General features: G+C 34.9%; 65 protein-coding genes, 1 pseudogene and 1 riboswitch (2 of these 67 only partly in view). Of the genes and pseudogenes, 44 read left to right on the forward strand and 22 right to left on the reverse strand.

Annotated elements, in window-relative coordinates; all coding sequences use genetic code 11:
* Together malD and malR are read left to right on the forward strand one after the other, a co-directional pair.
* Positions 1-521, forward strand: the 3' portion of a protein-coding gene (gene malD, locus BAU28_RS13085) for a maltosaccharide ABC transporter permease MalD (protein ID WP_025150412.1). The gene continues 322 nt to the left of window position 1, outside the view; the window shows 521 of its 843 coding nt (coding positions 323-843); the start codon falls outside the window, past its left edge; its stop codon occupies positions 519-521.
* Between the two features lie 282 nt (positions 522-803).
* On the forward strand, positions 804-1,826 hold the full coding sequence (gene malR / locus BAU28_RS13090; protein ID WP_002173244.1) for a maltose operon transcriptional repressor MalR: 1,023 nt from the start codon (positions 804-806) through the stop codon (positions 1,824-1,826).
* Between the two features lie 13 nt (positions 1,827-1,839).
* Here malR and BAU28_RS13095 read toward each other — a convergent pair whose 3' ends face one another.
* Both BAU28_RS13095 and BAU28_RS13100 read right to left on the reverse strand, forming a co-directional pair.
* On the reverse strand, positions 1,840-3,003 hold the full coding sequence (locus BAU28_RS13095) for an aminotransferase A (RefSeq protein ID WP_048374059.1): 1,164 nt from the start codon (positions 3,001-3,003) through the stop codon (positions 1,840-1,842).
* A gap of 236 nt (positions 3,004-3,239) precedes the next feature.
* Positions 3,240-3,440, reverse strand: coding sequence for a hypothetical protein (locus BAU28_RS13100; RefSeq protein ID WP_071718831.1), 201 nt, complete (start codon positions 3,438-3,440; stop codon positions 3,240-3,242).
* Between the two features lie 308 nt (positions 3,441-3,748).
* Between BAU28_RS13100 and kinB the strand changes: the two genes are divergently transcribed.
* Positions 3,749-5,023 (forward strand): sporulation sensor histidine kinase KinB, encoded by a 1,275-nt coding sequence (kinB, locus tag BAU28_RS13105; RefSeq protein WP_071718775.1) that lies wholly within the window; start codon positions 3,749-3,751, stop codon positions 5,021-5,023.
* A gap of 59 nt (positions 5,024-5,082) precedes the next feature.
* On the opposite strand, the gene BAU28_RS13110 is transcribed toward kinB, so the two are convergent.
* Positions 5,083-5,826, reverse strand: a complete 744-nt coding sequence (locus BAU28_RS13110) for a DUF3967 domain-containing protein (protein WP_025150415.1) — start codon at positions 5,824-5,826, stop codon at positions 5,083-5,085.
* A 236-nt stretch (positions 5,827-6,062) separates the two neighbouring features.
* Here BAU28_RS13110 and nucA point away from each other — a divergent pair, with 236 nt between their 5' ends.
* Positions 6,063-6,500, forward strand: a complete 438-nt coding sequence (gene nucA / locus BAU28_RS13115; RefSeq protein ID WP_025150416.1) for a DNA-entry nuclease — start codon at positions 6,063-6,065, stop codon at positions 6,498-6,500.
* A gap of 39 nt (positions 6,501-6,539) precedes the next feature.
* Positions 6,540-6,929, forward strand: a complete 390-nt coding sequence (gene comJ / locus BAU28_RS13120; protein ID WP_071718776.1) for a competence protein ComJ — start codon at positions 6,540-6,542, stop codon at positions 6,927-6,929.
* 41 nt (positions 6,930-6,970) lie between these two features.
* Here comJ and metE read toward each other — a convergent pair whose 3' ends face one another.
* The 3 genes from metE to BAU28_RS13135 all read right to left on the reverse strand — a co-directional run bounded on the left by metE (position 6,971) and on the right by BAU28_RS13135 (position 11,988).
* Entirely contained in the window at positions 6,971-9,259 is a 2,289-nt protein-coding gene (metE, locus tag BAU28_RS13125; protein ID WP_071718777.1) for a 5-methyltetrahydropteroyltriglutamate--homocysteine S-methyltransferase, read from the reverse strand.
* Positions 9,260-9,388: 129 nt separating this feature from the next.
* Positions 9,389-9,576, reverse strand: a riboswitch (cobalamin riboswitch).
* A 221-nt stretch (positions 9,577-9,797) separates the two neighbouring features.
* Positions 9,798-10,355, reverse strand: a complete 558-nt coding sequence (locus BAU28_RS13130; RefSeq protein WP_071718778.1) for a PadR family transcriptional regulator — start codon at positions 10,353-10,355, stop codon at positions 9,798-9,800.
* A 91-nt stretch (positions 10,356-10,446) separates the two neighbouring features.
* Positions 10,447-11,988: an MDR family MFS transporter gene (locus tag BAU28_RS13135; protein ID WP_071718779.1), complete on the reverse strand. Its 1,542-nt coding sequence runs from the start codon at positions 11,986-11,988 to the stop codon at positions 10,447-10,449.
* A gap of 460 nt (positions 11,989-12,448) precedes the next feature.
* Here BAU28_RS13135 and BAU28_RS13140 point away from each other — a divergent pair, with 460 nt between their 5' ends.
* Positions 12,449-12,949, forward strand: coding sequence for a hypothetical protein (locus BAU28_RS13140; RefSeq protein WP_071718780.1), 501 nt, complete (start codon positions 12,449-12,451; stop codon positions 12,947-12,949).
* A gap of 31 nt (positions 12,950-12,980) precedes the next feature.
* Here the strand turns inward: BAU28_RS13140 and BAU28_RS13145 are convergent, their stop codons facing one another.
* Positions 12,981-13,214 (reverse strand): phage holin, encoded by a 234-nt coding sequence (locus tag BAU28_RS13145; RefSeq protein ID WP_025147721.1) that lies wholly within the window; start codon positions 13,212-13,214, stop codon positions 12,981-12,983.
* A gap of 136 nt (positions 13,215-13,350) precedes the next feature.
* On the opposite strand from BAU28_RS13145, the pseudogene BAU28_RS13150 reads away from it, so the two are divergent.
* Both BAU28_RS13150 and BAU28_RS13155 read left to right on the forward strand, forming a co-directional pair.
* Positions 13,351-13,845, forward strand: a pseudogene (locus BAU28_RS13150) (diguanylate cyclase domain-containing protein); the annotation flags it as partial.
* A gap of 625 nt (positions 13,846-14,470) precedes the next feature.
* Complete coding sequence (locus BAU28_RS13155) at positions 14,471-15,133, forward strand: YkyA family protein (protein ID WP_048374050.1); 663 nt, start codon at positions 14,471-14,473, stop codon at positions 15,131-15,133.
* A gap of 31 nt (positions 15,134-15,164) precedes the next feature.
* On the opposite strand, the gene BAU28_RS13160 is transcribed toward BAU28_RS13155, so the two are convergent.
* Positions 15,165-15,623, reverse strand: a complete 459-nt coding sequence (locus BAU28_RS13160) for a YkyB family protein (RefSeq protein WP_025147723.1) — start codon at positions 15,621-15,623, stop codon at positions 15,165-15,167.
* A 177-nt stretch (positions 15,624-15,800) separates the two neighbouring features.
* Between BAU28_RS13160 and BAU28_RS13165 the strand changes: the two genes are divergently transcribed.
* Positions 15,801-17,339 (forward strand): Ppx/GppA family phosphatase, encoded by a 1,539-nt coding sequence (locus BAU28_RS13165; RefSeq protein WP_071718782.1) that lies wholly within the window; start codon positions 15,801-15,803, stop codon positions 17,337-17,339.
* A gap of 108 nt (positions 17,340-17,447) precedes the next feature.
* Positions 17,448-19,556 carry a polyphosphate kinase gene (locus tag BAU28_RS13170; protein ID WP_071718783.1) on the forward strand — a complete coding sequence of 703 codons (2,109 nt, stop codon included), beginning with the start codon at positions 17,448-17,450 and terminating at the stop codon, positions 19,554-19,556.
* Positions 19,557-19,694: 138 nt separating this feature from the next.
* Here BAU28_RS13170 and BAU28_RS13175 read toward each other — a convergent pair whose 3' ends face one another.
* On the reverse strand, positions 19,695-19,931 hold the full coding sequence (locus BAU28_RS13175; RefSeq protein WP_002173230.1) for a hypothetical protein: 237 nt from the start codon (positions 19,929-19,931) through the stop codon (positions 19,695-19,697).
* A 100-nt stretch (positions 19,932-20,031) separates the two neighbouring features.
* Positions 20,032-20,889 (reverse strand): metallophosphoesterase, encoded by an 858-nt coding sequence (locus BAU28_RS13180; RefSeq protein ID WP_071718784.1) that lies wholly within the window; start codon positions 20,887-20,889, stop codon positions 20,032-20,034.
* Between the two features lie 246 nt (positions 20,890-21,135).
* Between BAU28_RS13180 and fadH the strand changes: the two genes are divergently transcribed.
* From fadH to BAU28_RS13200, 3 genes are all read left to right on the forward strand, one after another.
* Positions 21,136-21,900 carry a 2,4-dienoyl-CoA reductase gene (fadH, locus tag BAU28_RS13185; RefSeq protein ID WP_025147727.1) on the forward strand — a complete coding sequence of 255 codons (765 nt, stop codon included), beginning with the start codon at positions 21,136-21,138 and terminating at the stop codon, positions 21,898-21,900.
* A 255-nt stretch (positions 21,901-22,155) separates the two neighbouring features.
* Positions 22,156-23,373, forward strand: a complete 1,218-nt coding sequence (locus tag BAU28_RS13190) for an EAL domain-containing protein (protein WP_071718785.1) — start codon at positions 22,156-22,158, stop codon at positions 23,371-23,373.
* 183 nt (positions 23,374-23,556) lie between these two features.
* Positions 23,557-24,045 carry a DUF3993 domain-containing protein gene (locus tag BAU28_RS13200; protein WP_048374044.1) on the forward strand — a complete coding sequence of 163 codons (489 nt, stop codon included), beginning with the start codon at positions 23,557-23,559 and terminating at the stop codon, positions 24,043-24,045.
* Positions 24,046-24,071: 26 nt separating this feature from the next.
* On the opposite strand, the gene BAU28_RS13205 is transcribed toward BAU28_RS13200, so the two are convergent.
* Complete coding sequence (locus BAU28_RS13205; RefSeq protein ID WP_000717875.1) at positions 24,072-24,308, reverse strand: glutaredoxin family protein; 237 nt, start codon at positions 24,306-24,308, stop codon at positions 24,072-24,074.
* A gap of 232 nt (positions 24,309-24,540) precedes the next feature.
* Here BAU28_RS13205 and BAU28_RS13210 point away from each other — a divergent pair, with 232 nt between their 5' ends.
* The 10 genes from BAU28_RS13210 to BAU28_RS13255 all read left to right on the forward strand — a co-directional run bounded on the left by BAU28_RS13210 (position 24,541) and on the right by BAU28_RS13255 (position 31,568).
* Complete coding sequence (locus BAU28_RS13210) at positions 24,541-24,777, forward strand: YkuJ family protein (protein WP_000055151.1); 237 nt, start codon at positions 24,541-24,543, stop codon at positions 24,775-24,777.
* A 186-nt stretch (positions 24,778-24,963) separates the two neighbouring features.
* The gene (locus tag BAU28_RS30420) at positions 24,964-25,113 is read left to right on the forward strand and encodes a hypothetical protein (protein ID WP_071718787.1); all 150 of its coding nucleotides are present in this window, start codon (positions 24,964-24,966) and stop codon (positions 25,111-25,113) included.
* 73 nt (positions 25,114-25,186) lie between these two features.
* Entirely contained in the window at positions 25,187-25,705 is a 519-nt protein-coding gene (locus BAU28_RS13220; RefSeq protein WP_025147730.1) for a ribonuclease H-like YkuK family protein, read from the forward strand.
* 127 nt (positions 25,706-25,832) lie between these two features.
* Positions 25,833-26,024: an antirepressor AbbA gene (abbA, locus tag BAU28_RS13225; RefSeq protein ID WP_002173222.1), complete on the forward strand. Its 192-nt coding sequence runs from the start codon at positions 25,833-25,835 to the stop codon at positions 26,022-26,024.
* 167 nt (positions 26,025-26,191) lie between these two features.
* Positions 26,192-26,635 (forward strand): cyclic-di-AMP-binding protein CbpB, encoded by a 444-nt coding sequence (cbpB, locus tag BAU28_RS13230; RefSeq protein WP_002173221.1) that lies wholly within the window; start codon positions 26,192-26,194, stop codon positions 26,633-26,635.
* Between the two features lie 177 nt (positions 26,636-26,812).
* A complete protein-coding gene (locus tag BAU28_RS13235; RefSeq protein WP_025147731.1) occupies positions 26,813-27,697 on the forward strand; it encodes a LysR family transcriptional regulator in 885 nt (294 codons plus the stop codon).
* A 71-nt stretch (positions 27,698-27,768) separates the two neighbouring features.
* Positions 27,769-28,491, forward strand: a complete 723-nt coding sequence (dapD, locus tag BAU28_RS13240; RefSeq protein WP_071718788.1) for a 2,3,4,5-tetrahydropyridine-2,6-dicarboxylate N-acetyltransferase — start codon at positions 27,769-27,771, stop codon at positions 28,489-28,491.
* Positions 28,492-28,552: 61 nt separating this feature from the next.
* A complete protein-coding gene (locus BAU28_RS13245) occupies positions 28,553-29,683 on the forward strand; it encodes an N-acetyldiaminopimelate deacetylase (RefSeq protein WP_048374042.1) in 1,131 nt (376 codons plus the stop codon).
* Positions 29,684-29,952: 269 nt separating this feature from the next.
* The gene (locus BAU28_RS13250) at positions 29,953-30,819 is read left to right on the forward strand and encodes a cytochrome C oxidase assembly protein (protein ID WP_071718789.1); all 867 of its coding nucleotides are present in this window, start codon (positions 29,953-29,955) and stop codon (positions 30,817-30,819) included.
* An 83-nt stretch (positions 30,820-30,902) separates the two neighbouring features.
* Positions 30,903-31,568: a potassium channel family protein gene (locus BAU28_RS13255; protein ID WP_001290442.1), complete on the forward strand. Its 666-nt coding sequence runs from the start codon at positions 30,903-30,905 to the stop codon at positions 31,566-31,568.
* A gap of 38 nt (positions 31,569-31,606) precedes the next feature.
* Here BAU28_RS13255 and rnjA read toward each other — a convergent pair whose 3' ends face one another.
* Both rnjA and BAU28_RS13265 read right to left on the reverse strand, forming a co-directional pair.
* Positions 31,607-33,274, reverse strand: a complete 1,668-nt coding sequence (rnjA, locus tag BAU28_RS13260; RefSeq protein WP_000670372.1) for a ribonuclease J1 — start codon at positions 33,272-33,274, stop codon at positions 31,607-31,609.
* Positions 33,275-33,278: 4 nt separating this feature from the next.
* Entirely contained in the window at positions 33,279-33,491 is a 213-nt protein-coding gene (locus BAU28_RS13265; protein WP_048374040.1) for a DNA-dependent RNA polymerase subunit epsilon, read from the reverse strand.
* Between the two features lie 547 nt (positions 33,492-34,038).
* Between BAU28_RS13265 and BAU28_RS13275 the strand changes: the two genes are divergently transcribed.
* Positions 34,039-34,812 carry a Cof-type HAD-IIB family hydrolase gene (locus tag BAU28_RS13275; protein ID WP_048374039.1) on the forward strand — a complete coding sequence of 258 codons (774 nt, stop codon included), beginning with the start codon at positions 34,039-34,041 and terminating at the stop codon, positions 34,810-34,812.
* A 62-nt stretch (positions 34,813-34,874) separates the two neighbouring features.
* Here BAU28_RS13275 and def read toward each other — a convergent pair whose 3' ends face one another.
* Positions 34,875-35,429: a peptide deformylase gene (def, locus tag BAU28_RS13280; RefSeq protein ID WP_048374038.1), complete on the reverse strand. Its 555-nt coding sequence runs from the start codon at positions 35,427-35,429 to the stop codon at positions 34,875-34,877.
* A 167-nt stretch (positions 35,430-35,596) separates the two neighbouring features.
* Positions 35,597-35,746: a YjcZ family sporulation protein gene (locus tag BAU28_RS13285; RefSeq protein WP_025147739.1), complete on the reverse strand. Its 150-nt coding sequence runs from the start codon at positions 35,744-35,746 to the stop codon at positions 35,597-35,599.
* Positions 35,747-36,259: 513 nt separating this feature from the next.
* Between BAU28_RS13285 and pdhA the strand changes: the two genes are divergently transcribed.
* From pdhA to BAU28_RS13310, 5 genes are all read left to right on the forward strand, one after another.
* Positions 36,260-37,375, forward strand: a complete 1,116-nt coding sequence (pdhA, locus tag BAU28_RS13290; RefSeq protein WP_000536893.1) for a pyruvate dehydrogenase E1 component subunit alpha — start codon at positions 36,260-36,262, stop codon at positions 37,373-37,375.
* Between the two features lie 3 nt (positions 37,376-37,378).
* Positions 37,379-38,356 carry a pyruvate dehydrogenase complex E1 component subunit beta gene (pdhB, locus tag BAU28_RS13295; RefSeq protein WP_000068162.1) on the forward strand — a complete coding sequence of 326 codons (978 nt, stop codon included), beginning with the start codon at positions 37,379-37,381 and terminating at the stop codon, positions 38,354-38,356.
* A gap of 93 nt (positions 38,357-38,449) precedes the next feature.
* Positions 38,450-39,739: a pyruvate dehydrogenase complex dihydrolipoyllysine-residue acetyltransferase gene (gene pdhC / locus BAU28_RS13300; RefSeq protein ID WP_071718790.1), complete on the forward strand. Its 1,290-nt coding sequence runs from the start codon at positions 38,450-38,452 to the stop codon at positions 39,737-39,739.
* Positions 39,740-39,744: 5 nt separating this feature from the next.
* A complete protein-coding gene (gene lpdA / locus BAU28_RS13305) occupies positions 39,745-41,157 on the forward strand; it encodes a dihydrolipoyl dehydrogenase (RefSeq protein ID WP_071718791.1) in 1,413 nt (470 codons plus the stop codon).
* A gap of 234 nt (positions 41,158-41,391) precedes the next feature.
* Positions 41,392-41,619 (forward strand): hypothetical protein, encoded by a 228-nt coding sequence (locus BAU28_RS13310; protein WP_071718792.1) that lies wholly within the window; start codon positions 41,392-41,394, stop codon positions 41,617-41,619.
* A 1-nt stretch (position 41,620) separates the two neighbouring features.
* On the opposite strand, the gene BAU28_RS13315 is transcribed toward BAU28_RS13310, so the two are convergent.
* On the reverse strand, positions 41,621-42,013 hold the full coding sequence (locus BAU28_RS13315) for a DUF1885 family protein (protein WP_025147743.1): 393 nt from the start codon (positions 42,011-42,013) through the stop codon (positions 41,621-41,623).
* A gap of 133 nt (positions 42,014-42,146) precedes the next feature.
* Between BAU28_RS13315 and BAU28_RS13320 the strand changes: the two genes are divergently transcribed.
* The 4 genes from BAU28_RS13320 to BAU28_RS13335 all read left to right on the forward strand — a co-directional run bounded on the left by BAU28_RS13320 (position 42,147) and on the right by BAU28_RS13335 (position 43,127).
* Positions 42,147-42,443 carry a DUF3055 domain-containing protein gene (locus BAU28_RS13320; RefSeq protein WP_048374035.1) on the forward strand — a complete coding sequence of 99 codons (297 nt, stop codon included), beginning with the start codon at positions 42,147-42,149 and terminating at the stop codon, positions 42,441-42,443.
* A gap of 194 nt (positions 42,444-42,637) precedes the next feature.
* A complete protein-coding gene (locus BAU28_RS13325) occupies positions 42,638-42,766 on the forward strand; it encodes a GapA-binding peptide SR1P (RefSeq protein WP_000536778.1) in 129 nt (42 codons plus the stop codon).
* A gap of 59 nt (positions 42,767-42,825) precedes the next feature.
* Positions 42,826-42,954, forward strand: a complete 129-nt coding sequence (locus BAU28_RS13330) for a GapA-binding peptide SR1P (RefSeq protein WP_071718793.1) — start codon at positions 42,826-42,828, stop codon at positions 42,952-42,954.
* Positions 42,955-42,998: 44 nt separating this feature from the next.
* A complete protein-coding gene (locus BAU28_RS13335; protein WP_000536785.1) occupies positions 42,999-43,127 on the forward strand; it encodes a GapA-binding peptide SR1P in 129 nt (42 codons plus the stop codon).
* A 36-nt stretch (positions 43,128-43,163) separates the two neighbouring features.
* Here BAU28_RS13335 and BAU28_RS13340 read toward each other — a convergent pair whose 3' ends face one another.
* Positions 43,164-43,994, reverse strand: a complete 831-nt coding sequence (locus BAU28_RS13340) for a protein-glutamine gamma-glutamyltransferase (RefSeq protein ID WP_071718794.1) — start codon at positions 43,992-43,994, stop codon at positions 43,164-43,166.
* A 75-nt stretch (positions 43,995-44,069) separates the two neighbouring features.
* Positions 44,070-45,542, reverse strand: a complete 1,473-nt coding sequence (gene speA, locus BAU28_RS13345) for an arginine decarboxylase (protein WP_025147746.1) — start codon at positions 45,540-45,542, stop codon at positions 44,070-44,072.
* A 383-nt stretch (positions 45,543-45,925) separates the two neighbouring features.
* On the opposite strand from speA, the gene BAU28_RS13350 reads away from it, so the two are divergent.
* Positions 45,926-46,195, forward strand: coding sequence for a UPF0223 family protein (locus tag BAU28_RS13350; RefSeq protein ID WP_025147747.1), 270 nt, complete (start codon positions 45,926-45,928; stop codon positions 46,193-46,195).
* A gap of 80 nt (positions 46,196-46,275) precedes the next feature.
* Here the strand turns inward: BAU28_RS13350 and BAU28_RS13355 are convergent, their stop codons facing one another.
* On the reverse strand, positions 46,276-46,902 hold the full coding sequence (locus BAU28_RS13355) for a YktB family protein (protein ID WP_002173202.1): 627 nt from the start codon (positions 46,900-46,902) through the stop codon (positions 46,276-46,278).
* A 206-nt stretch (positions 46,903-47,108) separates the two neighbouring features.
* Between BAU28_RS13355 and BAU28_RS13360 the strand changes: the two genes are divergently transcribed.
* Positions 47,109-47,297, forward strand: coding sequence for a hypothetical protein (locus BAU28_RS13360; RefSeq protein WP_001250168.1), 189 nt, complete (start codon positions 47,109-47,111; stop codon positions 47,295-47,297).
* A gap of 88 nt (positions 47,298-47,385) precedes the next feature.
* Positions 47,386-48,177 (forward strand): inositol monophosphatase family protein, encoded by a 792-nt coding sequence (locus BAU28_RS13365; protein WP_071718795.1) that lies wholly within the window; start codon positions 47,386-47,388, stop codon positions 48,175-48,177.
* 43 nt (positions 48,178-48,220) lie between these two features.
* Here the strand turns inward: BAU28_RS13365 and BAU28_RS13370 are convergent, their stop codons facing one another.
* Positions 48,221-48,400: a DUF5325 family protein gene (locus BAU28_RS13370; protein ID WP_000400127.1), complete on the reverse strand. Its 180-nt coding sequence runs from the start codon at positions 48,398-48,400 to the stop codon at positions 48,221-48,223.
* 140 nt (positions 48,401-48,540) lie between these two features.
* On the opposite strand from BAU28_RS13370, the gene typA reads away from it, so the two are divergent.
* The 3 genes from typA to BAU28_RS13385 all read left to right on the forward strand — a co-directional run bounded on the left by typA (position 48,541) and on the right by BAU28_RS13385 (position 51,134).
* The gene (gene typA / locus BAU28_RS13375) at positions 48,541-50,385 is read left to right on the forward strand and encodes a translational GTPase TypA (protein WP_071718796.1); all 1,845 of its coding nucleotides are present in this window, start codon (positions 48,541-48,543) and stop codon (positions 50,383-50,385) included.
* 156 nt (positions 50,386-50,541) lie between these two features.
* Positions 50,542-50,844: a YlaH-like family protein gene (locus BAU28_RS13380; protein WP_002173199.1), complete on the forward strand. Its 303-nt coding sequence runs from the start codon at positions 50,542-50,544 to the stop codon at positions 50,842-50,844.
* Positions 50,845-50,858: 14 nt separating this feature from the next.
* Positions 50,859-51,134, forward strand: coding sequence for a hypothetical protein (locus BAU28_RS13385; protein WP_025147751.1), 276 nt, complete (start codon positions 50,859-50,861; stop codon positions 51,132-51,134).
* 35 nt (positions 51,135-51,169) lie between these two features.
* Here BAU28_RS13385 and BAU28_RS13390 read toward each other — a convergent pair whose 3' ends face one another.
* On the reverse strand, positions 51,170-51,370 hold the full coding sequence (locus BAU28_RS13390; RefSeq protein WP_002173197.1) for a YlaI family protein: 201 nt from the start codon (positions 51,368-51,370) through the stop codon (positions 51,170-51,172).
* A 145-nt stretch (positions 51,371-51,515) separates the two neighbouring features.
* Here BAU28_RS13390 and BAU28_RS13395 point away from each other — a divergent pair, with 145 nt between their 5' ends.
* Together BAU28_RS13395 and BAU28_RS13400 are read left to right on the forward strand one after the other, a co-directional pair.
* Positions 51,516-51,971 carry a pyridoxamine 5'-phosphate oxidase family protein gene (locus tag BAU28_RS13395; protein WP_025147753.1) on the forward strand — a complete coding sequence of 152 codons (456 nt, stop codon included), beginning with the start codon at positions 51,516-51,518 and terminating at the stop codon, positions 51,969-51,971.
* A gap of 246 nt (positions 51,972-52,217) precedes the next feature.
* Positions 52,218-53,546: a PhoH family protein gene (locus BAU28_RS13400; RefSeq protein ID WP_071718797.1), complete on the forward strand. Its 1,329-nt coding sequence runs from the start codon at positions 52,218-52,220 to the stop codon at positions 53,544-53,546.
* A 47-nt stretch (positions 53,547-53,593) separates the two neighbouring features.
* On the opposite strand, the gene BAU28_RS13405 is transcribed toward BAU28_RS13400, so the two are convergent.
* On the reverse strand, positions 53,594-54,091 hold the full coding sequence (locus tag BAU28_RS13405; protein ID WP_048374027.1) for a molybdopterin-binding protein: 498 nt from the start codon (positions 54,089-54,091) through the stop codon (positions 53,594-53,596).
* A gap of 150 nt (positions 54,092-54,241) precedes the next feature.
* On the opposite strand from BAU28_RS13405, the gene BAU28_RS13410 reads away from it, so the two are divergent.
* The 3 genes from BAU28_RS13410 to pyc all read left to right on the forward strand — a co-directional run.
* On the forward strand, positions 54,242-54,529 hold the full coding sequence (locus BAU28_RS13410; protein ID WP_000135695.1) for an Fpa/YlaN family protein: 288 nt from the start codon (positions 54,242-54,244) through the stop codon (positions 54,527-54,529).
* A gap of 125 nt (positions 54,530-54,654) precedes the next feature.
* Positions 54,655-55,833, forward strand: a complete 1,179-nt coding sequence (locus BAU28_RS13415) for an FtsW/RodA/SpoVE family cell cycle protein (RefSeq protein ID WP_071718798.1) — start codon at positions 54,655-54,657, stop codon at positions 55,831-55,833.
* A 330-nt stretch (positions 55,834-56,163) separates the two neighbouring features.
* Positions 56,164-57,000, forward strand: partial view of a pyruvate carboxylase gene (gene pyc, locus BAU28_RS13425; RefSeq protein ID WP_071718799.1) — the 5' portion only. 2,610 nt of this gene lie beyond the right edge of the window; only the first 837 of its 3,447 coding nucleotides appear in the window; the start codon lies at positions 56,164-56,166; its stop codon lies beyond the right edge, outside the window.

Below are 57,000 nucleotides of genomic sequence, written 5' to 3' on the forward strand. Positions count from 1 at the left end.
ATGGTTTATTAACATTTTTAATTCTCCAAATGATCCCGAACTTTGCAGCGTTAATCGCGCTATATATATTAGCTCAGTTAACAGGATTAATTGATACACATCTTGCATTAATTTTAATTTATGTGGGCGGGGCAATTCCGATGAATACATGGCTTATGAAAGGGTACTTTGATACAATTCCGAAAGAGTTGGACGAATCAGCTCGAATGGATGGAGCAGGGCATTTCCGTATTTTCTGGCAAATTATTATGCCACTTGCAAAACCAATCGTAGCGGTTGTAGCGTTATTCACTTTCATCGGTCCATTTACAGATTTTATTTTAGCAAGTGTTATTTTGCGCACACCGGAAAATTATACTTTAGCAGTTGGGTTATATGAAATGGTAGCGAAAAAATTTGGTAATGAATTTACAACATTTGCAGCGGGTTCTGTATTAATTGCAATTCCAATTTCCATTTTATTCCTATCATTACAAAAATACTTTATTTCTGGTTTAACAGCTGGAGGTACGAAAGGATGAAAATGGGACATTACGTCCCATTTCTCTTTTCATCTCCCTATAAAAATTTGTAGGGAGATGAAAAGAGATTTGACATCACATGCGAAAAGATGTGAAATAAATAGTATATTATAGTATAGGAAAATAAAGCTATATCCCTTACAATACATGGAGAGGGAGAAGATAATAATTTTTGCAAGATAGAACGAAGTGATGAAAGTTTGCGATTTCTCCTATTACTTGCAACGATTGCAAGATAACAATATATGGAATATGGCAGAAAAGTGAGAGGAGGGGATTTTTATGACAGTTACAATTAAAGATGTGGCGAAGAAAGCAAATGTTGCACCATCGACGGTTTCACGTGTAATTGCTGATAATCCAAGTATAAGTGAAAAAACAAAGCGCCGTGTTCGAAAAGTAATGAGTGAACTAGGCTATCACCCAAATTTAAATGCAAGAAACCTTGCGAACCAAACAACGAAAACGCTTGGACTCGTTATGCCGAGTTCTGCAAGTAAAGCTTTTCAAAATCCGTTTTTCCCAGAAGTTATAAGAGGAATTAGCTCATTCGCACACATGGAAGGGTATGCGCTCTATATGTCGACAGGTGAAACGGAAGACGAAATTTTTAATGGTGTTGTAAAGATGGTACAAGGGCGTCAAATTGGTGGAATTATTCTTTTATATTCAAGAGAAAATGACCGGATCATTCAGTATTTACATAATCAAAATTTCCCGTTTGTTTTAATCGGAAAACCATATGATCGAAAAGATGAAATTACATATGTAGATAATGACAATTATACGGCTGCAAGAGAAGTAGCGGAATATTTGATTTCATTAGGGCATAAACAAATCGCGTTCATTGGCGGTGGCTCAGATTTACTTGTAACGAGAGATCGTTTGGCAGGTATGAGTGATGCTTTGAAACTAGCAGACATTTTATTACCGAAAGAGTACATTTTACATTTTGATTTCTCAAGAGAAGGTGGACAACAGGCTGTAGAGGAGTTAATGGGACTTGAACAACCACCGACAGCAATTATGGCGACTGATGATTTAATTGGACTTGGCGTACTAAGCGCACTTTCTAAAAAAGGGTTCGTTGTACCAAAGGATGTTTCTATTGTAAGCTTTAACAATGCCTTATTATCAGAAATAGCTAGTCCACCACTTTCGACAGTTGATGTGAATATTTATCAATTAGGGTATGAAGCAGCAAAAGCTTTAGTTGATAAGGTGGAGCATTCGGAGTCTACTGCAAAATGTATCATTATTCCGCATAAGTTATTGAAACGTCAAACTTGTGATCATTATGCATAAAAAAGCTAAGAGTTTAACTCTTAGCTTTTTGCTTTAGAAAGGCTTCTAAACGGTCACAGCCTTCTTTTAAAGTTTCGATACTATAAGCGTAGGAAAGGCGAAGGTAGCCTTCACCGTATTCAGAAAATGCCGTTCCAGGAACGACGGCCAGCCCAGCTTCTTTTACAAGATCAAGTGCAAAATCAAATGATGAAGATGTTAAGTTTCCGACATATGGGAATAAGTAAAACGCACCCGTTGGCTTCTCGACTGTTAAGCCCATTTGAATGAGTCTATTATATACATAATCAAGGCGCTTTTTATATTGGTGGCGCATCATCTTCGGTGCATCTTTAGCAGCTGTTAAAGCCTCGATTGCAGCATATTGGGCAATGGAAGTAGCGCATGTAACATTGTATTGGTGAACTTTTAAAATATGTTTTGCTAAATAGCTTGGGGCAAATAAAAGTCCGATACGCCAGCCAGTCATAGAGTGTGATTTTGATAAGCCGTTAATGACAATAGTCTTCTCTCGCATTTCTGGGAAATGAGCAATAGACATGTGCTTTTCTTCATATACAAGTTCACTATAAATTTCATCAGAAAGAACGAATATATTTTTATCTTTTAAGACAGATACAATATCTTTTAATTCTTCTTTTGATAGGGTAACACCAGTTGGATTAGAAGGATACGGTAAAACAACGCATCTTGTTCGTTCAGTAATTGCATTTTGCAATGCTTCAGCTGTTAAACGAAAACCAGTTTCACGAACATCTATAAAAATAGGCGTTGCACCGCATAGTCGAATAATAGGCTCGTAACCTGGATAAATAGGAGCAGGTAAAATCACTTCCGTTCCTGGTTCCAAAATTGTACGGAATGCAACATCAATCGCTTCGCTAGCACCGATTGTAACAATGGTTTCGTTTTCAGGTGAATAGTGTAAATCGTAATTATCTTTTACAAAGTTACAAGCCGCCTCGCGTAATTTTAGTAAACCAGCGTTATGTGTATAGCTTGTATAATTTTCTGTAATGGCCCGTTTAGCAGCTTCTTTTACTAGAGAAGGTGTAGGGAAATCGGGTTGCCCAATTGTTAAAGAGATAAGATTATCATAGTTTTGAATCATGTTAGAGAACTGGCGGATTCCAGAAATTTGGATGTCCTTCACTCTAGGGTTAATGAATTGTTCCATTGTATCTCCCTTTCTTCCGTTTGAAAATTAAGTTCATTTTATCATATTTTTCATTATTACGCTTTGTATATAAACTTTATCCTGCTATTGGTGAGCGGTAAGGATCTCCTATATTAAAATTCAATGGAAGTAAGAGATAAGAACAGATTAGGTGTGAGGTAATTAAGATTTCCCTTCAATCTAGGTATAAATGTTGCTGTACGTATTGCACAAAAAAAGCCGCTGAAAGCGACTTTTTAATAACCGTATTCCCAATCTATTTCATCTTCGTTCCAAAGTACTGAAGATACTTTGCCAAGATGGACAACAGATTTATTTACAGCACATGTACAGTTTTCTTCCCCCGTTTTATGTTGCAATTCTTCGTATACTGATTTTTCAACGTTTTCTAGCACAACCAAATTTTCTTCTTTTAAAACAAGCGTAGTACCCGCCATATTTATCTTCCTCCTACTAAAGTAATGATCACTTATTTGTAAACATAGATAGTATGGATTATATGCTGTATTTTGCGATAGTTGTCCGTCCAGTGAAGTGTTTTTTATTTTCTTTGTAATCCGTATTCATTGTATACTGCACGAAGGAAATTTGGTACAGGGTTTACAATCATTTCGGAAATCTGTAACATTTATTATTAGTTGTTAACAAATAATTAACAAATATGTTAAGAAAAATCAAAATTTTAAAACAAATAGACTTATAAATGATATAATCATATCAAAATACATATAGGGGATGAGAGGCTATGGAGCTTATCCGTGATTTAATGATCCAAATTGCCATCATTATTTTGCCACTATTTTTATATGAAGCGATTCGTTTAAATCGTTATCAAGAAATGCTTCCGAAGCCTAATCGCTACTTTATTATGTTTTTATCTAGCGTTACACTCGTTCTCTCCATGACATATTCTATTTGCTTTGGTACCGTTTGCGGATACAATTTTCATCCAATCCCGATTGTTAGTGGTTTTTTATATGGTGGGATTGTTGGGCTCATCCCTGCCATTATTTTTGTTACATATGAATGGTTTTTAAAGGGAATCAGTTGGTTTCCTATCGTAGAAGTAATATTTCTTTCGATAATTCCATTGTTCTTGTCAAAGAAATGGTCTCTTTTTTCAAGAGATAAGAAGCTAATATTAGCTTTTATGATTTCATCAGTTTATGTTCTTGTTTCATTAGTATTTAGCATGTTTAATGTCCTTTTGGAAACAGGTTTTACACCATATATATCTCATCTATATAGTAGGTATATATTTGCTTCACTTATTATGGTTATGACAATGGTATTTCAAGTATATTTGACTGAGTATTTAAATGAGAATGCATTATTGCGTACAGAGATGCAAAAATCAGAAAAACTTAATATTGTAAGTGAGTTAGCTGCAAGTGTAGCGCATGAAGTTCGAAATCCCCTCACTGTTGTACGGGGATTTATCCAATTACTAGAGAGTACGGAAGACGTGAAAAATAAAGAGTATATGCGTCTCGTATTAGCTGAACTAGATCGTGCCGAACAAATTATTTCAGATTATTTGAATTTAGCAAGGCCCCAAATTGAAAAGAAAGAACATATTTGTTTATCAGCGCAATTGATTGAAATGACAACTCTTATGTCATCATTTGCAGCGATGCAAGGTGTATATTTGCAAGTTGAGATTTCTGAGAGTCTTTACACAATCGGTGATAAGACGAAGTTGAAGCAAGCTATTATGAATGTTGTTAAAAACGGTATTGAAGCAATTCAAGGAAACAAAGGGTATTTAAAAGTAACAGCTGTTCAAAAAGATGAAATGATCGTAATAAGAGTTAAAGATAGTGGTGTTGGAATGACAAAAGAACAGTTAGCAAGGCTTGGACAACCTTATTATTCTTTGAAAGAAAAAGGAACAGGATTAGGCCTTATGGTAACATTTAGTATTCTACAAGCACATAATGGTACACTGGAATATAAAAGTGAAAGTGGAAAAGGAACTGAAGCGATTATTATATTGCCAGCTGTAAGAAATAAGGAATAAAAGTTACCGGTAGAAGGTAACTTTTTATTTTATGTTACATTAGAAAAATATATATGATTTTACTCATTTGTTTTTTCTTGTTTTGTTCGAACAAATAAACTTCTAAATGATTGAAAGAAGCTTTGCTCTTTTGAGGCGGCGACTAATCTTTTTGTTTCTTGAATTTCGCGAATAACTTGCATAAGCTGTGCATCACGGCTACTGTCTTTATTGTAAATTTGGTTGACAAGTTTATTCATTTTCTCTTCTTGTTTGGATTCTCGCTTATACATATGATTCATTAATAAGTCCATCTTTTCTTTTTGGAGTGCATCTGTTTGAGCAGCATGATCAACTAGCTCTTGTAGCATTTTTTCTTGTGAACCTTCTTTGACATAAACTTGTTGCATCAGTTCATCTAACTTCTCATCTTTTAAACGATTTTGTGTAATAAGGGTAGAATTTTGATGAATAATTGCCTCATTTAATTGAGCGAGCATTTCAAGCTTTAACATGAATTCTTCAAAGTTACGCCCGTCATCTTTTGTTTGTACTTCTTGTTTGTTTTGTGCAATTGGTATTGGGGGATTATCTTTTTCCTTTAAAATAATTGGAATTGTTTCTGAAATATCTTCTTGTAATGTCGCTGCTCTTTCGTGTATGGATTTTAATAGTTTTAAATCATCCATTCTATAAATACGCGCATCAGCAGCTTTTGAAATGATATAACCATGTTCCTCTAAAAGTTGACTATATTTTCGAACTGTATGTTTTGGGATGCCTGTTTTATTCGTGACATCTTTCGTTTTATAAATTGCGTCCATGAAATTTCCTCCCCAAAAAGTATCGTATATACCAATTCAATCTTTTATGATAACTTCCTTTGAAAAAGAATGTCGGAAGGTTATTAGTTTTCTACAGGATTAGTGAAAAGGTGAGGGAAAATGAATGTTTTTGGCGGAATGGAGAGGAAGAGCTAAAATAATGTCTGAAAACATATATAGAAGAAGTTTGTTATAATAACTGAGGAAAAGAAATTGGTAGGAACATGGAGGTACACATGAAGCAATTAAAAGGTATTATCATTTCAATTATTGCAATTCTTTCTCTGCTGGTAGCGGTCTATGAAGTACTTATTCCAGAGGAGACAAGTAATAAAAAAACAACAACTACGTATGATCAAGTTTTAGAGTTCCCGAAAGAACGTTATCCAGAGACGGGAAAACATATAACGGATGCTATAAAAGAAGGGCATTCAGAAATTTGTACAATTGATCGTAATGGTGCAGCGGATAGAAGGAAATTATCGTTAGCACCATATCCGTCGAAGAAAGGTTATGATCGCGATGAATGGCCAATGGCGATGTGTAAGGAAGGCGGAAAAGGAGCTCATATTGAATATATAAGTCCAGCAGATAATCGTGGTGCAGGTTCTTGGGTAGGGAATAAGCTAGATAAATATCCAGATGGTACGCGTGTGAAATTTGAAGTGAAGTAGTAACCGGCGTACATTTCATAGTGGAGGAGAAGGATAGTTATGGAATTAACAATTTCATATTCGCAATTAATGGTGATGAACTCTGATCATCAGCAGCCTTATGTAGATTGGACTCCTGAAGATTTTGAAAGAGGTTATGCTGAGGTGGATGGAGCGATTATTTTTGAAGCAATCTCTGACTATACTTGTGAAGTGGAAGTGACTTGTGGAAAGCATATTGAGAAGGAAGAAGTGGTTCGAACGATATCAGTTCCTTTCACTGTGAAGAATGAAGGAGTTTTTATAACGAGTATTCTTTCTAATAAATTGCATATTCCTATTCCGAATGGGGAATATATGATAGTCTTGCAGGCGACTCCTCTTGAAAAGCCAACAGACGATGAATTGTATAAAGTACGATACGACTTCTGTTTTGAGAGTGTAGAATAAAAAAACGTGTTATCCTTTTTGAAGGATAACACGTTTTTTTATTATGCATTTGTCTTTAGGAGAGAACGAGCGTCTTTCGCTGCCTGAACCATATACTCTAAGGCAGGTATAACTTCTTCGGTTCTTCTAGTTTTTAAACCACAGTCTGGATTAATCCAGAAATATTTAGGATCACATACTTGTAAAGATTGTTCTACGATTGTAAACATTTCGTCTTTACTTGGGACACGTGGGCTATGAATGTCATATACACCTAGACCAATTCCTTTTTCATATGTTGTATGTTTTAATGTATCAATAAATTCCCCATGACTTCTTGATGTTTCGATGGAAATAACATCTGCATCTAATGCGCGAATTGCATCTACAATATCTTCGAAGTTACTGTAACACATATGAGTGTGAATTTGTGTTTCATTTTCTACAGAAGATGTTGCTAAAAGGAATGATTGAACTGCCCATGTAATATATGCATTCCAATCTTTTTCTTTTAACGGCATTCCTTCACGAAGTGCTGGCTCATCGACTTGGATTACCCTAATTCCGGAAGATTCAAGTAATTCAATTTCATGACGAAGTGCTAATGCAATTTGATATGAAACTTCTTTTCTTGAAATGTCATTTCGAACGAATGACCAATTTAAAATAGTGACAGGTCCAGTTAGCATACCCTTTACTACTTTCTCTGTTAAGCTTTGTGCATATACAGTTTCTTTAATAGTCATTCCATTTATAAAGGCAACATCGCCATAAATAACAGGTGGTTTCACACAGCGAGAGCCGTATGATTGTACCCATCCATTTTTAGTAAAGGAGAAGCCAGCAAGTCTTTCACCAAAGTATTCCACCATGTCAGTTCTTTCGAATTCACCGTGTACTAGGACATCAAGACCAATATCTTCTTGGTAACGAATCCACTTCTCAGTTTCCTTTTCAATGAATTGATTATATTGTTCATTTGTAATATCGCCGTTACGCCACTGTTTACGTGTTTGACGAACTTCAGTCGTTTGTGGGAAGCTACCGATAGTTGTTGTTGGTAACAGTGGTAACTGTAAAGCCACTTGCTGTAATTCATATCTTTTTTCAAATGGAAGAGGACGTGAGAAATCATCTTCTTTAAGTGCTGTACGCGCTGCTTTTACATCTTCACGATTACGTGCAGCTGATGAACGGATTGCATGATGTACATTACGATATGTTGCCAGCTCGTCACTGATGCTTTCAACACCTTTAGTAAGAGCAGATTGGATAAGGACTAGTTCTTCTAACTTTTGATTGGCAAATGCAAGTGCATCAAATAGTTCGGTTGATAAATGCTTTTCTTCTGTTTTATCAATTGGAGTATGCAATAAGCTACAAGAAGGTTGAACAATTAAACCTTCGACTGTGACTTGATTTTGTAATGTTGTAAATAAAGAAAGTATATCATCAAGATCAGCTCTCCAAATGTTACGTCCATCTATACAACCGATAGCTAAAATTTTATCAGCTGGGAATCCATATTTTGAAATAGCATTTACATTACCTTCTTTGCCATGAACAAAGTCTAATCCAATACCAGAAACAGGGAATGTAATAATTTCTTCATAGTTTTCTTCTACACTATCAAAATATGTTTGTAGAATAAGGTTAGCATTTGGTACTTCTTTATGAATAGCTTCGTAAAGTTCTTTTGCTTGATTAATTTCATCTTTTGTTAAAGATGCAAAGATTGGTTCGTCAACTTGAATAATTTGTGCTCCAGCTTCGTGTAATTCAGAGAATAATTGTACGTAAGGTGCAACTAGCTGTTTTAAAATAGTGGCAAATTGATCTTCGGTATAACCTTTTGCTAGTTTTAGGAATGTATAAGGTCCTAAAATAACTGGTTTTCCATCGACGCCTAATTCTTTTTTTGCTTCTTCATATAAACGAAGGGGACGATTGTCTTTTAAAGAGATTTGTAACCCTTCTTCATATTCAGGAACAATATAATGATAGTTTGTGTTAAACCACTTTGTCATTTCAGAAGCAACATGATCTTTAGATCCACGTGCCATTGCAAAATATACATCAAGATAAGATGTAAACTCTGAAAAACGTGATGGGATGAATCCTAACATGTAGGCTGTATCCAGAACGTGGTCATAATATGTAAAATCGCCTATTGGAATTAATTCAATTCCTTTTTCTTGCTGTACCTTTACGTGTTGAAGGCGGATGTCTTTCATTGTCGTTAAAAATGTCTCTTCATCAATTTTATTGGACCAAAAAGCTTCCAATGTTTTTTTCCACTCTCGTTGTAGTCCGATACGTGGATAACCTAAGTTACTTGTTTGAATTGCCATTTCAAATTCCTCCCTAATTGAAAGTAAGCATTTCCGTTTACTAGGAAATACCTATAACAAAAAGCATAAAGGCATAGAAAATAAGCCTTCCTTTTTGTTCTTAACACCTCATCATCATCCGTGAGTCTATCAGTGTTGTTAAAATAGGCAGGTCTCCTGACTTATGCTTCATATAATTTCTTTCACCTTCCCGTTTTCACAGTGGCACAAAAAAGAAATCTCAGCATTTACAGTGGCGGGACCGTGTTGGAGTTTCACCAAACTTCCCTTTTAAACACGAAATAAAATTTTCGTGTACCTATTTTCCTTTTGAAAGGAATTTAACAAGCGATATGATATTGAAACAAATTCTAACATAATTTTTGGAATTTTGTCTACTGTTTTAAAATAAGAAAATTCTAAAGTTTTTACTTCTCTGTATTTGTAATTTTGAAAAATATTTAGGCTGGTTTTTATACTAGAATGAGGTCGTTTTGAACTGTAACAAAATGGTGGGATTAAGTTTTTCTAAAAGAGGTGATACCTCTTTTAGAAAAACTTAATCAGTCTCTACTCCTATTTCTGAAAGGCGACTTGCAGTTGCATCTTTTAGGAGTGTGTTTAGCCAGCGCAATTCAACATTAATATGCTCAATGACGCTCTGTAAAATATATAGTTGGGCACGAGGTACTGTTTGTTTGTTATGATCGTATATTGTTTGCATTGTATGTAAGTATTGAACCGTATCATCTCTCTTTTTTTCTAAAATAGGAACTAGTGCTTGTTCGTCACTAAAGTGAGCGAAAGAGAGCGCTGAATAAATTGGTTTATATATTTGGTTTTTTGCTTCAAATTGTTTTAATAATAAAGTATGGAAAAGGTTTTTTCCTTCCTCGGTTATATGGAAGATTGTTTTATCTGGTCTATTCGTATCTCGAACAATATTTGTAACACGAATTGCACCTTGCTTTTCTAATTGCTCGAAGGCATAGTATAGTGATCCCTTGGCATATTTAATATAACAATCCATTTGTCTTTCTTTCATTATGTGCTGTACTTCATATGGATGCTTATCCCCTTCGAGTAGCAAGCCGAGAATGACTAATTTCATACTCATGCTGTCTCAACTCCTGTATATAGAAATTTTATACATATTATAAACGGTATATCCTCTTTCATAAAGGGATATACCGTTTCATTTTTCCATATTAGCTTACTTGTTTTTGTTTTTGTTTCGTTTTTGGTCCTGTTAAAAGACGTTCTTTTCCCATAAGTAAAATACAGATTATACTTAGTATAGCTGGGATAAGTGCCCAAAAAAATGTATTAGCAATAGATGTTGCAAGCGCATCCTTAATTCCGCTTAGTATTTCAGGTGGTAGCTTTTCAGTAGCGTTTGGTGATAATAAGAAGCTGGTGTCTCCACCTTTTGGTGCCATTTTGGCTAATTCAGGAGGAAAGACTGCTTTTAATTTATCAGTGAAGATATGATTTTGAATCGTACCGAAAATAGTGACACCAAGGGTCATTCCTAGTGAACGGAAGAATGAATTTGTTGATGTAGCAGAGCCGCGATCTCTCATTTCTAGTTTGTGAATAGATGCCATACTTAAAACTGAGAAGGAGAATCCAACTCCAAGTCCAGCGAGAATCATAAACATTGTTACGAGTGTACGAGGTGTTTCCATTGTTAAAGTGCTTAGTAAATAAATACCAAGAACGAAGAAAGCTCCAGATACCATCATAATGTTACGATAGCTTGTTCGTGAAGCTAACTGTCCACCAGTTTGACTCCCGATTACAGACCCTACCATCATTGGTGTTAAAATTAATCCAGCATTTGAGGCCGAACCACCGAGAACACCTTGAACGAAGATTGGAATATAAACTGTGCAGATGATAAAAGCTGCACCATAGAAAAAGGCAACTCCTTGGCTGGCTGCAAATAAAGGCTTTTTAAATAAATGGAAAGAAATAATAGGCTCAGTCGCGTTTCTTTCTACGAAGAAGAAAATAATAAGCATAATAACAACTGCTGTAAATAAACCAATAATTACATTAGAATTCCATGCATATTCTTTACCGCCAAGTTCTAGAGCAAACATTAAACAAACGATACTAATGACCAGTGTAATGGCGCCAGCCCAGTCAATTTTTTGTTTTCGATATTCTAGAGACTCGTTGTAGTATTTAGTAATGAAGAAGAAGGAGATAAGTCCTAATGGAATATTAATATAGAAGACCCAGTGCCAGCTTATATAATCTGTAATATATGCACCTAATAAAGGTCCGAAAACACTAGATGTCCCGAAAACAGCACCAAATAGTCCTGTCATTTTCCCTCGTTTTTCAGGTGGGAATATATCATACATAATTGTAAATGCGATAGGCATAAGAGCGCCGCCACCAATTCCTTGAATGGCTCTATAAATACTTAGTTGTTCAATACTTGATGCTGTCCCGCAAAGGGCAGAACCGAATAAGAAAAGAATTAGTCCACCAATATAAAAACGTTTTCGTCCGTACATATCAGACAGCTTACCGAAAATAGGCATTCCGGCCATTGTTGCTACCATGTATGCAGATGTAACCCAAACGAATTTGTCGAACCCTCCTAGGTCTCCGACGATAGTTGCCATCGCGGTTGCGACTATTGTATTATCCATTGCTGCCATTAGAATACCAAGCAATAAACCAGCAACAACAAATTTTGTTTTGCTTGAGTCTTTTTTTGATAGTTGTGTTTCCAAATATAGCCCTCCTTTAATAAAAATTAAACTAACTTAAGTTTTTGGGTGCAGTGCATAAAAAACTTCATGTACAGTTTGTCTCGTTCCGGCTTTATTTATAAAAAATTGCACTGACATGATATAAAGATTAGAAATCATAAATTATATTATAGTCAAATTTGACTAAAAGGCAAACTTTTTCTTTCACCAAATTATTCTCTTATCCCGTTATTTACGGGTAGTAAGACTTGACGTTATTACATAGTCAATGAGGGAAAATGTAAAAAAATATTTAATAAAGAATAGCCCCTGTCACCTATTAAAAATGGTTTTTTCTTTATATTGTCGAATAGGATAAAAGGAAGAGAAATAATTAATGCTGTTTGTAACAAGTTCCAATATTTTTTTGTGTGATTTATTGTGTAGATAGGCAGAATAAAGTTGTATAGATGATACATCTGGAATGAGGTGAATTTACATTATGAAAATATGGAAACGAATTTCGGATCAAGGAAGGTATTCTATACCGTTGCAGCCTGTTTTGTGGATTGATGGTTCAAAAAAAGAAACGGAAATTCCTAATGTAGCCGTCACATTGCAAATCCGTAGTATGTATAAAGAAAAATTTTCATATGAACTAGCCTTTGATGTCAATGATATACTTATTATTCGTCTTGAAGTTGAAAATAAAGGAGTTGAAATGATTTCACGAGTTGTCGTAAGTCATATGATTCGCGACTATTTTGCGTATATCCCCAATTCTTTAAAGACAGATAAGGGGATAAGTGAATTTTTATTTCAGCTTGTAAGATGGCGAATCGATAATTTATCACCAAATGAAAAAGTGGAATTAATTTGTAAAATAAAAGCAAATAAAGAGAAAGCTCCTCCAAATTCAGTATTTCAAGCTACATACACATGTCAATATAAAGGATTATCATATGGCCCACTGCAAACAAATGAAGTGGTTGTAAGGCAATGATAAAAAGGAACCTGAGTGAAAGGTTCCTTTTTTAATGAAGATTGTGTTTCTTGAGTAATTTCTTTTGTTCTATCCCTTTTTTTCCTACATAGTTATTTTTGTATCCAACATATAGAATGAATAGAAATGAACTAACATTTACTATAGCGTCAATTTGATCATTTGTAATGAAGTTTATTCCGAAAGATTTAAATAGTAGTTTTAATGATAATAAAAAACCAGCTAGTAAGCGCATAATATCTGATAGATTTTCTTTTTGAGGCATATATGTCACTCCTTTCTAAAAACGATATATAGTATATATATGAAATAGAATAGAAAAGGTATACAAGCTTAAGCGAAAATGTGCATCGAATATGTACATTTTTTATTTTGTAGAAAAATATTATTTTTATAGAAACATATATTGGTACGATAAAAGAGCAAGCGTGCGTATGAATGTTGAAGTGGGAGGAATGACGAACAACGATTTTGTCGTTGATTTTTTCAGGAAAGTAGCTGCTTTATCCGAAAGAGATTCTCGTAATATTACAGTGTACATTCTTTCAGTAAAAGAGTGGGATGTAATAAAAGGCACAGTGCAAGAAAAAAAGTTGGATGAGTTAGTCCAAAGAGTGGAGCGTAGAATTGTAAAGACAGTTCGAAAAGGCGATGTAGTTACGAGCTGGGATGAAAATAAATACGTTATTGTAGTAGTTGATAATGGCTATGAAAAATCAACAATAACAAATCGATTAATCAAAAATATTCAAAATGAAATAGCAAATGATTTACTAAGTGTTACTTTACTATTTGGCGCTGCTAGTTATCCGGGAGAAGGGAAAACTTTTGAAGAGTTGTTAAGAAAGGCACAAAATCAATTGTATAATTATAGAAATTCGCAAGGTGATGAGTGAAGCTTTGATATGAAGAAGTATGATATGAAGAAATTTCCCTGTAATATTTTTTTGTTTTTTGTTACAAAAAACATTTTTTTGTAACAAAATCCTTTAAAAATATATGTAATCAGCATATAATTATGTTGGATGTGTCAATGCATTTTGCACAATGCGTTTTATTTTAAAAGTGTAGAGGAAAATAAGCTCTACACTTTTCCTTTTTAGGAAATTAAAAGAATATTTGTAAGTTGTTGCGAGATAACCTTTGTACTGTGTAAAATGGACAAAGAGATTATTTGATAGAAAGCGGAAAGGGAATGATGGAATGATAGACGTGAGAGACCAACAATCATCTTTTATCAGGTGAATTATTATAGTTGTTCTTGCAGTTATTAAAACTGAGGTAAATTCCTTTGTGTTTGAAGCTATTACATAATTTGAAACTACTAAATAATACAGATGTAGAAACGAAAAACGTAATTTTAAGTACTAAATTTGTGCAAGCAAAGAGAGAAGCTGTACAAGCATGATAAATAATTATTGATGATCTTCGTAAAAAGATGTGAGAGTGAAAGAGATGAAGGATTTATACATTTTGTATGGGATTTTTGGCGCGATGATCGTTTATTAATAGGAGGAATAGATGTTGAAATATAATAAATTAGCAATTGTAACTGCATTATCAATGACTTTACTAGCTGGTTGTTTCGGTCCGAAACCAGAAGAGGAACTATATGTTGCATTTGAGAATGCTGCCAAGCAAGAAAAAACAATGTTTGAAGATGCGAAAAAGCTTGAATCATTAGAGAAAGAAGGACAAGCATTATATAATCAAATTGTTCAAGAAGGAAAAGATAATAATCAGGCTGTTAAGGAAAAGCTTGATCAAGCAGTGAAAAATACAGATGAACGAGAAAAAGTTCTTATTAAAGAAAAAGATGCGTTAAATAAAGCGCAAGAAGAAGTGAAATCGGCTGATAAGTATGTGGGGAAAATTGAAGATAATAAATTAAAAGACCAGGCGGATAAAGTAAAGAGTACTTATGAGAAACGACATGATTCATTCAAAAAAATGTATGATAGTTATAATAAATCTTTAAAGCAAGAAAAAGAATTGTATACAATGCTACAAGATAAAGGGACAAAATTAAAAGATATTAGTGAGAAAGTAAAGACAGTAAACCAATCTTATAAGGATATTGAGCAAGAAAAAGATAAGTTTAATGAATATACAAAATCATATAATACAGAAAAAGTTGCATTCTATAAGCAAGCAAATATTAAAATTAAAGAAGATAAAAAATAAAACAGTTTGGCCTATATTAGGCCAAACTGTTTTATTTTTTTGTATAGGTACGGCTATACCATGGAACTGGTTCGCTTAATTTTTTTTCTTGTTTTACTGCTTCCGGACCAATATAATCTTGAAGTGTTTTTTTTGCAATAGTTAAAGATAAGGTTGTTTTCGGATTTCGATAGGAGGATTCAAGATGACCAAGATGTGGTAGGGTGCGAAAATCATCTTTCGTAGGAGGGATATGGAAAAAATAATCACCTAAACGTATGAGAACATCAGATTGTTGTTGACTAAAACGCGGATTTCTAGAAAAATGTAATCCTTCTTTGATAGCTTTTTTTTCAGCAATGAGACGTTCTAAAGCGGTCTTTTTTAACCAGTATAAGTATTTAGGATTAGTTGCAGCTTTAGCATGTCGATTCACAACGAAAATAGATTGAGCTAGTCTGTTAATAGAATGTTGGTTATGTAATTGAGATTGTGGTTGTGAAGGTTTCATATTGAATCTCCTTTCAAGTTTTCCTTATTATAACATAAATAAAATAGGTTTTTATTATATGCAAAAAGTGATTGTATATATTTTCAATATTAAAGCAATATTGTTACAAAAAACAACTATTTTGTATAATAGTGATAGAATATGTTTTAGAAATTTGATAATGAAAGAGTGAGAAGTTTGAAAGAAATATTAAAACAACAATATGCCATTATAGACATAGGCTCCAATACAATGCGTTTAGTTATTTATGAAAAACAAAACGGTGGTTTTTATAAAGAGATTGAAAATACGAAAGTAGTTGCTAGGCTAAGAAATTATTTAGTCAATGGTGTATTAATTGAAGAGGGAATAGAAGTGTTGTTACAAACATTATTTCAATTTCAAGAAAGTACACGATTCTATAAGTTACATCATGTACTTTGTGTTGCAACGGCAACAATTAGACAGGCTGAGAATAAAGATGAAATTAAAAAACTTGTTGAAGGACAAACAGATTTTACTCTTAGAGTTTTATCAGAATATGAAGAAGCACGTTATGGTTATTTAGCAGTTATGAATTCTACTTCGTTTTCAGAAGGAATTACAGTTGATATCGGTGGGGGAAGTACAGAAGTTACATACTTCCGTAATAGAGAAATTTTAGAATACCACAGCTTTTCTTTTGGAGCACTTTCTTTAAAGCAACAATTTATTCAAGATAATATTCCTACTACAGAGGAGTTAGATGAGATTAGAAGCTATTTATGTAGTCAATTCCGAACGCTACCATGGATAATCGATAAAAAATTGCCACTTATCGCAATTGGGGGTAGTGCGAGGAACATGGTGAAAATCCATCAAAATTTAATTTGTTATCCTATAGCTGGACTACATTTATACAAAATGAAAGAAGAAGATATTAAAAATGTGAAAGATGAATTAAAACAATTATCATTCATAGAACTTCAAAAATTAGAAGGATTAGCAAAAGATCGAGCAGATACAATTATTCCAGCTGTCGAAGTATTTCATACGCTTGTTAATGTTATACAGGCACCAGCTTTTGTATTAAGCAAAAAAGGATTAAGAGAAGGTGTTTTCTATGAAGAATTAACGAAAGATTTGGGGATTTCATACTATCCGAATGTAGTGGAAGAAAGTTTACATTTATTATCATATGAATACGAATTAGATATGGAATTTGTTATTCAACTTATTAAACTAGGAACATTAATCTGCAAACAACTTGAAGGAGCTGGACTCATTTCTATGTCAGCGAAAGACTGGGAAATATTCCATCAAGCAGCAAAAGTATTTAATATTGGAAAATATATAGATGAAGAAGCGAGCCGTTTACATACGTTTTACTTACTAGCCAACAAAACAATTGATGGTATGATGCATAAAGATCGAGTTAGATTAGCACTTATAGCTTCTTATAAATCAAAAATGTTATTTAAACAGCATTTGGCACCGTTTGAAGGGTGGTTTGATAAAAGTGAACAAAAGAAAATTCGATTATTAGGGGCTGTATTACAATTTTCGGCTGCTTTAAATGTGAGACAAAGGCCGCTTATTGAAACGATATCTATAACGGAAAGTAAAGAAGGTTTAACATTCAGGATTTTATGTGAACAATCGGCATTAGCGGAAAAAGTCCAAGCGGAAAAACAAAAAAAACAGCTAGAAAGAGTATTAAAAATGAATATTAACTTATTATTCGAATTAAAACAATAAATGGTACGGATGTCTTTACAAAAAATTAACACTTTAGAATATTGTAATTTGATAAAATAAAAGGAACTAAATTATATTAAAAAAGTTTCAAAGGGAAGTGTGAAGAGAATGGAATTGCTAAAGGGGAATTTAGTAAATTTAAATGATACAGCTTATTATAATAATCGTGAATTAAGCTGGCTAGCGTTTAATGAACGTGTACTACAAGAAGCACAAGATGAAAATAATCCACTTTTAGAAAGATTAAAGTTTATTAGTATTTTCAGTTCAAATTTAGATGAATTTTTTATGGTGCGTGTAGCAGGTTTGAAAGATCAAGTAAGTGCCGGATTTAATCAGCCAGAAAATAAGGCAGGTTTAACACCGAAGAAACAGTTAAATAAGATTGCGATAAAAGCTCATGAGTTAATGACTGTGCAGTATAACACGTTTAAAAATTATGTATTACCAGCGCTTGAACTAGAGGGGATTGAGCGTTTAACATTCCATGATTTGACGAAAGAGCAAAGGGAATTTATCGAGGAGTATTTCGATGAACAAATATTTCCAGTTTTAACCCCTGTTGCTATTGATGCGTATCGTCCATTTCCGATGTTATTAAATAAAAGTTTGAATTTAGCTACTATTTTATATGATGAGAAGCAAGCTGAGGAAGAAAATCGTACGAAGTTAGGAATTGTACAAGTACCTTCATTACTTGAGCGTTTCATATTTTTACCGAGTGAAGGACAAAAGCATAAATTTATTTTATTAGAAGATGTAATTAGTGGTTTTACCCATAAGTTATTCACAGGATATAAAGTATCGCCTGTTACTCGTTTTCGTATTACACGTAATGCGGACTTAACAATTCATGAAGAAGGTGCACGCGATTTATTAAAAGTAATTGAAAAAGAATTGAAAAAGCGTAAGTGGGGAGCCGCCGTTCGTTTAGAGGTCGGTAAAGAACACATTGATGAAAGAGTATTGGCGTTACTATATGAGGTGTTGGAAGTAAAAGATGAAGATGTGTACATGATGGATGGACCGCTAGATTTAACATGTTTATTCTCCTTATATAAAAAATTAGCGCCTTTATATGAGCATCTTGTATATCCAGCCCTTATTCCTCAACCTCCTCAAGATTTAGGTGATGAGGAAGATGTATTTGAAAAAGCGATAGAACATGATATTTTATTACACCATCCATTTGAGTCGTTTCAGCCAGTTGTTGATTTTGTCCGTGATGCGGCAGAGGACTCGAATGTACTTGCGATTAAACAAACATTATATCGTGTAAGTGGAGACTCCCCAATAATTCAGGCCTTGAAGGTGGCGGCTGAAAAAGGAAAACAAGTGACGGTATTGGTTGAATTAAAGGCGAGGTTTGATGAAGAGAATAATGTTCATTGGGCTAAAGAACTGGAACAGGCTGGATGTCATGTTATTTACGGAGTAAGTCACTTGAAAACGCATAGTAAAATCACACTTGTTGTAAGGAGAAAAAACGGGAAAATCGAAAGGTTTGTACATCTTGGAACAGGAAATTATAATGATGCAACAGCGAAGTTGTATACTGATTTTGGATATATTACATCGCGAAAAGACTTTGGTGTAGATGCAACGAATTTCTTTAATTATTTGAGTGGTTATACAACGAAACCGCATTTTCATCATCTATCTGTTGCACCGTTTGATATAAGAGAGCAATTTATGGACTTAATAGATGAGGAAATCCGTTATCATAGACAATATGGAAATGGATATATTATCGCTAAGATGAATTCGTTAACAGATAAACCATTAATAAAAAAAATGTATGAAGCATCACAAGCTGGGGTTAAGGTAGAGCTCATCGTTAGAGGGACATGTTGTTTAAGGCCTGGGATTCCAAATGTAAGTGAAAATATTCGTGTAGTTAGTGTTGTTGGAAGATATTTAGAACATAGTCGTATTTATTATTTCCATCATAATGGCGATGAAAAAATATATTTATCTTCAGCTGATTTGATGACGCGAAATATGGAAAAACGAGTAGAAATATCCTTCCCAATTTTAGATATTGAAATGAAAGCGAGAATAAAGGCAATTTTACAGCTTATTTTAGCTGATAACGTGAAAACACGTGAACAAAATAAAGATGGTGACTATTACTACATAATTAATAGTAGTATAGAAGAAATTGATAGCCAAGTGAACTTATTTAAGATGGCGTATCAAAATACAGACGCTGAATAATGAAAATATAGTAAAAACCTCTTAATACAATTAAGAGGTTTTTACTTTTTTCTCTATCATATGTTCCATAAATGGAAGAATGAGTAGAGAGAATAGTTTTTATTATAGGCGTGTGATGAATCGGTTCGTTGGTTTAAATTAATAATAGAATGGTTGTTGACAAGGCCCTCCGTAACAAGGAAAAGGTGCTGGTGGTGGGAAAGGTGGTGGATATGGCGGATAAAACGGTCTAGGGCCGAAAGCTAATGCTCCACCGAGCAATCCTCCAGCAATTCCAGCTAGAAATGGAACGCCGAAAAATGGAAAGAAGCGTGAGTCGCCTACTGGACCAATAGGTGCTGAACGAACTGGGACTGGCTGATAATATGGATACATGAACAAACCTCCTTTACTGGACTCACTTTTATCATATGGTGAACCAAGCGTGGATGAGCGCGTACAAGAAAGGATGTATAAGAAAATAGGCAAATATATGTTACGAATGTTGTAGGGTAAAAAGCGTAATTTCAGGTTTAGCCATAAAGCGGAATGGGACACGTGTTCTTCCGAGACCTCGATTGACATAGAGAGTCAAATTTCGAAGGTTATAGAAACCTTCAATGTAGTATTTCGCGAGAGCTGGGGTAATAATAGCGCCTAAAAAAGGAAGTTGTACTTGTCCACCGTGGCTATGACCAGAAAGTTGAAGATTGATTGGATATGTAGCGATTTGTGGTGCGATATCTGGCTCGTGAACAAGAACAATTGTATAAATATTTTGCTGGGCACGTTGTAATGTTTCCTCTATTTTTGGCTTGCCTAGTAGTATATCATCGATTCCAAAAATGGAAATTTCACTATTATCCAATAAACGAATTCGTGTTTCTTTATTTTGTAAAAGTTCAAAACCAGATTCACGCATGATGTGATCATAGTATTCAGTTCCATATCCGCCGTGGTCGTGGTTTCCATAAATAGAAAATTTACCGAATGGTGCTTTTATATTTTTTAAGATGGATGCAACAAAAGGAGCTTCAGTATATGTTTGGTAGTTGTCAATAAGATCACCAGTAAAAAGGACAATATCTGGATTTTCGGCATTGATTTTGGAAACGATTTGAGATAGGTGTTGGAGTGAGAAATAGTATCCAAGATGTAAGTCACTAAATTGAAGGATCTTCATACCGTGAAAACTTCTTGGTATGAGTGGTGATTTAAGTGTGTGCTTTGTAAAAGAGACGCAATGTGGTTCTATATATTTCGCATAATAATAGCCGATGCTAGCGGTTATAAGTGAATATAGACAAGTGCGTATTCCAGACTTTAAAAATTTCCTTCTTGTAATTTGCTTCATAATAATGTGAGTATACCTATCAGGTTTACAGCAAATGTATGTATTCCATATACAGGTTACTCGAATCTCCTTTCAGTTTGTTTTTTTTAATATATTTTAGACTCGAGAAAAGTAGTATAGATTAAGAAAAATAGAAGAGAAAGAAATTTCTCTACATTAAAATATCAGAAAAATTTAAAAATATAAAGATTTCTATCAAATTAAATGATAAAATGAATGTGTATTCATTTTTGGGAGGGGATGTAATTGAAAGAAAAAGTAGTTATTATAACAGGTGGATCAAGTGGAATGGGAAAAGGAATGGCGACTCGTTTTGCAAAAGAAGGGGCACGAGTTGTTATTACAGGGCGTACGAAAGAAAAGCTAGAAGAAACAAGGTTAGAGATTGAACAGTTCCCAGGGCAAGTATTACCTGTACAAATGGATGTACGAAATACCGATGATATTCAAAGAATGATTGAACATATTGATGAGAAGTTTGGACGAATTGATATTCTAATAAATAATGCAGCTGGAAATTTTATTTGTCCAGCAGAGGATTTATCTGTGAATGGCTGGAATGCTGTCATTAATATTGTATTAAATGGAACGTTCTATTGTAGCCAAGCTGTTGGGAAGTATTGGATTGAGAAAGGTATAAAAGGAAATATCATTAACATGGTGGCAACATATGCATGGGATGCAGGCCCAGGAGTCATTCATTCAGCTGCAGCAAAGGCTGGAGTATTAGCAATGACGAAAACGCTTGCTGTTGAGTGGGGACGTAAATATGGAATACGAGTTAACGCTATCGCACCAGGACCAATTGAACGCACAGGTGGTGCCGATAAATTATGGATTTCAGAAGAAATGGCTAAGCGTACATTGCAAAGTGTTCCACTTGGTAGACTGGGTACACCAGAAGAAATTGCGGGTCTAGCTTATTATTTATGTTCAGATGAAGCTGCATACATAAATGGAACTTGTATGACAATGGATGGTGGTCAACATTTGCATCAATATCCATTTTAAAAGGGATAAAAAAATGAATGATTTATTCATTTCTTTGTGGTAAAATATGACGAAATTGTGACATGTGAAAGAAAAGTGTTTACAAGAGGGGATATATACGTTATATTTAAGACCTCTTTTTTCTTCATAGTAGAATTGCTAATTCCCCTTAGCATTTTACCCCTCTAATCCCTTCAGGAACACTGAAGGGATTTTTTATTATTTTTCCGTAAATATCGTGTTATAATTTTTGAAAAGTAAAGGGAGGGAAGCACGTTGATAGATGCATTAGATGTAATGAGTAACTTGGATAAAGTCCTTCCTTATTATCAAGCTATTTTTAGTGCTGATGAGCATACAGTAATTGGATATGAAGTTGTAGGACGTATTCAAACAGAAGAGGGCATACAAAGTTTAGCCTCTTTCTTTCATGATGATTCTATTCCGAGTGAGTTCCAACTTGAAGCAGATAACAATATTGTAGAAAAAGCTTTACATAGGTATTTAGAAAGCGATCAAAAATTATTATTGTTTATACATCGGAATGCTAATGTATTAATGAATGATGAAGATGAAAGTTTGCTTCAACTTTTGTTGATGTATGAAAAAAAAGGTTTAAACTTGAAGCGCATTGTTTTAGAGATAACAGAACACGAATGTAAAGAAGATATAGAACAATTTAATCATTTATTAATGTATTATCGTACATACGGTATTCAAATTTCGATTAATAAAGTTGGAACAGGTACAAGTAATTTAGAGCGTATTAGCGTGTTAGCGCCGGATATTTTAAAAGTAGATTTAACAAATTTAAGGCAAACTGCACTTTTACAATCTTATCAAGATATTTTATATTCCCTATCATTACTTGCAAGAAGAATTGGGGCAACATTGTTATATGAAGAAATAGATGCTTTTTATCAACTGCAATATGCTTGGAAAAACGGTGGTAGATATTATCAAGGTAATTATTTGAAAGAATGTTTACCAGATTTTATTGAAACAAATGTTTTAAAAGAGCGACTTGGTAATGAATGTCACCAATTTATTCAGCATGAAAAGAAGAAATTGCAAAAAATTTATAATTTAACAGAGATGTTACGTAATCAAATTGGAGATGTTTTATCCAAACAAAAAAAGAATGAAGATATAAATGATTGGTTATTACAGTTTAGTCAAAGTGTATCACAATATAGTTTCCGGATATTTATTTGTAATGAAGATGGTTTTCAGCAATCTGGTAATATCATGAAAAAAGATGGTGAATGGATCATTATGCCAGAGTATTATATGAAGAACTGGAGTTGGCGTCCGTATTTTCTAGAGAATATAATGAAAATGCGTTTTGAGAATAAGGCAAGACTTTCAGATTTATATGCTGATATCGAAACTGGTGAAATGGTACGAACATTTTCTTTCCCAATTGATGATGAAAACTTTTTATTTATAGATTTATCTTATGAATATTTATATGAAGAAGATGTTTTATTTTAATGCACGAAGAGATTCGTGCATTTTTTTTGTTTGTTTTTATCATAAATTGGTAATAGTGAAAATGATGATGAAAATGCTGTCTATCGTTGTAAAGATTTTACGAACGAAATCATCCCTTTCTTTGCATAATCATTGTTACAATGAATACTACAAAGACAAGCTCTTTAAAGGGAAGGTGAAAAAATGAGGAAATATGGAATATGGTTTGTTCTATTTGTATGTGTTGCCTTTCTAGTTGGCTATAGTGTCACAACTGTTTTAGGAAAAGAAGAAGTAAAAGTTGATCGGAAAGAAGTATTTACAACGATACAAAAAGGGTATGAGACACAATTTTCAATCCGTGGGAAGCATTTACCAATGAATAGGATGATAGAGACGTTATCACCGTATTTTACAGATAATTTCCTTCAAGTTTTTACAGATGAAAACAGTAGAAATGATAAGCAGAGTGGTGAATATTTACTTCCGGCAAAAGAAGCTCCTTTCTCCTTTAGTTCAGAAACAAAAATGTCTTATGATGAAGAGCATAAAAATTTATATGTATATGAGCGGGCGAAAAATGGACAATATCAAATTGTGACATTGCAAAAGGACAACGGGAAATGGAAATTAGCAGGGTATCATGAAAGTCAGGAACTTTTGACTGAAATAAAAAGGTTGCAACAATTATAAAAATAGGAATAGGTGTCTTCCTATTCCTATTCTATATTTAATAACTGCTGTAATTTTTCGATTTGAAAACCTGCGACAACTTCTCCGTCAATTACAACTGTTGGAGTTGAATAGGAGTCATAGTCATATAAAAGGCGATTGCGAGCGGCAGCGTCTTTTTTTACGTCAAATTCTTCATATGCAACGTTATTATGTTTTAAAAATTCTTTCACAATGACACATGGCGGACAATCTGGTTGTGTATAAACCTCAATTTTTTTCATTGTAATTCCTCCCTTTTTCTGTTTTTTATTATATTCTGCCGGTATAAAAATCGCAATAAAGAAGAGAAAAGATGAACTTTCTTCTTTTTACTTCGTATTTCGACAAATTTTAGTTGAGTTTCTGGTCAAGAACCTTTATCCTAGAGTGTGGAACATTTTTTCTGTTATGACGGATAGAATGAGTATTGCTGTAAAACCTATTGGTAGGAAGATCAGAGAAAGGAGAGATTTCATGTCTCTACTCCAAGGAATTTTAACTCGACTTGTTAGTCTACAAGAACAAGCTGAAAGCGGTGAAGTAGCACAACGCTATTTTGAAGTGAACGGTGAGCGCAAATGTAGCGTGAAATTTTTCGATAAAAGTGAAATGTATGAGTTAGAAGTGTATCAACAAGGTGAAAAACCTCAAGTGTATCAATTCGATAACATCGACATGGTTGCAATTGAGATTTACGATATCATTTCTTGATACATATAAAAAAGGTACTACCAAATGGTAGTACCTTTTTTAGTTATATTACTTAAAAAGCTATACAGGTAGTGAAAATCGCATTTTTAGTCCCGATCATATAAAGGAGTTTTTACAAACGTACATGTATAGGAATTTTTTGTTTTTCCTACAATGGTAGTAAATATAAAATAGGAGGTGTGAAGAATGGAACGCTTACCGATTGTTATTTGTCCGAATTGCCACAATCACGCTGAAATTATTCATGTATTAACCGCCCAGTCTAATCAAAATGTAATTTATACGTGTAGGTTTTGTCATTATGTAATTCAAAATATTGAAACGAATAAAGGGTAGTAGTTATAATTCTTGTTTTTGTCCCATACAATGAGAATACGAAAAGTCTGTCTAATTGAAAGGACGTGACTATGTGGACGGTGAGCATACATTTTATAATGTTTCAGAGAGACATTTGAATTTTGATATGGTCTTTAACCGCATTTGCAGTTTCATTGAAAAGGATCCACGAAATTTATATCGATTATCTATTGGGACAGACTCACAAGCGCATCAAAAGGATACGAGGTTTATTACAGCGATACATATTCATCGGGTTGGAAAAGGAGCATGGGGATGTTTGCACCATAAATCAGTAAAAAACAAGCCAGCAACATTGCGTGAGAAAATATATTTAGAAACACAGTTTAGTCAAGAAATCGCCTGTCTATTTACTCCCAATCGTATACAAACAATATGGGATTTATTGCACCCATATGCTCAAGAAGGGGCAGGGTTCATAATGGAAATTCATTTAGATATCGGGAATGATGGTTTAACAAAAGAATTTATTTTAGATATGACGATGAAAATTCAAGCAATGGGATTAACCGCAAAAATTAAACCGGATGCTTATGCGGCGTTTAGTTATGCAAATCGATATACTAAATAGTACGAAACGATTTCTATATATTTGCGGCTTTTAAATGCAATTACCGAAAACTGAATATTACATCTATTAAATAAGCTGAAAATTTTATATAATAAGAGTGACGATGTGAGTGTAAGGAGAGGAGTATATGGAAAAGGAATTAATTTTGACAAAAGAAGAAGAAAGTTTATTACTAGATATTCTGTTTCAGCAAAATTACGCGAGCGAAATTTTAGCTGTCGAGCTTACAGATATTGAGAATGGTTTAAAAAAGACAGATGTGACACAATATAAAAAAATAACAAGATTATTTTACCGATTAAAAAATAAAGGGTATTAAGCGCTACCGGAATGGTAGTCTTTTTTTTGTGTTGTATGCTAAAATGGCTGTGTATCTTTATTTTTATTAGAATAACGTAAGGACAAAATAATAATGTGAAAACGCTATCATAAAATGTGAATAGGATCGAGAATATTAGCAGGAAAAAGGAAAATGGGGGATGTAACATGATTAGTATTCCGAAAGACGAGTTTCAACAAATTCTTGTGAAGGATTTAATGATTTCATCAGAGAAGGTAGCACACGTCCAAATAGGGAATGGTTTAGAACATGCTTTACTTGTTCTTGTGAAATCTGGATATTCGGCGATTCCTGTTCTAGATCCTATGTATAAATTACATGGGTTAATTAGTACTGCTATGATTTTAGACGGTATTTTAGGGTTAGAGCGCATTGAGTTTGAAAGACTTGAGAATATGAAAGTGGAACAAGTGATGAAGGAAGATATTCCAGTTCTTATGTTAGAAGATTCCTTTGCAAAAGCTTTAGAAATGACAATTGATCATCCTTTTATTTGCGCTGTCAATGAAGAAGGATACTTTGAGGGGATTTTAACACGTCGAGCTATTTTAAAATTGTTGAATAAAAAAGTGAGACAGCATAATCGATAACGTGAAAAAAGTGACTTCATAGAAAAGAAGAAGTCACTTTTTTTCGTGCATATCAGTTGTGTATGTATTATATTTAAAAAGACATAAAACATAAGAAAAGTTTGAACTGAAAAATCGTTCTTCTGTATAAAAGTATTTAATTAAATTAAGGATGAAAAGCTTATTGAAATTAGGTGTATGGAAGCTAAGGAAAGAGGGAGAAAGTTGCAAATTGATGATTTTCAAATGATGGTTGTGTTAGCTCAGGAATCAAATATGAGAAAAGCGGCGGAACGTTTATTTGTTTCCCAACCTGCGCTTAGCCAACGATTACAATCTATGGAGAAACAATGGGGAATGAAATTTTTTATCCGTTCACAAAAAGGATTGACAATTACACCTGAAGGGGAAAAAGTCGCAAATTATGCAAAAGAAATGTTGCAAAAGGAAGAGGATATAAAAAGTGAACTGGCTGTTTTTAGAACAGAAACTTACGGAACGCTAAAGATAGCTGTTGCGTCAGTCATTGGTCAATATTGGCTTCCGCCTGTTTTGAAAAAATTTGTGCATAAGTATCCTTCTGTGAAGATATCTCTATTCACTGGCTGGAGTAGTGAAGTTCAAAAGCAATTTTATGAAGGGGACGTTCACGTCGCTATATTAAGAGGATCGCAAGAATATAAAGGACAGAAGCAACAATTGTTTGAAGACGAATTATATTTAGTTGATAAAGAAATAAAAGATATTTCGATGTTAAAAGAGACGAATAGACCATTTATTCAATTTAAAAGTGACTCGACCTACTATGGACAAATACAAAATTGGTGGTATGGGTTATTTTCTAATCCACCTAAACGGACGATTGTAGTTGACCAAATTGAAACGTGCAAACAGCTCGTTTTAAATGGTATAGGTTATGCTCTTTTACCTTCGACGGTTTTAAAAGAAGTGCAGGAAAATATGTATAAAACACCTGTTCAATTAACGAGAGAAACATGGTTATTGACGAGTGACTCAGCAAGACAATTGAAGCAAGTGCAAGCATTTTTAGAAATTATAGAAGAAATTCAAATGGAAAAATAAGATTATTGTCTTGCTACTGGCCCTATCGTTTGGTAGAGTAACATTATAAATGGATTTAGGAGGCAACAAGAATGAAAATGATGGACGCTAACGAAATTATTTCGTTTATTCAAAAAAGTGAAAAGAAAACTCCTGTAAAGGTATACATAAAAGGGGATTTAAAAGAAGTAACATTCCCTGAAACAGTACAAGCATTTGTAAGTAAAAAATCAGGTGTTTTATTCGGAGAATGGTCTGAAATTAAGACAATTCTTGAAGAAAATAAAAAGCACATCGTTGACTACGTTGTAGAAAACGACCGTCGTAATTCTGCAATTCCGATGCTTGATTTAAAAGGTATTAAAGCTCGTATCGAGCCAGGTGCGATTATTCGTGATCATGTTGAAATTGGTGACAATGCAGTTATCATGATGAATGCAACAATTAACATCGGTGCTGTAATTGGTGAAGGTTCTATGATCGACATGAACGCAGTACTTGGTGGACGTGCAACAGTTGGTAAAAATTGTCACGTAGGTGCAGGTGCTGTACTTGCAGGTGTTATTGAGCCGCCTTCTGCAAAGCCAGTTATCGTTGAAGATGATGTTGTAATTGGTGCAAATGTAGTTGTTTTAGAAGGTGTAACAGTAGGTAAAGGTGCAGTTGTAGCAGCAGGAGCTGTTGTAACAGAAGATGTGCCTCCATATACAGTTGTTGCGGGAACTCCAGCACGTGTAATTAAAGAAATTGATGAGAAGACAAAAGCAAAAACTGAAATTAAACAAGAGCTTCGTCAATTAAACCCAGAGAAATAAAAAACAAAAAGCGTAAGAGCATAAATGGGCTCTTACGCTTTTTATAGATAGAGGTGCAAAAATGACAGTAAGCAAATTTGTCAAAATTCGTAGAGATTTACATAAGATCCCGGAAATTGGATTTAAAGAATGGAAAACACAACAATATATTTTAGATTACATAGGAACTCTCCCTAATGAATATTTAGAAGTGAAGACATGGAAGACAGGTGTAATCGTTAAAGTAAATGGGGAAAATCCAGAGAAAATAATAGGCTATCGCGCAGATATAGATGGTTTACCAATTACAGAGGAAACAGGGTATGAGTTTGCTTCTGTTCATGAAGGAATGATGCATGCATGTGGGCATGATTTGCATACGACAATTGGTTTAGGCCTTCTAACAGCAGCTGTAAGCGAAAGAATAGATGATGATATTGTGTTTATATTCCAACCAGCAGAAGAAGGGCCAGGTGGTGCTCTTCCTATGTTAGAAAGCGAAGAGCTAAAAGAATGGAAGCCGAATATAATTCTTGGTCTTCATATTGCGCCAGAATACCCTGTTGGGACAATTGCAACCAAAGAGGGGTTATTATTTGCCAATACATCAGAGTTATATGTTGATTTAAAAGGGAAAGGTGGACATGCTGCATATCCGCATACAGCAAATGATATGATTGTTGCAGCAAGTCATCTCGTTACACAACTTCAATCAGTTATTAGTCGTAATGTGAACCCTCTTGACAGTGCTGTAATTACAATTGGGAAAATCACAGGCGGTACAGTTCAAAACATCATCGCGGAAAAATCTCGTTTAGAAGGAACGATTCGTACACTATCCGTTGAGTCAATGAAACGTGTTAAAAGTCGAATTGAGGCAATTGTCGCGGGTATAGAAGCTTCTTTCCAATGCGAAGCTGTTATTGACTATGGAGCAATGTATCATCAAGTGTATAATCATGAAGAGTTAACGAGAGAGTTTATGCAATTTGTAGGTGAACAAACAGATATGGATGTCATTACATGCACTGAGGCAATGACAGGTGAAGATTTTGGCTATATGCTTCGAGAGATACCTGGATTTATGTTTTGGCTTGGAGTAAATTCAGAACATGGTTTACATCATGCGAAATTAAAACCAGACGAAGAAGCTATTGAGCAAGCAATAGCATTTTTAGATCAATATGTGAAGTGGAAAGGAAATAGAAAGTAAACTTACTTGCTAACTTTGCAAAAGTTTAGAGTAGGCGCCTCTTAGTTCCGAGACGAAAACATCTTTCATATTTGTTAGTGTTAGACAAATTCATACAAATGGATGAAGTGAAATTTAGCGTATTAATAATGAGCAGGGGGAAGCCGCTGCTCATTATTAATTCTCGCTAATAGGGAAGATAATTGTTTAACTACCGTATATATGTTTACTTTTAGTATAAAAAGTGTGTAAAATCAATGTGATACATAGAAAAAAGGGTGGGGAATTACGTGCAAATTAGCAGTGCGATTTTATGTTTCGTCTTATATGCATATGTTATTATTGCGGCGGTTTATTTTGGGATAAGTTTTTACGCCTATCGTTTAGCGAATAATAGTGAATATGAAGAAACATATAAATGGGTGAAAAGATATTTATCACCTGTACTAGAAATTATGAATGGATTTGTTCTTTTTTTATTTATTGGATTAATTGCTTTCTCAACTAGTTTAGTAGGGAATAAGACTACATTATTTGTACTAGGTATCATTATTTTTATGCTATTAGGAATTCGGATTGGTAATACGGTGTTTTGGAATGAAAGAAAAATAGATGGTTGGACAGGCATGTTAATTCCATGTATGCTAGCTGCGATCGTGACGAATATAGAACATGAATATTATCAATTACATTTTTGGCTTATCATTGTTTTAACAATCCTCTCTGTTTTGTATATAAGTACTGTCGTGCTAACATACATTGCAAATGAAAAAGGAGATACAAAAGGTACACGCTTCTTTAGAGGACGTGCATTATTATGGAGTGTGCCAACAATGGCAGTTATAGGAATTATTGCGATATTAGTAAATGGATATCAATTTTCTAATTGGCAACTGTTTTTAGAAAATTGGTGGATCTTCATTGTTTCGTTTATAGCCTTTTTAGGTGCAACGCATTATTTATTCCATCAACATCATTACATATTGGCACTGTTATTCGCATTTACACAACTTTTATTTGCTTTTTTTGGACAAGAAACATTATTGTTCGTTTTTGAAACATTTAGTTCGTTTGGAAATATATTTGTATTCGGTATGTTAATTTTCAGTATCGCATTTTATTTACAACAGTATTTTTATGTGCAAAAACAAAAATAAGGATTATATACAGGTTTTTGTAGCAAATATAAAGTATGTTACAATAAAACCACATAGTACTTGATGTTATTGGAGGAATTCCTGTGAGTGAAAAAGAGAAAGAATTTGCTGTCATTGGGCTTGGGCGTTTTGGTGGAAGTATTTGCCGCGAACTAGCGCAATTAGGTATGGAAGTAATGGCAATTGATTCAGATGAAGATAAAATTAATGAGTTTGCAAATATTGCTTCGCATGCTGTAATTGCGGATTCAACAGATGAGATGGTATTAAAAAGTCTTGGTATCCGTAACTTTGACCATGTGGTCGTTGCTATTGGAGATAATTTAAATTCAAGTATTTTAACAACGTTAATTTTGAAAGAATTAGGTGTGAAAAATATTACTGTGAAAGCTCAAAATGACTACCATGAAAAAGTGTTAAGTAAAATAGGGGCAGATCATATTGTGCATCCAGAACGAGATATGGGAAAAAGGATTGCTAATAATATCGCATCAAGTAATGTGTTAGATTACCTAGAGCTTTCAGATGAACATAGTATTGTAGAGATTATTGCAAATAAGAAAATTGATGGGCACTCTTTAATTGAATTAGATATTCGTGCGAAGTTTGGTTTGAATATTGTAGCAATTAAACGTGGTAAAGAAGTTATCGTATCTCCTCGAGCTACAGAAAATATTCAAGCAGGAGATATATTAATTGTAATTGGTCATGACGATGAAGTAGATCGTTTTAAGCATTTTTTAAGATAAGAGAAAAGGACAATGCCAAGAAGGCATTGTCCTTTTTCTTATATTTCCATAATGATTGGTAAAATCATTGGACGACGTTTCGTTTTTTCATATAGGAATGGTGCTAATGTGTCTGTAATCTCATTTTTAATTTCAGACCATTGTGTTGTTTTTCGCTCCATTACTTTTTCTAAATGTGTTGTAATTAATGTTTGAGCATCATTGATTAAATCGCTGCTTTCACGCATATAAACGAAACCACGTGAGATGATATCAGGTCCTGCTGCAACTTTAAATTCTTTCATATCAATGCTTACAACTACAATAACAAGTCCTTCTTCAGAAAGAATGCGACGATCACGTAATACGATATTACCGATATCCCCAATACCGTTTCCATCAATATAGACAGAACCAGATGGGATTTTTCCAGCTACGCTTGCTTCGTCAGAACGTAAAGCAAGAACATCTCCATTATCCATAATGAAACAATTTTCTTCTGGAATACCACAATCATTAGCTAATTTCATATGCATACGTTGCATACGGTACTCACCATGAATTGGCATGAAATATTTCGGCTTAATAAGACGTAGCATCAACTTCTGTTCTTCTTGTCCACCGTGTCCACTCGTATGAATATTTGAGAGTTTACCATGGATGACATCAGCGCCAGCGCGGTACAACATGTTAATTGTACGACTTACGCTAATTGTATTGCCTGGGATTGGTGAAGAAGAGAAAACAACTGTATCGCCAGGGATAATTTGAATTTGACGATGCGTACCATTAGCAATACGTGAAAGTGCTGCCATCGGCTCACCTTGACTACCTGTACATAAAATAACAACTTTATTAGCTGGTAGGCGGTTTAGCTGAGACGTATCTATGAATGTATCCTTTGGACATCGTATATAACCAAGGTTTTGTCCGATTTCAATAGCAGCTTCCATACTTCGACCGAAAACAGCCACTTTACGATTGTTTTCAACAGCAGCCTCAACAACTTGTTGTAAGCGATGTATATTCGATGCAAAGGTTGCGAATATAATACGACCTTCTACTTTGCGGAATATATCTTGAATACTATCACCAACGCGGCGTTCAGACATCGTAAAGTTCGGAACTTCACTGTTTGTACTATCAGATAGGAGACAAAGTACACCGTCTTTTCCGATTTCGGCCATTTTAGTTAAATCTGCTGGCTCACCGACTGGTGTGAAATCGAACTTGAAATCACCAGTATGAACGACCTGTCCTTGAGGTGTTTTCACAACAACTCCGTATGAATCTGGAATACTGTGTGTTGTACGGAAGAAGGAAACAGATGTTTTTTTGAATTTTATAACATCATCTTCTTGAATTTCATAAAGTTTCGCTTTACGAAGCAATCCGTGCTCTTCTAATTTGTTTTTAATTAGGGCAATTGCTAATTTACCGCCGTAAATCGGAATGTTCACTTGACGTAATAGGTAAGGGATTCCACCAATATGATCTTCGTGACCATGTGTAATGAATAATCCTTTAATTTTATCTTCGTTTCGCACAAAATAAGTGTAATCTGGTATTACATAATCGATTCCGAGGAGTTCGTCTTCTGGAAATTTAATTCCAGCGTCAATTATAATAATTTCATCTTGAAATTGAACAGCATATGTATTTTTGCCGATTTCACCAAGTCCACCGAGAGCAAAAACAGCAGCCTGATCATTTTTTAGGAATTTCATATGATTATACGATCTCCGCTAATATTAAATCAGCGTTTTGTTTTTCATATTCAAGATGAGCACCAGTAACAGACTGAACAAACTCGATATTATATGCGAACTTTTGTAATTTTTTACGAACATCCTTTTCAGACGTAGCCTCTAAATATAAAACTTTTGTATTTTCACGTACTGGGACCTCAGTTAATTTTTCTTGATAAAATACTTTAAAAATCATTTGGAAAACCTCTCCTTGTCTATGTTTTGCATTATCTGTTACTTATTATAAAGCAAACAGTCACGATTTTCATGTTTTTTCGAATGAGAATGAAGAAAAAGCCCGAAATGGGCACAATTTAAGCGATTGTCTTTTTACGGACTAGATCATTTAAATAACGCTTGAGCTTTTTCTTCAGCTTCTTCAGCATGATTACTCCTTCCTTTCCTTATTTGAAACATGCATATTACTAGTGATAACTTCGCCCTCCGTACAAGAAAGAAGATTAGAAGTGAATTATGAATCTTGTCCTTTCAAGTACAGTGTAAGTTATCTTGTAGTAACGATTAGTAGCCGTTAGTTATAGCTATAGTATGAGAAAGAATGGAAAAGAAAATTCATCCGAACAAGTATCCACATTTTTTACTAATAGTATATGCGTATTCCATAAATAAGGTCAGAAAGTGAACGCTTTCTTCACAGATGTTTAATATGTTATACTTTTTTTTGGATTTTGAAAAGTGATAACCAAAATAGGAATATAGAGTGCCAGAAAGGATTTTGACAAATGAATGATAAAATTGTCTTTTTTGATATTGATGGAACATTATTAGATCATGATAAAAAAATTCCGCAATCTACACGAGATGCAGTACGACATTTACAAGAAAAAGGCGTGCATGTAGCAATTGCGACAGGACGTGCTCCATTTATGTTTGAAGATATTCGGAAGGAACTTAATATTCATAACTATGTCAGTTTTAATGGACAGTACGTTGTGTTTGAAGATGAGGTGATATTTAACAATCCATTACATCCAGCTGCTCTACATAAGTTTACTGAGTTTGCAAAAAAAGAAGGATATCCCCTTGTATATCTTGATCATCAAGAAATGAAAGCGACAGTAGAATATCATGATTATGTGAAAGAGGGGTTTGGGAGCTTACACTTTAAGCATCCAGCATATGAGCCTGAGTTTTATGAGGAACGCGATATATATCAAACGCTTCTTTTTTGTGAAGTAAATGAAGAAGAAAAGTTTATTCATCAGTATCCGGATTTTCATTTTATACGTTGGCATGCATATTCAATGGATATTATTCCTAATGGTGGTTCTAAGGCAAAAGGAATTGAGAAATTTATTGAGAAATTAGGGTTTAACCGTGAACAAGTATATGCATTTGGGGACGGATTAAATGATTTAGAAATGATTGAAGCAGTAGGAACAGGAATTGTGATGGGGAATGGTCATGAGGACTTGAAAAAACTAGCTAATTATGTGACAAAAGATGTTAGTGAAGACGGTATTTATCATGGGTTGAAATGGGCTGGGTTGTTGTAAGTGGATATGGAACCCATTTCATATAAGTAAAAAGGCGGAAGTTAAATCTTCCGCCTTTTTACTTATCGCTCTAGAGGTTTTGAATCATCAGGAGCTGCAAATGGATTGTCTTTATTAATATGGTCATAGAACATAACACCATTTAAATGGTCGATTTCATGTTGGAATACAATTGCCGGTAACCCTTTTAATCGTAGTTTTACGTCTTCACCGTTAATAGTTGTGGCTCTCACCGTAATCCTTGTGTAACGAGGAACATAACCAGATACTTCACGGTCTACAGATAGACACCCTTCACCACTTGGTAAATGTGTACGTTCAACAGAATGACTAATAATTTTTGGATTAAATAATGCGTAACTATATAACGTATCATTTGTATCGGTCACATGAACAGCGATCATTTTCTTTGAAACACCGATTTGCGGAGCTGCTAATCCTATTCCAGGGCGCAAATTATATTTTTCAGCCATTTCAGGGTCTTGGCTATTTATTACAAATTCGATCATTTCTTTAAGGGTATTTGTATCTTCTTCGCTCGCTGGTAATGAAACTTCTTCAGCGACTTCTCGCAAAATAGGATTTCCTTCGCGAATTACATCATTCATTGTAAGCATATGTAATCTCTCCTTTCTTCTTTAGTCTACCAAAGGAGATAAAAAAAGTCATCGGCAAGTAAGGTAGGGCTACTTGGAAACAAATCTTCTATAGATAAGTTATGTGCATAATAAAAAGAAAAGACGGCAAAGCCGTCTGTTTCTTTCCATAGTTGTTTCATTTTACATTAGCGAATGCAAGCAGCACCAACGATAATTAAAAGGATAAACAACACAACGATTAATGCGAAGCCGCACCCAGATCCGCCGCAAGAACCGCCATAACCGTAGGAAGGATATGAACAAGTCGTTGGATAGCAATATGAGTATCCGTACATGAGATGACCTCCTTTATCATTTCCCGCTAATACTGCGGTTACTTTAATGTATGGAGTAGCAGTAAGAAATGTATGGGTGTTCACCTAGAAAAGGGAGAAGAGTTTGTATATTTTTATTGGGAAGAGAGAAAAACTAAGGAGAATTAAATCGTTTACATATTATTCTAAGAGCAAAAACAAGCTAAAAAGGGAATAATATAACAGTGGGTTAATGCTTACTAATACAGATGTGAAAAATAAAAACACGTTTGTGTAGAGGAAACCTGCATATTATTTATAAAAAAACGTATTCAAAGTAATTGACATCGTAATTAGAATAGTTGTAAACTAAAAAACGTGATCAAGATTGTATTAATATGTTTCTGAAAAAACATTAGTACAGATTGTTAGGTACACAAAATTATTCTCAACCGACAGACAAATTTGTTGGTTTACATTGTTACGTTTTCAGTCTAGCTAATAGATAGTGAAAGCGTTTCAGAATATGGTTCAAGAGAGGAAGAGGTGAACGGAATGGGTACTAAAACAAAAAAGACCCTATTTAATGTTGATGAGCAAATGAAAGCTATCGCAGCTCAATTTGAAACATTACAAATTTTAAATGAAAAAGGCGAAGTTGTGAATGAAGCAGCTATGCCTGAATTATCTGATGATCAATTAAAAGAATTAATGCGCCGTATGGTGTATACTCGCGTACTAGATCAACGTTCTATTTCTTTAAACCGTCAAGGACGTTTAGGATTCTACGCACCAACAGCTGGACAAGAGGCTTCTCAATTAGCAAGTCATTTCGCACTTGAAGCAGAAGATTTCATCTTACCAGGATATCGTGATGTGCCACAATTAGTATGGCACGGTTTACCATTATACCAAGCATTCTTATTCTCTCGTGGACATTTCATGGGTAACCAAATGCCTGAGAATGTAAATGCACTTGCTCCACAAATCATTATCGGTGCGCAAATCATCCAAACTGCTGGTGTTGCGTTAGGTATGAAACTACGTGGTAAAAAATCTGTTGCTATTACTTACACTGGTGACGGTGGTGCTTCACAAGGTGACTTCTACGAAGGTATGAACTTTGCGGGTGCATTCAAAGCTCCAGCAATCTTCGTTGTACAAAACAACCGTTATGCAATCTCTACTCCAGTAGAAAAGCAATCTGCAGCTAAAACTGTAGCACAAAAAGCAGTAGCAGCAGGTATTTACGGAATTCAAGTAGACGGTATGGATCCATTAGCTGTATACGCAGCAACTGCTTTCGCTCGTGAGCGCGCAGTAAACGGCGAAGGCCCTACTTTAATCGAGACTTTAACATTCCGTTATGGTCCACATACAATGGCTGGTGATGACCCAACTCGTTACCGTACAAAAGATATCGAAAACGAATGGGAACAAAAAGATCCAATCGTACGCTTCCGTGCATTCTTAGAAAACAAAGGCCTATGGTCTCAAGAAGTTGAAGAGAAAGTAATCGAAGAAGCAAAAGAAGATATCAAACAAGCAATTGCTAAGGCTGACCAAGCTCCAAAACAAAAAGTTACTGATTTAATGGAAATCATGTACGAAAAAATGCCTTACAACTTAGCTGAACAATATGAAATTTACAAAGAAAAGGAGTCGAAGTAAGCCATGGCTCAAATGACAATGATTCAAGCAATCACTGATGCTTTACGCGTTGAAATGAAAAATGACCCTAACGTACTTGTGTTTGGTGAAGACGTTGGTGTAAACGGCGGAGTATTCCGTGCTACTGAAGGTTTACAAGCTGAATTCGGTGAAGATCGTGTAATGGATACTCCACTTGCAGAGTCTGGTATTGGTGGACTTGCAGTTGGACTTGCACTTGAAGGTTTCCGTCCAGTTCCAGAAATTCAATTCTTCGGTTTCATTTATGAAGTAATGGATTCAGTTTCTGGTCAATTAGCTCGTATGCGTTACCGTTCTGGTGGACGTTGGACTGCTCCAGTAACAATTCGTTCGCCATTCGGTGGTGGTGTTCATACTCCTGAACTACATGCTGATAGCTTAGAAGGATTAGTGGCACAACAACCTGGTCTAAAAGTTGTTATTCCATCTACTCCATACGATGCAAAAGGTCTTTTAATCTCTGCGATTCGTGACAACGATCCAGTTATCTACTTAGAGCATATGAAATTGTACCGTTCATTCCGTCAAGATGTACCAGAAGGCGATTACACAATTGATTTAGGTAAAGCTGATATCAAACGTGAAGGTACAGATGTATCTGTTATCGCTTATGGTGCTATGGTTCATGCTGCATTAAAAGCTGCTGAAGAACTTGAAAAAGAAGGTATCTCTTTAGAGGTTGTTGACTTACGTACAGTTCAACCATTAGATATCGAAACAATCATCGCTTCTGTTGAAAAAACAGGCCGCGTAGTTGTAGTTCAAGAAGCTCAAAAACAAGCTGGTATTGCAGCTAACGTTGTAGCGGAAATTAACGACCGTGCAATCTTAAACTTAGAAGCTCCAGTTGTACGTGTTGCAGCTGCTGATACAGTATTCCCATTCTCTCAAGCTGAGAGCGTATGGTTACCAAACCATAAAGATATTGTTGAAGCTGTTAACAAAGTAATGAACTTCTAATTTTTAGTTTTTCATGTGCAGAAGAAATCAGCACATGCTGGTTTCTTTTGTACATATTCCATAATAATGAAATGAATCAGGGGGCTGAATTCCGTGGCATTTGAATTTAAACTACCAGATATCGGTGAAGGTATCCACGAAGGTGAAATCGTAAAATGGTTTATTAAACCAGGCGATGAAGTAAATGAAGATGATGTACTTCTTGAAGTGCAAAATGATAAAGCAGTAGTAGAAATCCCTTCTCCTGTTAAAGGTAAAGTACTTGAAGTACTTGTAGAAGAAGGAACAGTTGCAATTGTAGGAGATACATTAATTAAATTTGATGCTCCTGGATACGAAAACCTTAAATTTAAAGGTGACGATCATGATGCAGCTCCAAAAGCTGAAGAAGCAGCAGTAGAAGCTCCAGCAGCGGAAGCTACTCCAGCAGCAACTGCAGAAGTAGTAAATGAGCGCGTTATCGCTATGCCATCTGTTCGTAAATATGCTCGTGAAAAAGGTGTAGATATTCATAAAGTAGCTGGTTCTGGTAAGAACGGCCGTGTTGTGAAAACTGACATCGATGCATTTGCAAATGGTGGACAAACTGTAGCAGCAACTGAGGCTCCAGCAGCAGTAGAAGCTACTCCAGCAGCAGCGAAAGAAGAAGCACCAAAAGCACAACCAATCCCAGCTGGTGAATATCCAGAAACTCGTGAGAAAATGAGTGGTATCCGTAAAGCGATTGCGAAAGCAATGGTTAACTCTAAGCATACAGCTCCTCACGTAACATTAATGGATGAAATTGATGTAACTGAGCTTGTTGCTCACCGTAAGAAGTTCAAAGCTGTTGCAGCGGACAAAGGTATTAAATTAACTTACCTTCCATACGTTGTTAAAGCTTTAACATCTGCATTACGTGAATACCCAATGTTAAACACTTCTTTAGACGATGCATCTCAAGAAGTAGTTCATAAACATTACTTCAACATCGGTATCGCAGCTGATACAGACAAAGGTCTATTAGTACCAGTTGTTAAAGATACAGATCGCAAGTCAATCTTTACTATTTCTAACGAGATCAATGATCTTGCTGGTAAAGCACGTGACGGTCGTTTAGCTCCAACTGAAATGAAAGGTGCTTCTTGCACAATTACAAACATTGGTTCTGCAGGTGGACAATGGTTCACTCCAGTTATCAATCACCCAGAAGTAGCAATCCTTGGTATCGGCCGTATCGCTGAGAAACCAGTTGTGAAAAATGGTGAAATCGTTGCAGCTCCAGTATTAGCTTTATCTCTAAGCTTTGACCATCGTTTAATTGACGGCGCAACTGCTCAAAAAGCATTAAACCAAATTAAACGTTTATTGAATGACCCACAATTATTAGTAATGGAGGCGTAATAACAATGGTAGTAGGAGATTTCCCAATTGAATTAGATACAGTCGTTGTTGGTGCAGGTCCTGGTGGATACGTTGCGGCAATTCGTGCAGCACAATTAGGTCAAAAGGTAGCAATCATTGAAAAAGCTAACCTTGGTGGCGTATGCTTAAACGTTGGATGTATTCCTTCAAAAGCGTTAATCAATGCAGGTCACCGTTATGAGAATGCAATGCATTCTGATGACATGGGTATCACTGCAGAGAACGTAAAAGTTGACTTTACAAAAGTTCAAGAATGGAAAAACGGCGTAGTTAAGAAATTAACTGGCGGTGTTGAAGGCCTTCTTAAAGGTAACAAAGTTGAAATCATTCGCGGTGAAGCTTACTTCGTAGATGCTAACACATTACGCGTAATGACTGAAGATGCAGCTCAAACTTATACGTTTAAAAATGCTGTTCTTGCAACTGGTTCTACACCAATCGAAATTCCTGGATTCAAATACTCTAAACGTGTTATCAACTCTACAGGCGCTTTAAGCTTACCTGAAATTCCTAAAAAACTTGTTGTAATCGGCGGCGGTTACATCGGTATGGAATTAGGTACTGCATATGCTAACTTCGGTACAGAAGTTACTGTAGTAGAAGCTGGCGACGAAATCCTAGCTGGTTTTGAAAAAGCAATGAGCTCTGTTGTTAAACGTGCTCTTCAGAAAAAAGGAAACGTAAATATCCATACAAAAGCTATGGCTAAAGGCGTTGAAGAAACAGAAACTGGCGTAAAAGTTAGCTTCGAAGTTAAAGGTGAAATCCAAACTGTAGAAGCAGATTACGTATTAGTAACTGTAGGTCGTCGTCCAAATACTCAAGAAATCGGTCTTGAGCAAGTTGGAGTTAAAATGACTGACCGCGGTATCATCGAAATCGATGAGCAATGCCGTACAAATATTTCAAACATCTATGCAATCGGTGATATCGTTCCTGGACCACCATTAGCTCACAAAGCTTCTTACGAAGGTAAAGTAGCTGTTGAAGCAATTAGTGGCCATGCATCAGCAATCGATTACATCGGAATTCCTGCAGTATGCTTCACTGATCCAGAATTAGCATCTGTTGGTTACACTAAGAAACAAGCTGAAGAAGCAGGAATGGCAGTAACTGTATCTAAGTTCCCATTCGCTGCAAACGGTCGTGCGTTATCATTAAACAGCACTGACGGTTTCTTACAACTTGTAACACGTAAAGAAGATGGTCTTCTTGTAGGTGCACAAGTTGCAGGTGCAGGCGCTTCTGATATTATCTCTGAGATTGGTTTAGCTATCGAAGCTGGAATGACAGCGGAAGATATCGCTCAAACAATCCATGCTCACCCAACATTAGGTGAAATCACAATGGAAGCAGCTGAGGTTGCTCTTGGAATGCCAATTCACATTGTAAAATAATTTAAGTAATGTAAATAACCCATCTCTTATTTTAAGAGATGGGTTATTTTTATTTCCATAAAATGAGTTGCAAGGTCTTTATATGTACTTGTCGAATGAATATATAATACTTTAATGAACTGTTAAAACATATGTTACTTTAAAAGTGGTATATATGCCCTCGTATAATATGTAATTGATTCAAATTTAACCCCATATATTAATAAAATAGAGCATGTCAAAGGAGAAGGTTCCATGAAAATATTACATGTTATATTTTATCATTTTCTACTATGGAGTGGTTTTTCCATTGTATTATCATTATCAAATGGAGATAAATTCCATTACAAAGTAATTCTCTTTTTCGTATTTCTTTATTTAGCGTATGTGATAGCATGTTTTGTATTACACGTCAGGAAACGGGCTCTATTTCTTACGTGTTCAAATTGTATACTTTTTTTTATTATATTATCGATTTTTTAAATTAGCGTTTATAGAAATACATTGTTCTTCCATTAAATAATTGTAACTCTCCTTCTAATTTCTTCGCTAGAAAACGGCTAAATTCGTTTGCTTTTCCTTTATCACCGAATGTTGCTGTAGTGGGTAAAGAAATCTGAATGAAAGATTGTTCATTTTCTATCCCGATTCCAACATAAATTGAATCATATCGATCGTGACTAGATTGAAGTTTTAATGTTGTTGCTGATGTATCTAATATTTCATAAGGAAAAGCTGTATTTGTATAAGTATAATTAATTTGATCACCAGTCTTGGAGGTGATGGTTTTATAGTAATGAAAAAGGTGTTTTACATCTTCTATTGAAACAGATTGTTTATTGGATTTAGGTACAAGTGTGATAAAGGCATGTTGCATATAAATTCCCCCTAGCTTAGTAGAATAATATAATTCTACATCCTACTGAATTTTTTGACAATTAAAAGGAGTATTACTTTTTTTGTTTAATATATTTATGAGTAGGAAGTGTTACTTAGAAAGGTGGAAGCTAATGTTTGAAAAATTGTATGATGAGCATGAAAGTGTGAAGGTACGATTTTTAGGGTTTATGACGCATGATACACGCTATGATTTTGGAGTTATTTATACAAATATGTTTTTTGGAAAGCCACTCATTGTTTGCATGCAAACAGGAAGATCGACTTTGCTTGGACGAGATGATGTGGAGAATGTTCAATATATACAAGAAACTTTTAAGTTAGGATCGGAAGAGGAAGCCGAGGAGGTAGCTCAGTTTTTTAAATTTCTTGTTCCGTCTACATCTTTACATGCGGAGTATGAAGAATAATTAATGAGAAACAGTCGTACGTATGGATATGGCTGTTTTTTCATGTTAATATCGCATACTAATTAAAATTAAAAATATTTAATGTGTTATACTAAAAACCTATTGACGTAAAAAGTATAACATATTAAAATAAAGACAGAAAGTTAAGCGGTTACAAAAGTTTTTGGGATTATAAACTTAGGGGGAAATGAAAAATGGGAACAATCGTATGTCAAGATTGTGAAGGTACAATTGCACACTTCGAGGATGAGAAAGTAACGGTACTTTACGGGAAATGTGGATCTTGCGGATGTGATCACACAGAGCATACAAAAGCCCAATAATTGATAGGAAATGGACAGCTAAAAGTTTTTAGGACCATAAACTTAGGGGGAAATGAAAAATGGGAACAATCGTATGTCAAGATTGCGAAGGAACAATCGCACATTTTGAGGATGAGAAAACGACAGTACTTTATGGGAAATGTGGATCAAATTGTGACTGTGCTAGTAGAGACAATGCGAAAGCTTAATCATATATAAGTAGATTATTCTTAAAACTCAGGGGGACATGAAAATGGGAACAATCGTATGCCAAGTTTGTGAAGGAACAATCGCACATTTTGAAGATGAAAAATCAACAGTACTTTATGGGAAGTGTGGATCTCATTGCGAATGTGACCATAAAGAACATACAAAAGCTTAATGATAAGAGAAAACGCCTACTTGTGTAGGCGTTTTTTTAATAGATTGTAGTTGTATGTCCAATTGTTGCAACGATTGCATCATCTCTAATAGGGATAAATCCTATCGCTGTTTGTGGCGTGTTAGGAGAAGCGTAGTGACTCATAATACGACTATCAATACGAGTAATAAGATCGGTCAAATAAGCTGAAATAAAAGCGTAAGGAATCCTTCGTTCATTTAATGAATAAATAATTTCCTCTTTCGTTTTTACGCCTACACCATGTCCGTAAAAAAAGGAATTTCCTAGATAGATTGTGTTTTCTCCTTGCCACTCAATCGTAGCTGGATTCACTTGTGGGTTTTTAAAGTAAACGAGGTCACCTGGAACGATATCGCCACTCGTTTTTGTTATGAGCTTTAAGTCGCGATCGTAGTCCCATGTATAAAGTAAAAGGTTCGCGAATAGACGGTTGAAAGTTTCTTCCTCATATAATGCTAGTAATGCTTTGTAAAAAATGATAATCATTGCGGTGGCGCATTCAGTTCCATATAGTTTTCCATTTTTAAAAATATCTTGGATGGCAATAGAGGGTGGTACGTTTGGAAGGAGTTGAAACCCTCCAAGTGATGTTCTTTCCCAAAACTGAGGGTTGCAAAAAGATTGTTGAAATGTACGAAACTGAAAGCCACTTTGAAAAAGTTCTAGCGCGGAAGTAATAATATTAACTCGTAAATTAAGATCAAAGCTGAGTTCATCAGCTGTTCGGAAGGAATAAACTTCTTGATTTCCCGCCATTATGGATAAAATTTGTTGTTTCTCAGCTGCAAATGGCTCATATTCATTTGTGATATAAGGGTGTACAATAGAACGGCCTATCACAATCATAATGGTATCCCCACCTATACGTTACATTCTTTAGTATCGTATGAGGAAAAGAAAAAAAGGTGAAAGAAAAGCCTATCAACTGATAGGCTTGTACTCTTTAATAACACGTAATGTTTGTAATGTCATATCTTCTGGGCCTTGTACAGGTAACCCAGCTTCTAAATTTTTACGAATATACTCTAAGTTTTCTTGTGTAATAATTTCCCCCGGAGTAAAGATTGGAATCCCTGGCGGATAAACCATAACAAAATCAGCTATAATACGACCTGCTGCGTTTTCAAATGGAATGACTTCCGTTTCTGAATAAAAAGCATCTCTAGGAGAAAGTGCTAGCACAGGTATTTCGGGTATTTCTACTTGTACTTGAACACCTTTATCCGCTCTATTTCTAAATGTTGCTGCTAAATCTTGTAATGCTCTAATAAGTATATTTGTTTCACTTTCTGTATCACCAAAAGTGACAAGACAAAGTATATTATATAAATCAGAGAGTTCGACTTCAATGTTGAAATGTTCTCTAAGCCATACTTCAGCCTGATGGCCTGTAATACCTAAATCTTTTACAGATACAATTATCTTTGTAGGATCATAGTTAAAAGTAGCATCTGTGCCTAGCATCTCTTTTCCAGGACAATAAAGATGCTCAATAACATTTATAGCATCACGAACATGTTCAGCTAATTGTATTGTTTGTTCTATGAGAGCTTTTCCTTCTGTAGCAAGACGTTTTCTAGCAACATCAAGTGATGCTAACAAAATGTAAGAAGTTGATGTTGTCGTAAGCATGCTAATAATGGATTGAACATGTTTTACGTTAACAAGACCCTCTTTTACATTAAGAATAGAGCTTTGGGTTAAAGACCCTCCTAATTTGTGAACACTTGTTGCTGCCATGTCTGCACCCGCTTGCATAGCTGACATCGGCAGTTCATCATGAAAATGGATATGAACACCGTGAGCTTCATCAACAAGTACAGGAATATCGTAAGAATGAGCTAATTCTACAATCTGCTCTAAGTCTGCAGCAAACCCAAAATATGTTGGATTTATAACAAGTAAGCCTTTCGCATCTGAGTGCTCTTCAAGAGCCTTTTTGACAGATTGAATTGTAATTCCATGTGAAATACCGAGCTTCGGATCAATCTCAGGATGCATGAAAATTGGTTTTGCACCTGAGAAAATAATAGCTGACATTACTGATTTATGCACATTTCGTGGCACGAGGATTTTATCCCCAGGACCGCAAACGCTCATCACCATTGTCATAATTGCACCACTTGTACCTTGAATAGAAAAGAACGTATGATCTGCACCGAAAGCAGCGGCTGCTAAATCCTGTGCTTCTTTAATCATACCCTTTGGATGATGTAAATCATCGAGCGGCGCAATATTAATTAAATCAATTGCTAATGCATTATGCCCAATAAATTCGCGAAATGTAGGATCCATGCCCTGTCCTTTTTTATGACCAGGAATATGGAATTGAATTGGATTTCGCTTACTGTGCTCAACTAAAGCGGTAAACAATGGTGTTTCGTATTGGGACAATCTATACACCCCTTCTTCTTCGTAATATTTATTAGAGTTTGTTTTATATGATTTCATCTCATTCTAAAAGGAAATTAAGATGACAAACTTTTAGAACGTGACTTGTTTTTCTGCCATTCACAAAAGCCTTTTTGGGGATGGTAGTCTCACTTTATTTTCTATAAAACAAAAGCATTATATCACCAATAATTATAGATGTATAGAAAAAACTCATTTTCAAGGTGAGTATGCTTAATAGTTATATTTTAAATACCGCAAAGAGGAAGACAATTCCATTGAAATGGATAAATGGTGTATAATGCAGAGTGGCTATAGTGAAGAATAAAAGTTTCTCTTAAAGGTAGCATAATGGAAAAAGAAAGAATACTGAATGAGGTGCAAAAATGGAATATCAATATCCACTTGACTACGATTGGTCAAATGAAGAAATGGTAGCAGTTGTAAAGTTTTATGAAGCGATTGAAAAGGTATATGAAAAAGGAGTTTTGAGAGAAGATTTGATGGAATTATATCGTCGTTTTAAAGAGATTGTGCCATCGAAGGCAGCGGAGAAAAAAATAGATAAAGAATTTCAAGAAGTAAGTGGATATTCTATATATCGTGCGATTCAAAAAGCAAAAGAAGTAGCGGAACAAAAGATTGTAAAAATGTAAAAAAATTTTGAAAAATAAAATACAAAGTGCTATAATGTGATAACAACTAAAAACGGACAATATAAATTGTCCGTTTTCTGCTATCGATTACAAAGTGCATATAAAGGAAGGAGTGATTGCATCGTAGATTCAATCTTAGCAAGGAATTGTTCGTTGGTCATTGCTGAAAACTCCTCTGGTGATATATGAATACCGACTAATAATTCTGCTTTTTTCACAGTAGCTAAACGTTCAATCATCTTTTGTAAGTCTTCCGTTTCAAGCGTTTCATGTAATTTTACACCTGGTTTAGTATGGTCAATGGACCAAACGAAGTCATTTGGAATATTTGTTTTTAAATCATTTAAATGTTCTAAGAAGGCGTGAGCCGTCTCCACTTTTTGTGGACACTCATAGATTAAACCAAAGTATATGAAGGCATGAGTACCCCATAAACCAATTTGAAAGTGTGGTAACATTTTATATCCACGTTTATTTGTTGAAAAAGCAACCCAAGTATCGTTTGGTGGATTGACTTTGCGGCGTGCATGTTTTGCTACATGGTAGAAAAAGTTTTCATCAGTTTGTTGTGATAAATATTCTGCAAACTGTTCCCCTAAAGCTTCTAGCTTAGGATGAATATTCGTTTTAATTGCGCTCATTCGTTCTTCAAGACCATCAACAGTAAAGACTTCAAAATCAGTTGATGTGAATGTTTGTAGTGTCATGATTGTTCCTCCAACTCCTATTTTGTTTTAATTTTAGCATAGCTTGTACTATTCATAAAAAAAAACAGCACAAAAAAATTTAAATAAAAAAATATAATTTTGTTGCATAGATGATTTATCCAACATAGTATAGTATAAAACAAAAAATCAGAAAATTGAATCAATTCTAGTCCGAGGGCAGACGAATATTGGGAGGAGGCAAAAAAATGAGACAGGTGATTAATGCGTTAAAGAGAACAGATGCTGAAAAAAGAATTCCGGTGCTACGTTTGGAGCTAGATTATGAATTAGCAACTTTATATGATGCGATGATGGAGAACGACAAACAGAAAAAAGAAGAGTGCGTACAAAAATTAGAAGTGTTAAGACTTGAAATGATCCGTTTAGAAGCGTAATAATAGTATATGTATAAATAATTAGTTGGTGCGAACCTTATAAAGGGTTCGTTTTTTCTGTGAACAGTATAGATCGGAGTGTTTAAACATGCAAGAAGTATGGAAAGACATCGATACACACGCGAAACAGTGGATTCGAGAAGCGGGAGAACGTTTAATGGCGTCGCTGGAAAAAGCACCTATTATAGAAACAAAATCAAATGCAGCTGATCTAGTAACAAACATGGACCGAGAAACGGAGCAGTTTTTAATTGGGAGAATTAAAGAAACATTCCCAACTCATTATATTTTAGGGGAAGAAGGCTACGGAGATGAGATTACTTCTTCTAACGGGGTTGTTTGGTTAATTGATCCAATTGACGGCACGATGAACTTTGTTCATCAAAAAAGGAATTTCGCAATCTCAATCGGGATTTATGAGAACGGTATCGGAAAGATTGGTCTTATTTATGATCCAGTTCATGACGAACTATATCATGCGGTAAAGGGAAAAGGGGCTTTTTGCAATGATTTAGCTATTCCCATGTTGGAAAAAGGAACAGTAGAGCATGGAATTATAGCTCTGAATGCGATATGGCTTACTGATAATCCATTGCTTAATATGGAAAAAATGATGATGCTCGTTAAGAAGGCGAGAGGTACGAGGTCATATGGTTGTGCTGCGTTAGAAATGGTATATGTTGCAACGGGAAGATTAGATGCATATGTAACACCGCGCTTATCGCCGTGGGATTTTGGCGGGGGACAGATTATTGTAGAAGAAGTTGGCGGTAAAGTGACAACGTTTTTAGGAACGCCTCTTTCCATTGTAGAGAAAAGCAGCGTGTTAGTTGCAAAACCAGGGGTATACGAAGAATTATTCCCACTTGTATCTCAGTAACAAAAAAAGTAAGAGGCATAAAGGAGCTTCTTACTTTTTAATGTTATTGCGATTTACGCATTTTTCTTTTTGTTACAAAACCGTATCCAACTGTAACAAATGTGCCGATAATGCAAATAATAATGCCGATGGGACTATTTTCAGCAATCATAATTCCGATACCAATTAAGAAGATAACACCGATAATTGCTGTTAATAAAAAGCGATATTGAATGTGTTCCATTTCTTCACCCTCCAATCTCATTTTACTTTCACAAAAGTAAGAATACAACTATATTTTCATTCTTGATTTTATTTTGATTGCCATTGTATCCCCTTCGCTCTTATAATAGAGAAGGATTAAAAAGACATTAGGAGTTGGACATGTTGAAAAAACGACAAGATTTACGAAATATAGCAATTATTGCCCACGTTGACCATGGTAAAACAACACTTGTTGACCAGTTATTACGTCAAGCGGGGACGTTCCGTGCGAATGAACACATTGAAGAACGCGCAATGGACTCAAATGATCTAGAAAGAGAACGTGGTATTACAATTTTAGCGAAGAATACTGCGATTCACTATGAAGATAAAAGAATTAACATTTTAGATACACCTGGTCACGCTGACTTCGGTGGAGAAGTAGAACGTATCATGAAAATGGTTGATGGTGTTCTACTTGTTGTTGATGCATATGAAGGTTGTATGCCACAAACACGATTTGTTTTAAAGAAAGCTCTTGAGCAAAACTTAACGCCAATCGTTGTTGTAAACAAAATTGACCGTGACTTCGCTCGCCCTGATGAAGTAGTTGATGAAGTAGTTGACTTATTCATCGAACTTGGTGCAAACGAAGATCAATTAGAGTTCCCGGTTGTATTTGCATCAGCAATGAACGGAACAGCAAGCTTAGATTCAAATCCAGCAAATCAAGAAGAGAATATGAAATCATTATTTGACACAATCATTGAACATATTCCAGCACCAGTTGATAACAGCGAAGAGCCACTTCAATTCCAAGTAGCACTTCTTGATTACAATGACTATGTTGGTCGTATCGGGGTTGGACGCGTATTCCGTGGTACAATGAAAGTAGGACAACAAGTTGCATTAATGAAGGTTGACGGAAGTGTAAAACAATTCCGTGTAACTAAATTATTTGGTTACATTGGATTAAAACGTCAAGAAATTGAAGAAGCAAAAGCTGGAGATTTAGTAGCTGTTTCAGGTATGGAAGACATTAACGTAGGTGAAACGGTATGTCCGGTTGAGCATGAAGAGGCTTTACCATTATTACGTATTGATGAGCCAACACTACAAATGACATTCCTTGTAAATAACAGCCCATTTGCAGGTCGTGAAGGTAAATTCATTACATCTCGTAAAATTGAAGAGCGTCTTCGTTCACAATTAGAAACAGATGTAAGTTTACGTGTAGATAATACAGATTCTCCTGATGCATGGATCGTATCTGGACGTGGGGAATTACATTTATCTATCTTAATTGAAAACATGCGTCGTGAAGGTTATGAACTACAAGTATCTAAACCTGAAGTAATTATTAAAGATGTCGACGGCGTAAGAAGTGAGCCTGTAGAGCGCGTACAAATCGATGTGCCTGAAGAATACACTGGTTCTATTATGGAATCAATGGGTGCACGTAAAGGTGAAATGTTAGATATGGTGAATAACGGAAACGGTCAAGTTCGCCTTACTTTCATGGTTCCAGCACGTGGTTTAATTGGTTACACAACAGAATTCTTAACATTAACTCGTGGTTACGGTATTTTAAACCATACATTCGATTGTTACCAACCAGTACATGCTGGACAAGTTGGTGGACGTCGTCAAGGTGTTCTAGTTTCACTTGAAACAGGAAAAGCATCACAATACGGTATTATGCAAGTTGAAGATCGCGGTGTAATCTTCGTTGAACCAGGTACAGAAGTATATGCTGGTATGATCGTTGGAGAACATACACGTGAGAATGATTTAACAGTTAACGTTGTAAAAATGAAACAACAAACTAACATTCGTTCTGCAACGAAAGATCAAACTTCAACAATGAAAAAACCACGCTTAATGACTTTAGAAGAGTCATTAGAGTACTTAAACGATGACGAGTTCTGTGAAGTAACTCCAGAATCAATTCGTTTACGTAAAAAGATTCTTGATAAGAGCGAGCGCGAAAGAGCTGCTAAGAAAAAGAAATCTGTTGAAGCGTAAAATAATAGAACAGCTACCTTTTATAAAGGTAGCTGTTTTTATTTTATTTATTTTTTTAGAATATTTACTCTTTTTGTAGACAGTAATTTTTTTGCGGGTTAATCTAGTATTAAGTACATAAAGAGAATTTGTTTTCATGAGAAGGGGTGAAAGGTAGTGTTAGAAAGAATGTCATTTTTCGCGAAATTGTGCAAAGTCGATGAAAATCCAGAGCTAGGGATGTGGTTGCTTTATGGAACAATTATTATATTAAGTGCACTTGTATATAATTTAGGATTCGCAAGGAAACTATCGGTACTGAAAAATATAGTGATATATACATCTTTAGCAATTGGATGCACGGTATTAACTTTCTTTGCAGTTTTTTTACCTGTTGGAGAAGGGCTCGTTGTGGCGGCAATTGTACTTGGAATTTATAGACTGCGTTTACGTCAAGCTAGACAACAAAAAGCAGGGTGAAAAGGAGGACTTCCATGCGCTCAGTACAAGATGCACTATATAATTGGTTAACAATTAAAACGGTTGCGGAAGCACGTCCAGATGATAATGCCGCACAAGAAACGTATTTATTATTTCAAAATATGATATATGAAGAGCATAAATTAAGAAATGTAGAAGTTGAAAAGAACGAGGAAATGTATTTGATTACATATGAAATTGATGGGGAAATGAGGTGTGCAAGATTTCCAGTAGAAGCAATTGATTGTTTTTTGGATCAGATGAATCGTGAACCAGAAAAATACAAATAAGTCCTTATCTATATGATTAAGGACTTATTTACGATTTACCAATCGTCTTCTACTTTTTTATCACGATATAATCGGAAATTACCACTTGCATGGCGCTCCATAGTACGATCTGCAATTCGTTCCGTACATTCCATGCACATATATGTATGAATAGGGCGATTACGCAGTTTTTTTGCCATAGGATTTTCGTCATCTAACATATCTTTTTTATCACAAATCATACATTTGACTCTCATTTCGTCACCTCAATACGAATTCTATCAGTATAAGTATATCATGGAAGCATAATGTTTTTGAATAATAGCCGGAAAAAATAATATTTTCGCAATTCGAAAAATAAGTTATGATAAGGATATAGAAAGAATATTTGGAGGTGGAAATATGGCGAATGTAGTAGAGCCTACATTGACAGATGATTTAGTACAATCGTTACGTAAAGAATGTATCGTTATGATAGCAACGACAGATTTTGAAAAACAAATGCCTAACGTAAGTGCTATTTCTTGGGTATATGCAGTGAGTGAAACTAGTATTCGATTTGCGGTAGATCAACGCTCACGTATTGTGGAAAATATGCGGCATAATGCAGGGGTGGTTTTGACTATAATGGCGAATGAATCCGTATTTTCCATAAGTGGTGAAGGTGAAATTTTAACAGATAGAATGGAAGGGATTCCTCTGAAATTAACTGTAATAGAAGTAAATGTGCAAGAAGTTCGTGATGTTATGTTTTATGGAGCGAAACTTGCTACAGAACCAGCATATGAAAAAACATATGATCTTCGAGCTGCGAAAAAGCTTGATAGTCAAGTGTTAGTAGGCATGAAAGAATTATAAATGGGGTTAATAGGAAATTAGTTCATTAACTTTTGTAATTGAGTATTGTGATTTAATGTGAAAAATTATAATTAAAAGTAATATATTGAATAGAAATGAATAAAAAATAAAGAAAAGGTTTAATTTCTATGAATTTCGATTCTACCTCGTTTATACGGTACATATAATTATAACAATGGTTCGTCCATACTTTATGGATGAAACCCTTGTTCTACAAATTTAAAAGTGGAGTCAGGGGGTAACAGGTTGGATAAAATTTATGTGTTAGATACGAATGTACTTTTGCAGGATCCTTTATCTATTTTTTCATTTGAAACAAATGAAGTAGTGATTCCAGCAGTTGTATTAGAAGAGGTTGATTCGAAAAAACGTTATATGGATGAAGTAGGACGAAATGCTCGCTATGTATCTAAGTTAATAGACAAATTTCGTGAAATAGGAAAGCTGCATGAAAGTATTCCGCTAGAAAACGGCGGTACATTTCGTATTGAATTAAATCATCGCTCATTTGTTCAACTGCAAGATATCTTTGTAGAAAAAACAAATGATAATCGAATTTTAGCTGTAGCGAAAAACCTCTCTTTAGAAGAACAAGAAAAAGAGGATGGGAAATCAGTTATTTTAGTAAGTAAAGATGTGCTCGTAAGGGTAAAAGCCGATGCAATCGGATTGCAGGCTGAAGATTATTTGAGTGATCGAGTAATTGAAGTGGAAAATATATATTCAGGATTTTTAGAAGGGTATATATCAAAAGAACAATTAGATTATTTTTATGAAAAAGGTGAACTACCTTTATCTGCAATTGCAAACCATCCTTTTTATCCAAATCAATTTGTTGTAATGAAAGATGCGCTAGGTGGCTCTAGCTCAGCACTAGGGATTGTCGATCACTTAGGTAAGAAGGTAAAGAAACTTATTTTTCATAATGAGCAAGTGTGGGGGATACGTCCGCGAAACGTACAGCAAATTATGGGATTAGAATTGTTACTTCGGGAAGATATTCCACTTGTAACGTTAACAGGGAAAGCAGGTACAGGAAAAACGTTACTTGCATTAGCTTCGGGACTAATGCAAACGGAAGATTTAGGGTTATATAAAAAACTACTTGTTGCGAGACCGATTGTTCCGGTAGGAAAAGATATAGGTTATTTACCAGGAGAAAAAGAAGAAAAGTTAAGACCGTGGATGCAGCCGATTTTTGATAATCTAGAGTATTTATTTAATACGAAAAAGCCTGGAGAGCTAGACGCTATTTTAGCTGGGATGGGTTCGATTGAAGTAGAAGCACTTACTTATATACGCGGGAGAAGTATTCCAGATCAGTTCATTATAATTGACGAGGCACAAAACTTAACGAAACATGAAGTAAAGACGATATTAACAAGGGTAGGAGAAAAAAGTAAGATTGTATTAATGGGAGATCCTCAGCAAATTGATCACCCATATTTAGATGAATATAATAATGGTTTAACGTATGTTGTAGAGAAGTTTAAAGAACAACGTATTAGTGGTCATGTAAAGTTTGTTAAAGGAGAGCGTTCTAATTTAGCTCAACTAGCAGCGGATTTATTATAAAAAGGAGTGGGCATAAGCTCACTCCTTTTTACAGTTTAACTATACAATTAAATAATTGTAAATTTACGGATGTTACGGATTGGATTTTGTCTATTAGATCCATCATGGAAATATAGATGAACAGGTCCGTCTTCTCTTAACGGTTTTCCTTCTTTTGAAAAACCAAGAATAGCTTTTTCGACTGTTTCTAATGGAAGTGTAACTGTATTGTCTACTGTTTCAATTACGACTTGAGTAGCATCGTCTGAAAGTTCAGCGTTCGTAAGAAATGGATGAAATGGTATACCGAATGTACCGGTAATAAGCTGTTCTTTTTTATATTTCTTTACACTTTTTTGGATTGGTGGGAAGGCAGCACCATCACGGATTTCACGATCCCAATGTTCTGAAGTATGCTTTAAGTATGTTTCTAATTCGGATATTTCTTCTCTAGTTTCATCAAAGTAAGTTGTTAAATCTACTTTCCGGTCATCAAAAATCCAAACAGTTGGATCGATAGTGATCGGAAAACGAACTTTTCCATTAATAAATAAAATTTCGCTCATTGTTGTTCCCCCATTTGTGTTATACTCCCACTTTTCAGTATAATAGTATTAGACACTGTTGTCACAAAAAATGTTTCTATTGCAATTTATTAAAACTATCGCTAATATTAATAGATAGGAGAGAGTAGGACGGAAATGGAGGGAATCAATTTGGCGTCTGAGACAGTATCAAATCATCAGGAAAAGGCACTTGCCCTTCTACAAGCGGATGCGGAGAAGATCTTAAGACTTATTAAGGTGCAAATGGACCATCTTACAATGCCGCAATGTCCATTATATGAAGAAGTGTTAGACACACAAATGTTTGGACTATCCCGAGAGGTCGATTTTGCGGTTCGCCTTGGTCTTATTGCAGAAGAACAAGGGAAAGCAATGTTAGGAGAGCTCGAACGTGAGTTATCTGCACTTCATGAAGCATTTACAAACAAACAACAATAACGGGTTCAAATAAGGGGGCTCAAACTGAAATAGTTTGGGCTTTTTATTTGTATAATAAAGCAGGAAGAACCTATATACATATGGAATACAACAATAATTAAATTGAAACAGAAAGAGGAAATGAAATGAAAAAAGTATGGAAATCGATGGATTATTCATTATTACTTCCTCTTATTATTTTATGTGTGCTGGGAGTAATAATGGTATATAGTTCTAGTTCCATTGTTGCGATTTCGAGGCATAATTGGCCGGCAAATTACTTTTTTAAAAGACAATTAGTAGCTCTGGCTGTTGGAACAATAATGTTAGCGATCATCATTTCTATTCCTTATAAACTTTGGAGAAAGCGAATAGTTCTATTGGCAATGGGAATAGGTAGTCTTGGTTTATTAGCAGCAGCATTGGCTTTCGGTCAGGAAATAAATGGTGCAAAAGGGTGGATATTAGGTATACAGCCCGCTGAATTTGTTAAAATATCGATTATTATTATTTTAGCTCGTTTTTTTGCAAGAAGACAAGAGACAGATACGCCTGTTTTTAAAGGATCGGGAGTTACGCTTGCTTTTGTTGGATTGGCAATGCTTTTAATTTTAAGGCAAAATGATTTAGGTACCGATTTGTTAATTGGGGGAACAGTTGGAATTATGTTTCTTTGCTCGGGAGTGCGGATCAATTTGTGGATAAAACGAATTGTTTTAACTTCTATAATATGGGCTCCATCTCTTTATTTGCTAGCTAACTTTAAGTTAAGTGCGTACCAAAAAGCTCGCTTTTCAGTCTTTCTTGATCCATTTAATGATCCTCAAAATGATGGATTCCAGCTAATAAATTCTTTTATTGGAATTGCTTCAGGAGGACTAAACGGTCGAGGACTAGGAAACAGTGTACAAAAATATGGATACTTACCAGAACCGCAAACGGATTTTATTATGGCAATTATATCTGAAGAGCTTGGTTTTATTGGTGTAGCTGTTATTTTAATTTGTTTGCTACTTATTATCATTCGTTCATTCAGGATTGCTCAAAAGTGTAAAGATCCATTTGGAAGCTTAATAGCAATTGGTATTGCTAGTTTATTTGGGATTCAAACGTTTGTTAACGTAGGTGGCATGTCTGGATTAATACCACTTACAGGTGTGCCTTTGCCATTTATAAGTTATGGTGGTAGTTCCTTATTAGCAAATCTACTTGCAATGGGTATACTATTGAATATTGCTAGTCATGTAAAACGACAAGAGAAGCAACAAAACGAAATGACTAAAGAAAGAGAACAAGGTGGACCGCATCTTGTTGTTGTAAAATAAAAGCGCACTGGGCTAAAAAGCTCAGTGTGCTTTTTATTTCTATCACCTTTAATGTGATATACTAATTTGTTATTGAGGTTAAAAATATATCATATATAAATTAATGTGATATACAATAAGGTTGTTAGAAAACGAAGAGGTATGCTATACTATTTTTGTGAAACAAATTGATTAGAAAACTTATCATTTGTTGAAAAATAAGGTATGATGGATAAAAATAAAGTGAAGCTTTCTAAGTATAATATATTGTGGAAAGTGAAGAACTTCACGCTCTTTAGAGTGTGTATGTATTTTATCTCTAGAGTGGTAGGAAAGTAGAGGGGGAAAATCATGACAAAGCTGCAACGTATTCAAAAAGTATTGGTAGCTAACCGTGGAGAGATTGCAATTCGTGTATTTCGAGCATGTTCAGAACTTGGATTAAACACAGTTGCAATCTATTCGAAAGAGGATAGCGGTTCTTATCATCGCTATAAAGCCGATGAGTCCTATTTAGTTGGGGAAGGGAAAAAGCCAATTGATGCTTATCTAGATATTGAAGGCATTATTGAGATTGCGAAAAGTAATCATGTAGATGCAATCCACCCTGGATATGGTTTCTTGTCAGAAAATATTCAATTCGCAAAACGTTGTGAAGAAGAAGGGATTATCTTTATCGGTCCAAAAAGTAAGCATTTAGATATGTTTGGAGATAAAGTTAAAGCAAGAACACAAGCGCAGCTAGCACAAATTCCAGTTATTCCTGGTAGTGATGGTCCAGTAAATTCATTAGAAGAAGTCGCAGAATTTGCTGAAAAGTATGATTACCCGATTATTATTAAAGCATCGCTTGGTGGCGGTGGTCGTGGTATGCGTATCGTGCGCACTAGTGAAGAATTAAGAGAATCGTATAATCGTGCGAAATCAGAAGCAAAAGCAGCTTTTGGTAATGATGAAGTTTACGTTGAAAAATTCGTTGAAAAACCTAAACATATAGAAATACAAATTTTGGCAGATGAAGAAGGTAATGTTGTGCATTTATATGAGCGTGATTGCTCTGTACAACGACGTCATCAAAAAGTAGTTGAAATTGCACCGAGCGTGTCGCTTTCAGATGATTTGCGTCAGCGAATTTGTGATGCTGCAGTAAAGTTAACGAAAAATGTAAATTATTTAAATGCTGGAACA

This window comes from Bacillus paramycoides, assembly GCF_001884235.1.
In the GTDB taxonomy this organism is placed as follows: Bacteria; Bacillota; Bacilli; order Bacillales; family Bacillaceae_G; genus Bacillus_A; species Bacillus_A paramycoides.

Bases quoted from the DNA above. Each gene is read 5' to 3' on its own strand.
- BAU28_RS13330 (WP_071718793.1), top strand. From the start codon at position 42,826: ATGGGAACAATCGTATGTCAAGATTGCGAAGGAACAATCGCACATTTT.
- BAU28_RS13320 (WP_048374035.1), top strand. From the start codon at position 42,147: ATGTTTGAAAAATTGTATGATGAGCATGAAAGTGTGAAGGTACGATTT.
- BAU28_RS13245 (WP_048374042.1), top strand. From the start codon at position 28,553: ATGACAGTAAGCAAATTTGTCAAAATTCGTAGAGATTTACATAAGATC.
- BAU28_RS13415 (WP_071718798.1), top strand. From the start codon at position 54,655: ATGAAAAAAGTATGGAAATCGATGGATTATTCATTATTACTTCCTCTT.
- def (WP_048374038.1), bottom strand. From the start codon at position 35,429: ATGCTTACAATGAATGATGTAATTCGCGAAGGAAATCCTATTTTGCGA.
- BAU28_RS13315 (WP_025147743.1), bottom strand. From the start codon at position 42,013: ATGCAACATGCCTTTATCACACTTGTACCTAAATCCAATAAACAATCT.
- BAU28_RS30420 (WP_071718787.1), top strand. From the start codon at position 24,964: ATGGAACGCTTACCGATTGTTATTTGTCCGAATTGCCACAATCACGCT.
- BAU28_RS13145 (WP_025147721.1), bottom strand. From the start codon at position 13,214: ATGCCTCAAAAAGAAAATCTATCAGATATTATGCGCTTACTAGCTGGT.
- BAU28_RS13205 (WP_000717875.1), bottom strand. From the start codon at position 24,308: ATGAAAAAAATTGAGGTTTATACACAACCAGATTGTCCGCCATGTGTC.
- BAU28_RS13235 (WP_025147731.1), top strand. From the start codon at position 26,813: ATGGAAGCTAAGGAAAGAGGGAGAAAGTTGCAAATTGATGATTTTCAA.
- BAU28_RS13390 (WP_002173197.1), bottom strand. From the start codon at position 51,370: ATGAGAGTCAAATGTATGATTTGTGATAAAAAAGATATGTTAGATGAC.
- nucA (WP_025150416.1), top strand. From the start codon at position 6,063: ATGAAGCAATTAAAAGGTATTATCATTTCAATTATTGCAATTCTTTCT.
- pdhB (WP_000068162.1), top strand. From the start codon at position 37,379: ATGGCTCAAATGACAATGATTCAAGCAATCACTGATGCTTTACGCGTT.
- BAU28_RS13355 (WP_002173202.1), bottom strand. From the start codon at position 46,902: ATGACACTACAAACATTCACATCAACTGATTTTGAAGTCTTTACTGTT.
- pdhA (WP_000536893.1), top strand. From the start codon at position 36,260: ATGGGTACTAAAACAAAAAAGACCCTATTTAATGTTGATGAGCAAATG.
- BAU28_RS13335 (WP_000536785.1), top strand. From the start codon at position 42,999: ATGGGAACAATCGTATGCCAAGTTTGTGAAGGAACAATCGCACATTTT.
- BAU28_RS13325 (WP_000536778.1), top strand. From the start codon at position 42,638: ATGGGAACAATCGTATGTCAAGATTGTGAAGGTACAATTGCACACTTC.
- BAU28_RS13155 (WP_048374050.1), top strand. From the start codon at position 14,471: ATGTTGAAATATAATAAATTAGCAATTGTAACTGCATTATCAATGACT.
- BAU28_RS13200 (WP_048374044.1), top strand. From the start codon at position 23,557: ATGAGGAAATATGGAATATGGTTTGTTCTATTTGTATGTGTTGCCTTT.
- BAU28_RS13385 (WP_025147751.1), top strand. From the start codon at position 50,859: ATGCGCTCAGTACAAGATGCACTATATAATTGGTTAACAATTAAAACG.
- BAU28_RS13265 (WP_048374040.1), bottom strand. From the start codon at position 33,491: ATGATTTTTAAAGTATTTTATCAAGAAAAATTAACTGAGGTCCCAGTA.
- dapD (WP_071718788.1), top strand. From the start codon at position 27,769: ATGAAAATGATGGACGCTAACGAAATTATTTCGTTTATTCAAAAAAGT.
- BAU28_RS13395 (WP_025147753.1), top strand. From the start codon at position 51,516: ATGGCGAATGTAGTAGAGCCTACATTGACAGATGATTTAGTACAATCG.
- BAU28_RS13110 (WP_025150415.1), bottom strand. From the start codon at position 5,826: ATGGACGCAATTTATAAAACGAAAGATGTCACGAATAAAACAGGCATC.
- BAU28_RS13360 (WP_001250168.1), top strand. From the start codon at position 47,109: ATGAGACAGGTGATTAATGCGTTAAAGAGAACAGATGCTGAAAAAAGA.
- BAU28_RS13210 (WP_000055151.1), top strand. From the start codon at position 24,541: ATGTCTCTACTCCAAGGAATTTTAACTCGACTTGTTAGTCTACAAGAA.
- BAU28_RS13140 (WP_071718780.1), top strand. From the start codon at position 12,449: ATGAAAATATGGAAACGAATTTCGGATCAAGGAAGGTATTCTATACCG.
- BAU28_RS13130 (WP_071718778.1), bottom strand. From the start codon at position 10,355: ATGAGTATGAAATTAGTCATTCTCGGCTTGCTACTCGAAGGGGATAAG.
- BAU28_RS13405 (WP_048374027.1), bottom strand. From the start codon at position 54,091: ATGAGCGAAATTTTATTTATTAATGGAAAAGTTCGTTTTCCGATCACT.
- BAU28_RS13365 (WP_071718795.1), top strand. From the start codon at position 47,386: ATGCAAGAAGTATGGAAAGACATCGATACACACGCGAAACAGTGGATT.
- rnjA (WP_000670372.1), bottom strand. From the start codon at position 33,274: ATGAAATTCCTAAAAAATGATCAGGCTGCTGTTTTTGCTCTCGGTGGA.
- BAU28_RS13370 (WP_000400127.1), bottom strand. From the start codon at position 48,400: ATGGAACACATTCAATATCGCTTTTTATTAACAGCAATTATCGGTGTT.
- BAU28_RS13100 (WP_071718831.1), bottom strand. From the start codon at position 3,440: ATGGCGGGTACTACGCTTGTTTTAAAAGAAGAAAATTTGGTTGTGCTA.
- BAU28_RS13095 (WP_048374059.1), bottom strand. From the start codon at position 3,003: ATGGAACAATTCATTAACCCTAGAGTGAAGGACATCCAAATTTCTGGA.
- BAU28_RS13275 (WP_048374039.1), top strand. From the start codon at position 34,039: ATGAATGATAAAATTGTCTTTTTTGATATTGATGGAACATTATTAGAT.
- BAU28_RS13340 (WP_071718794.1), bottom strand. From the start codon at position 43,994: ATGATTGTGATAGGCCGTTCTATTGTACACCCTTATATCACAAATGAA.
- BAU28_RS13310 (WP_071718792.1), top strand. From the start codon at position 41,392: ATGAAAATATTACATGTTATATTTTATCATTTTCTACTATGGAGTGGT.
- malR (WP_002173244.1), top strand. From the start codon at position 804: ATGACAGTTACAATTAAAGATGTGGCGAAGAAAGCAAATGTTGCACCA.
- comJ (WP_071718776.1), top strand. From the start codon at position 6,540: ATGGAATTAACAATTTCATATTCGCAATTAATGGTGATGAACTCTGAT.
- kinB (WP_071718775.1), top strand. From the start codon at position 3,749: ATGGAGCTTATCCGTGATTTAATGATCCAAATTGCCATCATTATTTTG.
- cbpB (WP_002173221.1), top strand. From the start codon at position 26,192: ATGATTAGTATTCCGAAAGACGAGTTTCAACAAATTCTTGTGAAGGAT.
- BAU28_RS13160 (WP_025147723.1), bottom strand. From the start codon at position 15,623: ATGAAACCTTCACAACCACAATCTCAATTACATAACCAACATTCTATT.
- BAU28_RS13175 (WP_002173230.1), bottom strand. From the start codon at position 19,931: ATGTATCCATATTATCAGCCAGTCCCAGTTCGTTCAGCACCTATTGGT.
- BAU28_RS13285 (WP_025147739.1), bottom strand. From the start codon at position 35,746: ATGTACGGATACTCATATTGCTATCCAACGACTTGTTCATATCCTTCC.
- metE (WP_071718777.1), bottom strand. From the start codon at position 9,259: ATGGCAATTCAAACAAGTAACTTAGGTTATCCACGTATCGGACTACAA.
- typA (WP_071718796.1), top strand. From the start codon at position 48,541: ATGTTGAAAAAACGACAAGATTTACGAAATATAGCAATTATTGCCCAC.
- abbA (WP_002173222.1), top strand. From the start codon at position 25,833: ATGGAAAAGGAATTAATTTTGACAAAAGAAGAAGAAAGTTTATTACTA.
- BAU28_RS13350 (WP_025147747.1), top strand. From the start codon at position 45,926: ATGGAATATCAATATCCACTTGACTACGATTGGTCAAATGAAGAAATG.
- BAU28_RS13170 (WP_071718783.1), top strand. From the start codon at position 17,448: ATGGAATTGCTAAAGGGGAATTTAGTAAATTTAAATGATACAGCTTAT.
- BAU28_RS13180 (WP_071718784.1), bottom strand. From the start codon at position 20,889: ATGAAGCAAATTACAAGAAGGAAATTTTTAAAGTCTGGAATACGCACT.
- lpdA (WP_071718791.1), top strand. From the start codon at position 39,745: ATGGTAGTAGGAGATTTCCCAATTGAATTAGATACAGTCGTTGTTGGT.